Origin of the sequence: Escherichia sp. MOD1-EC5990 (assembly GCF_002965285.1) — a bacterium.
GTDB classification, from domain to species: domain Bacteria; phylum Pseudomonadota; class Gammaproteobacteria; order Enterobacterales; family Enterobacteriaceae; genus Escherichia; species Escherichia coli_F.
Genome location: NZ_PTRV01000008.1, coordinates 171290 through 224480 on the forward strand (window position 1 = coordinate 171290; position 53191 = coordinate 224480).

At 48.6% G+C, this 53191-nt stretch carries 47 protein-coding genes and 2 pseudogenes (1 of these 49 only partly in view); 38 read left to right on the forward strand and 11 right to left on the reverse strand.

Annotated elements, in window-relative coordinates; all coding sequences use genetic code 11:
• From BEB42_RS12030 to BEB42_RS12060, 7 genes are all read left to right on the forward strand, one after another.
• Positions 1 to 176 carry the 3' portion of a BigA/YdbA N-terminal beta-barrel domain-containing protein gene (locus BEB42_RS12030; RefSeq protein ID WP_105267392.1) on the forward strand. 5362 nt of this gene lie to the left of the window's left edge, so the window shows 176 of its 5538 coding nt (coding positions 5363-5538); the start codon falls outside the window, past its left edge; the stop codon is at positions 174 to 176.
• Between the two features lie 207 nt (positions 177 to 383).
• The gene (gene pdxI, locus BEB42_RS12035; protein WP_000097837.1) at positions 384 to 1244 is read left to right on the forward strand and encodes a pyridoxine 4-dehydrogenase; all 861 of its coding nucleotides are present in this window, start codon (positions 384 to 386) and stop codon (positions 1242 to 1244) included.
• A 63-nt stretch (positions 1245 to 1307) separates the two neighbouring features.
• Positions 1308 to 3614: a DUF2773 domain-containing bactofilin gene (locus BEB42_RS12040; protein ID WP_000476128.1), complete on the forward strand. Its 2307-nt coding sequence runs from the start codon at positions 1308 to 1310 to the stop codon at positions 3612 to 3614.
• Positions 3615 to 3784: 170 nt separating this feature from the next.
• The gene (locus BEB42_RS12045) at positions 3785 to 4390 is read left to right on the forward strand and encodes a CDP-alcohol phosphatidyltransferase family protein (protein WP_000177512.1); all 606 of its coding nucleotides are present in this window, start codon (positions 3785 to 3787) and stop codon (positions 4388 to 4390) included.
• Positions 4390 to 5286: a phosphatidate cytidylyltransferase gene (locus BEB42_RS12050; RefSeq protein WP_000890905.1), complete on the forward strand. Its 897-nt coding sequence runs from the start codon at positions 4390 to 4392 to the stop codon at positions 5284 to 5286. Before BEB42_RS12045 ends, BEB42_RS12050 begins: the two co-directional genes overlap by 1 nt.
• A 15-nt stretch (positions 5287 to 5301) precedes the next feature.
• On the forward strand, positions 5302 to 7059 hold the full coding sequence (locus tag BEB42_RS12055; RefSeq protein WP_000431866.1) for a bifunctional alpha/beta hydrolase/class I SAM-dependent methyltransferase: 1758 nt from the start codon (positions 5302 to 5304) through the stop codon (positions 7057 to 7059).
• Positions 7049 to 8365 (forward strand): phosphatase PAP2/dual specificity phosphatase family protein, encoded by a 1317-nt coding sequence (locus BEB42_RS12060; RefSeq protein WP_010362470.1) that lies wholly within the window; start codon positions 7049 to 7051, stop codon positions 8363 to 8365. Before BEB42_RS12055 ends, BEB42_RS12060 begins: the two co-directional genes overlap by 11 nt.
• 53 nt (positions 8366 to 8418) lie before the next feature.
• Here BEB42_RS12060 and azoR read toward each other — a convergent pair whose 3' ends face one another.
• On the reverse strand, positions 8419 to 9024 hold the full coding sequence (gene azoR / locus BEB42_RS12065) for an FMN-dependent NADH-azoreductase (protein ID WP_000048948.1): 606 nt from the start codon (positions 9022 to 9024) through the stop codon (positions 8419 to 8421).
• A 200-nt stretch (positions 9025 to 9224) separates the two neighbouring features.
• Between azoR and hrpA the strand changes: the two genes are divergently transcribed.
• The 3 genes from hrpA to aldA all read left to right on the forward strand — a co-directional run bounded on the left by hrpA (position 9225) and on the right by aldA (position 15832).
• On the forward strand, positions 9225 to 13127 hold the full coding sequence (gene hrpA / locus BEB42_RS12070) for an ATP-dependent RNA helicase HrpA (RefSeq protein ID WP_000139557.1): 3903 nt from the start codon (positions 9225 to 9227) through the stop codon (positions 13125 to 13127).
• Positions 13128 to 13398: 271 nt separating this feature from the next.
• Positions 13399 to 14199 carry a DUF218 domain-containing protein YdcF gene (gene ydcF, locus BEB42_RS12075; RefSeq protein ID WP_001027925.1) on the forward strand — a complete coding sequence of 267 codons (801 nt, stop codon included), beginning with the start codon at positions 13399 to 13401 and terminating at the stop codon, positions 14197 to 14199.
• A 193-nt stretch (positions 14200 to 14392) separates the two neighbouring features.
• On the forward strand, positions 14393 to 15832 hold the full coding sequence (gene aldA, locus BEB42_RS12080; protein ID WP_000115922.1) for an aldehyde dehydrogenase: 1440 nt from the start codon (positions 14393 to 14395) through the stop codon (positions 15830 to 15832).
• Positions 15833 to 15873: 41 nt separating this feature from the next.
• On the opposite strand, the gene gap is transcribed toward aldA, so the two are convergent.
• Positions 15874 to 16875, reverse strand: coding sequence for a type I glyceraldehyde-3-phosphate dehydrogenase (gap, locus tag BEB42_RS12085; protein WP_000048645.1), 1002 nt, complete (start codon positions 16873 to 16875; stop codon positions 15874 to 15876).
• Between the two features lie 188 nt (positions 16876 to 17063).
• On the opposite strand from gap, the gene cybB reads away from it, so the two are divergent.
• From cybB to trg, 3 genes are all read left to right on the forward strand, one after another.
• A complete protein-coding gene (gene cybB / locus BEB42_RS12090; RefSeq protein WP_001353209.1) occupies positions 17064 to 17594 on the forward strand; it encodes a cytochrome b561 in 531 nt (176 codons plus the stop codon).
• Between the two features lie 244 nt (positions 17595 to 17838).
• Positions 17839 to 18012, forward strand: coding sequence for a hypothetical protein (locus BEB42_RS12095; RefSeq protein ID WP_000731855.1), 174 nt, complete (start codon positions 17839 to 17841; stop codon positions 18010 to 18012).
• A 282-nt stretch (positions 18013 to 18294) separates the two neighbouring features.
• Positions 18295 to 19935, forward strand: a complete 1641-nt coding sequence (gene trg / locus BEB42_RS12100) for a methyl-accepting chemotaxis protein Trg (RefSeq protein ID WP_105267393.1) — start codon at positions 18295 to 18297, stop codon at positions 19933 to 19935.
• A gap of 36 nt (positions 19936 to 19971) precedes the next feature.
• Here the strand turns inward: trg and BEB42_RS12105 are convergent, their stop codons facing one another.
• Positions 19972 to 20895, reverse strand: coding sequence for a LysR substrate-binding domain-containing protein (locus BEB42_RS12105; RefSeq protein ID WP_000414564.1), 924 nt, complete (start codon positions 20893 to 20895; stop codon positions 19972 to 19974).
• A 216-nt stretch (positions 20896 to 21111) separates the two neighbouring features.
• Here BEB42_RS12105 and hglS point away from each other — a divergent pair, with 216 nt between their 5' ends.
• From hglS to rimL, 4 genes are all read left to right on the forward strand, one after another.
• Positions 21112 to 22455, forward strand: coding sequence for a 2-oxoadipate dioxygenase/decarboxylase HglS (gene hglS, locus BEB42_RS12110; protein WP_000013755.1), 1344 nt, complete (start codon positions 21112 to 21114; stop codon positions 22453 to 22455).
• A 224-nt stretch (positions 22456 to 22679) separates the two neighbouring features.
• On the forward strand, positions 22680 to 24335 hold the full coding sequence (gene opgD, locus BEB42_RS12120) for a glucan biosynthesis protein OpgD (RefSeq protein WP_000375956.1): 1656 nt from the start codon (positions 22680 to 22682) through the stop codon (positions 24333 to 24335).
• A 139-nt stretch (positions 24336 to 24474) separates the two neighbouring features.
• Positions 24475 to 24699 (forward strand): YdcH family protein, encoded by a 225-nt coding sequence (locus BEB42_RS12130; RefSeq protein WP_001296778.1) that lies wholly within the window; start codon positions 24475 to 24477, stop codon positions 24697 to 24699.
• A gap of 62 nt (positions 24700 to 24761) precedes the next feature.
• Positions 24762 to 25301, forward strand: coding sequence for a 50S ribosomal protein L7/L12-serine acetyltransferase (gene rimL / locus BEB42_RS12135; RefSeq protein WP_001353208.1), 540 nt, complete (start codon positions 24762 to 24764; stop codon positions 25299 to 25301).
• Here the strand turns inward: rimL and ydcK are convergent.
• The gene (gene ydcK, locus BEB42_RS12140) at positions 25293 to 26273 is read right to left on the reverse strand and encodes a YdcK family protein (RefSeq protein ID WP_105267394.1); all 981 of its coding nucleotides are present in this window, start codon (positions 26271 to 26273) and stop codon (positions 25293 to 25295) included. The two genes, rimL and ydcK, sit on opposite strands and share 9 nt — an antisense overlap.
• 123 nt (positions 26274 to 26396) lie before the next feature.
• Here ydcK and tehA point away from each other — a divergent pair, with 123 nt between their 5' ends.
• The 3 genes from tehA to BEB42_RS12155 all read left to right on the forward strand — a co-directional run bounded on the left by tehA (position 26397) and on the right by BEB42_RS12155 (position 28950).
• Complete coding sequence (gene tehA, locus BEB42_RS12145; protein WP_001353207.1) at positions 26397 to 27389, forward strand: dicarboxylate transporter/tellurite-resistance protein TehA; 993 nt, start codon at positions 26397 to 26399, stop codon at positions 27387 to 27389.
• A complete protein-coding gene (gene tehB, locus BEB42_RS12150; protein WP_000586745.1) occupies positions 27386 to 27979 on the forward strand; it encodes a tellurite resistance methyltransferase TehB in 594 nt (197 codons plus the stop codon). The genes tehA and tehB overlap by 4 nt, the downstream gene beginning before the upstream one ends.
• A 302-nt stretch (positions 27980 to 28281) precedes the next feature.
• Entirely contained in the window at positions 28282 to 28950 is a 669-nt protein-coding gene (locus BEB42_RS12155) for a DUF3313 domain-containing protein (protein ID WP_001261032.1), read from the forward strand.
• 34 nt (positions 28951 to 28984) lie between these two features.
• Here BEB42_RS12155 and ydcO read toward each other — a convergent pair whose 3' ends face one another.
• Entirely contained in the window at positions 28985 to 30196 is a 1212-nt protein-coding gene (gene ydcO / locus BEB42_RS12160; protein ID WP_071986669.1) for a BenE family transporter YdcO, read from the reverse strand.
• 52 nt (positions 30197 to 30248) lie between these two features.
• Here ydcO and sutR point away from each other — a divergent pair, with 52 nt between their 5' ends.
• On the forward strand, positions 30249 to 30785 hold the full coding sequence (sutR, locus tag BEB42_RS12165; protein ID WP_000429506.1) for a DNA-binding transcriptional regulator SutR: 537 nt from the start codon (positions 30249 to 30251) through the stop codon (positions 30783 to 30785).
• A gap of 72 nt (positions 30786 to 30857) precedes the next feature.
• Entirely contained in the window at positions 30858 to 32819 is a 1962-nt protein-coding gene (rlhA, locus tag BEB42_RS12170) for a 23S rRNA 5-hydroxycytidine C2501 synthase (RefSeq protein ID WP_105267395.1), read from the forward strand.
• A gap of 91 nt (positions 32820 to 32910) precedes the next feature.
• Here rlhA and BEB42_RS12175 read toward each other — a convergent pair whose 3' ends face one another.
• Positions 32911 to 33141 carry a DUF2554 family protein gene (locus BEB42_RS12175; protein WP_000491567.1) on the reverse strand — a complete coding sequence of 77 codons (231 nt, stop codon included), beginning with the start codon at positions 33139 to 33141 and terminating at the stop codon, positions 32911 to 32913.
• A 178-nt stretch (positions 33142 to 33319) separates the two neighbouring features.
• Between BEB42_RS12175 and hicB the strand changes: the two are divergent.
• The 8 genes and pseudogenes from hicB to BEB42_RS12215 form a co-directional block, all read left to right on the forward strand.
• Positions 33320 to 33556, forward strand: a pseudogene (gene hicB / locus BEB42_RS12180) (type II toxin-antitoxin system antitoxin HicB); the annotation flags it as partial.
• A 78-nt stretch (positions 33557 to 33634) separates the two neighbouring features.
• A complete protein-coding gene (locus tag BEB42_RS12185; protein WP_000760603.1) occupies positions 33635 to 35041 on the forward strand; it encodes an aminotransferase-like domain-containing protein in 1407 nt (468 codons plus the stop codon).
• A gap of 244 nt (positions 35042 to 35285) precedes the next feature.
• On the forward strand, positions 35286 to 36431 hold the full coding sequence (gene ydcS / locus BEB42_RS12190; protein ID WP_000047458.1) for a putative ABC transporter substrate-binding protein YdcS: 1146 nt from the start codon (positions 35286 to 35288) through the stop codon (positions 36429 to 36431).
• A 17-nt stretch (positions 36432 to 36448) separates the two neighbouring features.
• The gene (locus BEB42_RS12195; RefSeq protein ID WP_000220425.1) at positions 36449 to 37462 is read left to right on the forward strand and encodes an ABC transporter ATP-binding protein; all 1014 of its coding nucleotides are present in this window, start codon (positions 36449 to 36451) and stop codon (positions 37460 to 37462) included.
• Positions 37463 to 38404 carry an ABC transporter permease gene (locus BEB42_RS12200; protein WP_001251298.1) on the forward strand — a complete coding sequence of 314 codons (942 nt, stop codon included), beginning with the start codon at positions 37463 to 37465 and terminating at the stop codon, positions 38402 to 38404.
• Entirely contained in the window at positions 38394 to 39188 is a 795-nt protein-coding gene (locus BEB42_RS12205) for an ABC transporter permease (RefSeq protein WP_000555346.1), read from the forward strand. The genes BEB42_RS12200 and BEB42_RS12205 overlap by 11 nt, the downstream gene beginning before the upstream one ends.
• A gap of 21 nt (positions 39189 to 39209) precedes the next feature.
• The gene (patD, locus tag BEB42_RS12210; RefSeq protein ID WP_105267396.1) at positions 39210 to 40634 is read left to right on the forward strand and encodes an aminobutyraldehyde dehydrogenase; all 1425 of its coding nucleotides are present in this window, start codon (positions 39210 to 39212) and stop codon (positions 40632 to 40634) included.
• Between the two features lie 233 nt (positions 40635 to 40867).
• Positions 40868 to 41677, forward strand: coding sequence for a CatB-related O-acetyltransferase (locus BEB42_RS12215; protein WP_105267397.1), 810 nt, complete (start codon positions 40868 to 40870; stop codon positions 41675 to 41677).
• Positions 41678 to 42076: 399 nt separating this feature from the next.
• Here the strand turns inward: BEB42_RS12215 and yncL are convergent, their stop codons facing one another.
• On the reverse strand, positions 42077 to 42172 hold the full coding sequence (gene yncL / locus BEB42_RS12220; protein WP_001303494.1) for a stress response membrane protein YncL: 96 nt from the start codon (positions 42170 to 42172) through the stop codon (positions 42077 to 42079).
• Between the two features lie 193 nt (positions 42173 to 42365).
• On the opposite strand from yncL, the gene ortT reads away from it, so the two are divergent.
• Positions 42366 to 42539: an orphan toxin OrtT gene (gene ortT, locus BEB42_RS12225; protein WP_000061178.1), complete on the forward strand. Its 174-nt coding sequence runs from the start codon at positions 42366 to 42368 to the stop codon at positions 42537 to 42539.
• Between the two features lie 85 nt (positions 42540 to 42624).
• Positions 42625 to 42858 (forward strand): DUF2526 family protein YdcY, encoded by a 234-nt coding sequence (gene ydcY, locus BEB42_RS12230; protein ID WP_000018633.1) that lies wholly within the window; start codon positions 42625 to 42627, stop codon positions 42856 to 42858.
• On the opposite strand, the gene BEB42_RS12235 is transcribed toward ydcY, so the two are convergent.
• Positions 42859 to 43308, reverse strand: a complete 450-nt coding sequence (locus BEB42_RS12235) for a DMT family transporter (protein ID WP_001076530.1) — start codon at positions 43306 to 43308, stop codon at positions 42859 to 42861.
• A complete protein-coding gene (locus BEB42_RS12240) occupies positions 43308 to 43823 on the reverse strand; it encodes a GNAT family N-acetyltransferase (protein ID WP_000027557.1) in 516 nt (171 codons plus the stop codon). Before BEB42_RS12240 ends, BEB42_RS12235 begins: the two co-directional genes overlap by 1 nt.
• 180 nt (positions 43824 to 44003) lie before the next feature.
• On the opposite strand from BEB42_RS12240, the gene curA reads away from it, so the two are divergent.
• Both curA and mcbR read left to right on the forward strand, forming a co-directional pair.
• On the forward strand, positions 44004 to 45041 hold the full coding sequence (gene curA / locus BEB42_RS12250) for an NADPH-dependent curcumin/dihydrocurcumin reductase (protein WP_105267398.1): 1038 nt from the start codon (positions 44004 to 44006) through the stop codon (positions 45039 to 45041).
• A 198-nt stretch (positions 45042 to 45239) separates the two neighbouring features.
• Complete coding sequence (gene mcbR, locus BEB42_RS12255; RefSeq protein ID WP_032184161.1) at positions 45240 to 45905, forward strand: colanic acid/biofilm transcriptional regulator McbR; 666 nt, start codon at positions 45240 to 45242, stop codon at positions 45903 to 45905.
• A gap of 35 nt (positions 45906 to 45940) precedes the next feature.
• On the opposite strand, the gene pqqU is transcribed toward mcbR, so the two are convergent.
• Positions 45941 to 48043: a TonB-dependent receptor PqqU gene (gene pqqU / locus BEB42_RS12260; protein ID WP_105267399.1), complete on the reverse strand. Its 2103-nt coding sequence runs from the start codon at positions 48041 to 48043 to the stop codon at positions 45941 to 45943.
• A gap of 241 nt (positions 48044 to 48284) precedes the next feature.
• On the opposite strand from pqqU, the gene yncE reads away from it, so the two are divergent.
• Positions 48285 to 49346 carry a 7-bladed beta-propeller protein YncE gene (yncE, locus tag BEB42_RS12275; RefSeq protein WP_000550675.1) on the forward strand — a complete coding sequence of 354 codons (1062 nt, stop codon included), beginning with the start codon at positions 48285 to 48287 and terminating at the stop codon, positions 49344 to 49346.
• A 114-nt stretch (positions 49347 to 49460) separates the two neighbouring features.
• On the opposite strand, the gene ansP is transcribed toward yncE, so the two are convergent.
• Positions 49461 to 50960 (reverse strand): L-asparagine permease, encoded by a 1500-nt coding sequence (gene ansP, locus BEB42_RS12280; protein WP_105267401.1) that lies wholly within the window; start codon positions 50958 to 50960, stop codon positions 49461 to 49463.
• A 266-nt stretch (positions 50961 to 51226) separates the two neighbouring features.
• Between ansP and BEB42_RS12285 the strand changes: the two genes are divergently transcribed.
• The 3 genes and pseudogenes from BEB42_RS12285 to BEB42_RS12295 all read left to right on the forward strand — a co-directional run.
• A complete protein-coding gene (locus tag BEB42_RS12285) occupies positions 51227 to 51844 on the forward strand; it encodes a glutathione S-transferase family protein (protein WP_105267402.1) in 618 nt (205 codons plus the stop codon).
• Positions 51845 to 51919: 75 nt separating this feature from the next.
• Positions 51920 to 52132, forward strand: a complete 213-nt coding sequence (locus BEB42_RS12290; protein ID WP_000882241.1) for a DUF5445 family protein — start codon at positions 51920 to 51922, stop codon at positions 52130 to 52132.
• Positions 52133 to 52952: 820 nt separating this feature from the next.
• Positions 52953 to 53191 (forward strand): annotated as a pseudogene (locus BEB42_RS12295) (type VI secretion system tip protein VgrG); the annotation flags it as partial.

Here is a 53191-nt window from a genome sequence, read left to right on the forward strand (position 1 = left end):
GCAGCCAGCACTTTAATGTCGATGATGGGCAAAAGGGCGGCGGTATCAACAGCCTGGCAAGCGTCGGCGTGAAGTACAGCAGCAAAGAGAGCTCGCTGAATCTGGATGCTTACCACTGGAAAGAGGATGGTATCAGCGATAAAGGTGTGATGCTGAACTTCAAGAAAACGTTCTAATTTTTAGTATGTGATGCATAAACCGCAACGCTGATACAGGTTGCGGTTTTTTATTGCCGGATGCGGCGCTTGACGCGTTTTGTTTTGGTGTTTTTCAGGACAATAGAGGAACTCATCCAGTAATCTTGTTTACGCCTTCGCATTATTTAACTCTTTTCGTTTCTATACTGATTTTTCTTAATCCGTTTTATTACAGGGCAGGGTGCGATGAGCAGCAACACATTTACTCTCGGTACAAAATCCGTTAACCGTCTTGGTTATGGCGCGATGCAACTGGCAGGTCCTGGGGTTTTCGGCCCGCCCAGAGATCGCCACGTCGCTATAACCGTTCTGCGCGAGGCGCTAGCATTGGGCGTCAATCACATTGATACCAGTGACTTTTATGGTCCGCACGTCACCAATCAGATTATCCGCGAAGCGCTTTATCCTTACTCTGACGATCTGACAATTGTCACTAAAATTGGTGCGCGGCGTGGAGAGAACGCATCCTGGTTGCCCGCATTTTCTCCGGCAGAGCTGCAAAAAGCGGTGCACGATAATCTACGTAATCTCGGGCTGGACGTACTGGATGTGGTTAACCTGCGCGTTATGATGGGGGATGGTCATGGCCCAGCGGAAGGATCGATTGAAGCCAGCCTGACCGTGCTGGCAGAGATGCAACAACAAGGCCTGGTAAAACATATTGGCCTGAGCAATGTAACAACGACGCAGGTTGCAGAGGCGCGTAAGATTACCGAAATCGTCTGTGTGCAGAACGAATACAACATTGCTCATCGTGCTGATGACGCAATGATTGATGCTTTGGCTCGTGACGGCATTGCCTACGTGCCGTTCTTTCCGCTCGGGGGCTTTACGCCGCTGCAATCCTCCACGCTTTCCGATGTTGCTGCGAGCCTGGGTGCAACACCAATGCAGGTGGCGCTGGCGTGGCTGTTACAACGTTCACCGAATATTTTGCTGATCCCAGGAACGTCTTCTGTTGCTCATTTACGGGAGAATATGGCCGCAGAAAAATTGCATCTTTCTGCGGACGTGTTGTCTACGTTGGACGGTATTTCGCGAGAATAACGAATATACAAAAGGGAAAGATGCATTTCCCTTTTGTTTCTTTTTTAATGGCATGGAGTGCATATGTTTAAGCCCAGGATTTGCAGCTGGATAGGTTTACTTCCCCTGTTTATGCTGAGTCTTCCAGTACAGGCGGACCTTCGATGTGTTGCAAATGCAGTTGATATTGAACCATTTTTTTCTGCGGCTACCGCTGAAGATAAACAACAAGTTGAACAAGCTATCAACAGTAGCGTGAACCTTGTCCCCTTCGGTTTATCTGCATCGGACTGGAAAGTGCATCGTGGCGATTTAGTGGTAGACGGTAATATAGAGAGTAATCAAAAATTGATTGTTCTTGGCAATTTGACAGTCAAAGGTAATATTTCCACTTTATCTCTTTCTAATCCATGGGTTATTCTCGGTAACGTGACGGCAACGAATATAGTTACGGATTCACCACTGTTAATTACCGGTTCGATAAATGCAAGTGGACTGGTATTTATCGACTCATATTACGATAATCCGTCTACGATTAAGGGGAGTATTAATGCGCGAGGGATATTTATCAATGACATAATTGCACCTGTTGTTGCGTCTTCGACAAATAGTGAATTCATGGTCCGTGCGAGTGACAAAAATGACACTGAAAATGTCAAAAAAGCGCTGATGATAATAAATCCTGATGCATATTATTGGGGTCTAATAAATGATGAAGATGCTCTGAAAGAAATTTTTAAGCGAAGCAATATTCGCATGGCAGGGAATATCTGTAGTCTGATGAAAAAAGAAGCGCTGTTTCGCCCTAAGCCTTCTCCTGAGTTAGTGCAGGAATTGCAAATGCTGGATGAAGGCAACGTTGCTGCATTTGAAGGACGAGATATTGCGACATTTGATCTTGCCATAATGCGAACTCTCCCAAGGATTAAAGGAATTTCAGCTAACCTACGCAAACAACTTATTAATAGCAATGATGGACAAACGATTGAAAGTATGGCGAGATATATGCCTGACAATGAGATTCTGGAGTTGACCGATCAGCAATTGGGTTACCAGCCTGTTGTTCTGGGGTTGCTCGACCGTGAACCGCTCTCTGTCGAAATAATGACGCGAATGAGTCATCTACCTGATGGTGTCGGTCCGTTGAATCTTGCGCTACGTGAAAATCTCCCTCTGGATATCGTCATGACTCTGGCGAAAAGAGATTGGGATATGATCATTCAGGAGCTTTATAAAGATGCGTGGTTATTGCCCGAATCCATTATTGATGGCTATATCCGCAGTGATGATCCCTCTATTCGTCAGGTCGGTGCTGGAGGACAACTCACCTACAATCAGGCAATGCAGTTGGCGAACGATTCATCAAACGATGTTGTCACAAGCTTAGCGTCAAAGCTGGCAGAGATGAAACACCATGGTCAATTGTTGCGGATGACGCCACAAGAGAGTGACAAAGTTGCAGTATATTTATACCAAAAATTCGAGAATGACGATGATCTAATACGTGTGTTATTTTTAGCATTGCCAGATAACTTACAGTTTAATTTTGTTAAAAGGATGGAGAAAAAATCCCCTGCCTACTTTTGCTGTCGGGATATGCAGGAAATTCACTCTGACGCTGCTCTACAACGGTTATTGACACGTTTCAACGATCCTGAGGGTTGGAGTAATCTGGCGAAAAATCAGTATCTGAGCACGTCGATGAAACAAAAAATTTGGCAACGTGCTTTATCGCATCGGAAAAATAATCCCAAAGCAGACTCAGATGCATATGAAACCAGCGCTGATATGATTTTGTCTGAGCTTATCAGCTACGGTGAAGTTGATGACCAGATGCTATTAAATGCCACCTCTCTGATACGTTCGGACGACTGGGACTTTTTAGAGAGTGCATTAATTAGTTGGGATAATTTACCCGCTGTTGTTCTCAAGGAATTACAGCAAAACACGCCACGCAATGATATTTGGGCGAAGTTTTTTCTGAGGCAGGAAAACAGTTCCCGTGCGCAGGTTAACGAAGCGTTACGTGTTTATTATGCACTCGACCCCGATGCGTTAGCACAACTGGATGTACTGGCAAAACAACCGGATCGTATATGGTGGAGTACACTGGCGAAAAGCAATCTCACATTTTTCAAGTTCGGCGCACTTAACAACCGCCACACACCGCCTGCAGTACTGGCGGCAGAAATTGATCCCGAGTGGTGGATTGTGGCGATGAATAATCCCCGTTTTCCAGTTGATGTATTAAAGGCGAGGCTGAAACGTGATCCTTTGCTGGCGTTAGAGCTTGTTAACCCTGAACTGGATTTAGTTCGCCAGCTGGCGCTTAACGGTAAGACGCGCGCAATACGGGAACAAGCGATGAGAAAACTTGATGAGTTGTATTGATCCACAACGTAATTTTTCTTAACCATTTGATTAATTGGGGATAATCATTCCTGGCAGTGAGTCCCCAATACCTTGATATATTCTGAATTTTTAATGAAGCGGCGTGTTGCGATATCTCCGTCAGGGGAATTGATGCACCATAGCGCAAACCGAATTATCAAGGATTGATAATGACGCTCTACCAGATAAAACCGCTCTTTCAGTCGCTGTTAAGGCCGACGATGTTTTGGCTTTATAAGCACCACGTTACAGCGAATCACATCACTCTTGCGGCACTGGCGCTTTCTCTTCTTATCGGATTGCTGTTGATGTTGGTGGCACGACCCATCCTCTTTTTGCTATTGCCCATCGTGCTTTTTGTCCGTATGGCACTCAATGCGCTGGATGGCATGATGGCGCGTGAGTGCAATCAGCAAACACGTCTGGGGGCGATTTTGAATGAAACTGGCGATGTTATTTCCGATATTGCGCTTTATTTACCGTTTTTATTTTTACCGGAAAGTAACGCATCACTCGTAATACTCATGTTATTTTGCACCATATTGACTGAGTTTTGCGGTTTACTCGCGCAGACGATTAACGGTATTCGCAGTTATGCCGGTCCATTTGGCAAAAGCGATCGTGCGTTAATATTTGGTTTGTGGGGGCTGGCCGTTGCCATTTATCCCCAGTGGATGCAATGGAATAATCTTTTATGGAGCATTGCTTCAATTCTGCTTCTCTGGACTGCGATTAATCGTTGTCGAAGCGTGCTCCTTATGAGCGCTGAAAAGTAATGCTGGAAAAATCTCTGGCAATACTTTTCGTGTTGTTAATTTTAGCAACGCTGATAAACCGTTTTCTGGTATGGCGGTTACCGGAGAGAAAAGGAGATGAAGTTACATTACGTATTCGTACCTGGTGGAGCATCGTTATTTGTTTTTCACTAGTGATTTCAGGTCCACGCTTGATGACATTGACGTTTTTTGCGCTGATAAGTTTTATGGCATTGAAAGAATATTGTACGCTTGTATTCGTACATTTTCCGCGTTGGTTATATTGGGTTATTCCTCTTAACTATTTGCTTATCGGTTTTAATTGCTTTGAGCTGTTTCTGTTATTTATACCTTTGGCTGGGTTTCTGATATTAGCCACCTGGCGAGTTTTTGTGGGTGACCCCTCCGGTTTTCTGCATACCGTGAGCGCCATTTTTTGGGGCTGGATAATGACCGTTTTCGCCTTGAGTCATGCCGCCTGGTTATTAATGTTGCCAACCACAAATATCCAGGGCGGGGCGTTACTGGTGTTATTTCTTTTGGCATTAACCGAGTCAAACGATATTGCACAGTATTTATGGGGAAAATCCTGCGGCAGAAGAAAAGTGGTCCCTAAAGTCAGCCCGGGAAAAACATTGGAAGGTCTGATGGGCGGCGTAATCACCACCATGATTGCGTCACTGATTATTGGACCGTTGCTGACACCGCTAGATACATTACAGGCATTATTAGCGGGTTTGTTAATTGGTATTAGTGGTTTTTGCGGCGATGTAGTGATGTCAGCCATCAAACGAGATATTGGTGTTAAAGATAGCGGAAAACTATTACCAGGACATGGCGGACTCCTTGACAGGATTGACTCATTAATTTTCACCGCTCCGGTATTTTTTTATTTTATTCGCTACTGCTGTTACTGAAGGAAAATAGAGAAAATGGAAAATTCACGCATCCCTGGGGAACATTTTTTTACCACCAGTGATAATACAGCGTTGTTTTATCGGCACTGGCCCGCTTTACAGCCAGGGGTGAAAAAGGTCATCGTCTTATTTCATCGCGGTCATGAACATTCTGGTCGTCTACAACATATCGTTGATGAACTGGCGATGCCAGATACTGCTTTTTATGCCTGGGATGCCCGAGGGCATGGACAAACTTCGGGGCCGCGTGGTTATAGCCCATCTCTTGCGCGTTCAGTGCAGGATGTCGATGAATTTGTCCGTTTTGCTGCCAGCGACAGCCAGGTCGGGCTGGAAGAGGTGGTTGTGATCGCGCAAAGCGTCGGCGCAGTGCTGGTTGCCACATGGGTTCATGATTATGCGCCTGCTATTCGCGGGCTGGTGCTGGCTTCTCCGGCCTTTAAGGTTAAATTGTATGTGCCGCTGGCACGTCCTGCGCTGGCGTTATGGCATCGTCTGCGTGGTCTGTTTTTTATTAATTCCTATGTGAAAGGACGCTATTTGACCCACGATTGGGAACGGGTAGCGAGTTTCAATAATGATCCGCTGATCACACGGGCGATTGCCGTCAATATCTTGCTCGATCTCTATAAAACGTCTGAACGTATTGTTAGCGATGCGGCGGCGATTACGCTCCCCACGCAACTTCTGATATCGGGCGATGACTATGTGGTGCGTCGCCAACCGCAGATTGATTTTTATCAGAGATTACGTAGCCCTCTGAAAGAGCTGCATCTGCTGCCGGGCTTTTATCACGACACGTTGGGTGAAGAGAACAGGGCGCAGGCATTTGAAAAAATGCAAAGCTTTATTAGTCGCTTATATGCTAACAAGTCGCAAAAATTTGATTATCAGCATGAAGACCGCACAGGACCATCTGCGGATCGATGGCGGCTCCTTTCTGGTGGACCCGTGCCATTATCGCCGATTGATTTGGCGTATCGCTTTATGCGAAAGGCGATGAAACTGTTCGGGGCGCAATCTGCGGGCCTGCATCTCGGAATGAGCACCGGCTTTGATTCAGGCAGTTCGCTGGATTATGTTTATCAAAATCAACCGCAAGGCAGTAACGCATTCGGGCGTTTTATCGACAAAATCTACCTGAACGGTGTTGGCTGGCGCGGTATTCGCCAGCGCAAAGCCCATTTACAAATGCTGATTAAACAAGCCGTTGCCGATCTCCACGCCAAAGGTTTAGCCGTCCGCGTGGTTGACATTGCCGCAGGGCATGGGCGCTATGTACTGGATGCGCTGGCAAACGAGCCTGCCGTAAGCGATATTTTGTTACGTGATTACAGTGAGTTAAATGTTGCACAGGGGCAAGAGATGATTGCCCAAAAGGGAATGTCTGGGCGGGCGCGTTTTGAACAGGGCGATGCGTTTAATACGGCAGAACTCAGCGCGTTAACTCCGCGGCCTACGTTGGCGATTGTCTCTGGCCTGTATGAGCTTTTTCCCGAAAACGAGCAGGTAAAAAACTCCCTCGCTGGTCTTGCCAATGCCATCGAACCGGGTGGCATTCTCATCTACACCGGGCAGCCGTGGCACCCACAACTGGAGCTGATTGCCGGGGTGTTAACCAGTCATAAAGATGGTAAACCGTGGGTAATGCGCGTGCGTTCGCAAGGGGAGATGGATTCGCTCGTGCGTAATGCCGGATTTGATAAATGCACACAACGGATTGATGAGTGGGGCATTTTTACGGTTTCGATGGCGGTGCGTCGTGAACACTGAACGCCGGAGCGTATTGCTACAAGGAGCTGGCTGGTTATTGTTGCTGGCCCCGTTTTTCTTCTTCACATATGGATTTCTTAATCAGTTCACCGCGATTCAGGATCTTAACAACCATGATATCCCCAGTCAGGTATTCGGTTGGGAAACGGCGATCCCTTTTCTTCCCTGGACTATTGTTCCTTACTGGAGTCTGGATCTTTTATATGGATTTTCGCTGTTCGTTTGTCGCTCGACATTCGAACAGCGCCGACTGGTCCACCGGCTTATTCTGGCAACGGTAATGGCCTGTTGCGGTTTTTTGCTCTATCCGCTGAAGTTTAGTTTTATCCGCCCTGAAGTGAGTGGGGTGACGGGATGGCTATTTTCGCAACTTGAACTGTTTGATCTGCCTTATAACCAGTCCCCTTCGCTGCATATTATTCTCTGCTGGCTACTTTGGTGTCACTATCGTCAGCATCTGGCTGTGAGGTGGCGTAAAGTCTGTGGCGGATGGTTTTTACTCATCGCGATTTCTACGCTGACGACCTGGCAGCATCATTTTATTGATGTCATCACAGGGCTGGCGGTAGGTATGTTGATTGACTGGATGGTGCCCGTCGACCGTCGCTGGAACTACCAGATACCTGATCAACGTCGAATCAAAATAGCACTGCCATATGTCGTAGGCGCGTGTTCGTGCATAGTATTGATGACGCTAATGATGATGAATCAGTTACGGTGGTCAGTCTGGTTATGTTGGCCAGTATTATCGCTACTCATTATTAGCCGTGGGTACGGTGGGCTTGGCGCGATAACAACAGGGAAAGATAGTCAGGGGAAACTCCCGCCTGCCGTTTACTGGCTGACGTTGCCCTGGCGCATCGGTATGTGGATATCGATGCACTGGTTTTGTCGTCGGCTGGAGCCGGTGAGCGAAATTACTGCGGGTGTTTATTTAGGGACGTTTCCACGACATATTCCGGCACAGAATGCAGTTCTGGACGTCACCTTTGAATTCCCTCGCGGACGCGCGACAAAAGATCGACTCTATTTTTGTGTACCGATGTTGGATCTGGTGGTTCCGGAAGAGGGGGAGCTCCGACAGGCCGTGGCGATGCTGGAAACATTACGCAAAGAGCAAGGCAGCATTCTGGTCCATTGCGCGTTGGGATTATCGCGCAGTGCGCTGGTGGTGGCCGCATGGCTGTTATGCTACGGACACTGTAAAACCGTTGATGAAGCGATTAACTATATTCGCGTCAGACGCCCGCAGATTGTGCTGACAGACGAGCACAAAACGATGCTGAGATTGTGGGAAAACAGGTAAGTGGATTGAGATGTGGACTGAATATCTACAGTCCACATCAAAATAGTGTCCGGTTATGCAGCAACAATACTGTCGATGGCTGCTTTCGCGTCAGACTGCGCTTTCGCTGCCATTTCCGGGCCGTACGCGATCCCTTCGGCGAAGACAAATTTCACATCGGTAATGCCGATAAAACCCAGGAATGTGGACAGATACGGCGTTACCAGATCCGTTGGGCCATCTTTATGGATCCCACCGCGGCTGGTAATCACGATGGCTTTTTTACCCGTTACCAGACCTTCCGGACCGTTCTCGGTATAGCGGAAAGTAACGCCTGCACGTGCCACCAGGTCAAAATAGTTTTTCAACTGAGTCGAAATGTTGAAGTTATACATCGGTGCCGCAATAACGATAACGTCGTGGGCTTTCAGCTCGGCAATCAGCTCATCGGAAAGCGCCAGAGCTTCCTGCTGACGCGGAGTCAGCGGCGCATCGCTCGGACGCAGTGCACCAACCAGTTCGCCATCCAGTACCGGAATCGGATTTGCAGCCAGGTCACGCACGGTGATTTCATCAGCGGAGTGCTTTTCGCGCCATTGTTCAACAAAATAATCGGACAACTGATTAGACTGAGAGTACCCTGCCAGGATGCTGGATTTAAGAACTAATACCTTGCTCATGGTGTTTCCTTATAGATGTTTGAATGGGCGATGCCCCGTTGCTTGTTGACACTTTATTCACAATCCTGCCACAGAGATAGCGCAATAAATCGAAGCCTATGTTCGAATTTATTGAACAACGCATAGAAAGCCGCGATGTGGTACTCTATATCTATCATTTAAAAGAAAATTAATCAGGCAGCCTGCTGCCCACTAACGTTATGACAGAACAACAAAAATTGACCTTTACGGCCTTGCAGCAACGGTTGGATTCGCTGATGCTGCGTGACAGACTGCGTTTTTCCCGCCGTCTGCATGGTGTGAAGAAGGTTAAAAATCCTGATGCACAACAGGCCATTTTCCAGGAGATGGCGAAAGAGATTGACCAGGCGGCAGGGAAAGTCCTGCTGCGTGAAGCAGCACGACCGGAAATCACTTATCCAGACAATTTGCCGGTTAGTCAGAAAAAGCAGGACATTCTCGAAGCAATCCGTGATCACCAGGTGGTGATCGTCGCCGGGGAAACGGGTTCCGGTAAAACGACTCAGCTACCGAAAATCTGTATGGAGCTGGGGCGCGGGATTAAAGGGCTGATCGGCCATACCCAGCCGCGTCGTCTGGCGGCACGAACGGTGGCGAACCGGATCGCGGAAGAGCTGAAAACGGAGCCGGGCGGTTGCATCGGGTATAAAGTCCGATTCAGCGATCACGTCAGTGATAACACGATGGTCAAACTGATGACCGACGGTATCCTGCTGGCAGAGATCCAGCAAGACCGCCTGCTGATGCAGTACGACACTATCATTATTGACGAAGCGCACGAACGTAGCCTGAATATCGATTTTCTCCTCGGTTATTTGAAAGAGTTGCTGCCGCGGCGTCCTGACCTAAAAATCATTATCACTTCCGCGACTATCGACCCGGAACGCTTTTCGCGCCACTTTAATAATGCGCCGATTATCGAAGTCTCCGGTCGTACCTATCCGGTGGAGGTGCGCTATCGCCCGATTGTTGAAGAAGCTGATGACACCGAGCGCGACCAGTTGCAGGCGATTTTTGACGCCGTAGACGAACTGAGCCAGGAAAGCCCCGGCGACATTCTGATTTTTATGAGCGGCGAGCGAGAAATTCGCGATACCGCCGATGCGCTGAACAAGCTGAACTTACGCCATACGGAAATTCTTCCGCTTTATGCACGGCTTTCGAACAGCGAGCAGAACCGCGTCTTCCAGTCGCACAGCGGACGGCGCATTGTGCTGGCGACTAACGTCGCGGAAACGTCGCTGACCGTGCCGGGGATTAAATACGTTATCGACCCAGGTACGGCGCGTATCAGCCGCTACAGCTATCGCACCAAAGTGCAGCGTTTGCCGATTGAGCCCATTTCGCAGGCTTCAGCTAATCAGCGTAAAGGCCGCTGTGGTCGTGTGTCAGAAGGGATCTGCATTCGTCTTTATTCCGAAGACGATTTCCTCTCGCGCCCGGAGTTTACCGATCCGGAGATTCTGCGTACCAACCTGGCCTCGGTTATTTTGCAGATGACCGCGCTGGGGCTGGGCGATATCGCTGCGTTCCCGTTTGTAGAAGCGCCGGATAAACGCAATATCCAGGATGGCGTGCGTCTGCTCGAAGAGCTGGGCGCGATCACCACTGATGAACAGGCCAGCGCCTATAAACTGACGCCGCTCGGTCGCCAGCTCTCGCAACTGCCAGTCGATCCTCGTCTGGCGCGAATGGTGCTGGAAGCGCAGAAACATGGCTGCGTGCGTGAGGCGATGATTATCACTTCCGCGCTCTCTATTCAGGACCCGCGTGAGCGGCCAATGGACAAGCAGCAGGCATCGGACGAAAAACATCGTCGCTTCCACGATAAAGAATCCGACTTCCTGGCGTTTGTAAATCTGTGGAATTATCTCGGCGAGCAGCAAAAGGCGCTCTCTTCAAACGCCTTCCGTCGCCTTTGCCGTACCGATTACCTTAACTATCTGCGCGTGCGCGAATGGCAGGACATCTACACCCAGTTGCGCCAGGTGGTGAAAGAACTTGGCATTCCGGTTAACAGCGAACCGGCGGAGTATCGCGAAATTCACATCGCCTTACTGACCGGTTTGCTTTCGCATATCGGGATGAAAGATGCCGATAAACAGGAATATACCGGCGCACGTAACGCGCGTTTCTCCATCTTCCCCGGTTCTGGTTTATTCAAGAAGCCGCCGAAATGGGCAATGGTGGCGGAACTGGTAGAAACCAGCCGCCTGTGGGGGCGCATTGCGGCACGCATCGATCCAGAATGGGTAGAGCCAGTTGCCCAGCATTTGATTAAACGCTCCTACAGCGAACCGCACTGGGAACGGGCGCAGGGCGCGGTGATGGCAACTGAAAAAGTCACCGTTTACGGGTTGCCGATTGTTGCTGCGCGTAAGGTCAACTACAGCCAGATTGATCCGGCGCTGTGTCGTGAACTTTTTATTCGCCACGCGCTGGTGGAAGGTGACTGGCAGACGCGTCACGCATTCTTCCGTGAAAACCTGAAACTACGGGCAGAAGTGGAAGAACTGGAACACAAATCACGTCGCCGCGATATTCTGGTGGATGACGAAACGTTGTTTGAGTTTTACGACCAGCGCATCAGCCATGATGTGATCTCTGCACGTCACTTTGATAGTTGGTGGAAAAAAGTCAGCCGCGAAACACCTGATTTGCTCAACTTTGAAAAGAGCATGTTGATCAAAGAAGGGGCGGAAAAAATCAGCAAGCTGGATTACCCGAACTTCTGGCATCAGGGCAATCTCAAGCTGCGTTTAAGCTATCAGTTTGAGCCGGGGGCGGATGCTGACGGTGTGACCGTGCATATTCCGCTGCCATTACTTAACCAGGTTGAGGAAAGCGGGTTTGAGTGGCAGATCCCCGGCCTGCGCCGTGAACTGGTGATTGCTCTAATCAAATCGTTGCCGAAACCGGTACGGCGTAATTTTGTGCCCGCGCCAAACTACGCCGAAGCGTTTTTAGGTCGCGTCACGCCGCTGGAACTGCCGTTGCTCGACAGCCTTGAGCGCGAGCTACGGCGGATGACCGGCGTTACCGTTGACCGCGAAGACTGGCACTGGGATCAGGTGCCCGATCACCTGAAAATCACCTTCCGTGTGGTGGATGACAAAAATAAGAAGCTAAAAGAAGGGCGCTCATTACAGGATCTGAAAGACGCCCTGAAAGGCAAAGTGCAGGAAACGCTTTCCGCCGTTGCCGATGATGGTATTGAGCAAAGCGGGTTACATATCTGGAGCTTCGGTAATTTACCGGATCACTACGAGCAGAAACGTGGCAACTACAAAGTGAAGGCCTGGCCTGCGCTGGTGGATGAGCGTGACAGCGTAGCGATTAAGCTTTTTGATAACCCGCAGGAACAACAGCAGGCTATGTGGCGTGGTTTGCGTCGCTTGCTGCTGCTGAATATTCCGTCGCCAATTAAATATCTGCATGAGAAACTGCCGAACAAAGCGAAGCTTGGTCTCTACTTTAACCCGTACGGTAAAGTGCTGGATCTCATTGACGACTGCATCTCCTGCGGTGTTGATAAGTTGATTGATGAGGCGGGCGGCCCGGTCTGGACGGAAGAGGGCTTTGCTGCGCTTCATGAAAAAGTCCGCGCTGAACTGAACGACACGGTGGTGGATATTGCGAAGCAGGTAGAGCAAATCCTTACGGCGGTGTTCAATATCAACAAACGCCTGAAAGGGCGGGTGGATATGACCATGGCGCTGGGGCTTTCTGACATTAAAGCGCAGATGAGTGGGCTGGTGTATCGCGGTTTTGTCACTGGTAATGGCTTCAAACGCCTGGGCGACACGCTGCGTTATTTGCAGGCGATTGAAAAGCGTCTGGAAAAACTGGCGGTTGACCCGCACCGTGACCGTGCTCAGATGCTGAAAGTTGAAAACGTCCAGCAGGCGTGGCAGCAATGGATCAACAAACTGCCGCCTGCACGTCGTGAGGATGAAGACGTGAAAGAGATACGCTGGATGATAGAGGAGTTGCGCGTCAGCTATTTTGCCCAACAACTCGGTACACCTTATCCGATTTCAGATAAGCGTATTCTACAGGCGATGGAGCAGATTAGCGGTTAACGCTGCTATTTGCCTGATAAATCTAAAACCCGGTAAGCATTTAGCGCCGGGTTTTTTATTAATTCTAAAACGGTAAGGGCAAAAATTCAGGAATTCAGAAAAATACAATTCTCTGCTGCAAGATGAATAATGTTTATCTACAGCATTTCCTTAAAAGATATGTCAGGCTTGCGGAGTGGCGGTTAAGGAAATACGACTTCCTCCTTTCAGAGTGCTCCGCTTCTCATTATTATCTCACGCAGTATTCTTAAGGGAACGATAAGGAGGAACCATGAACATTACCCCGTTTCCGACGCTTTCGCCGGCAACCATAGATGCCATAAATGTTATCGGTCAGTGGCTGGCGCAGGATGATTTCTCCGGTGAGGTGCCGTATCAGGCCGATTGCGTGATCCTTGCAGGCAATGCGGTTATACCGACTATCGATGCGGCATGTAAGATTGCCCGCGATCAGCAAATTCCTCTACTGATTAGTGGTGGTATCGGTCACTCGACAACTTTTTTGTATAGCGCCATCGCACAGCATCCGCACTACAACACTATCCGCACCACTGGCAGAGCAGAAGCTACCATCCTGGCGGATATCGCTCATCAGTTCTGGCACATTCCGCATGAAAAAATCTGGATTGAAGACCAGTCAACAAACTGCGGTGAAAACGCACGCTTTAGCATCGCGCTATTGAATCAGGCCGTAGAAAGAGTTCATACGGCTATCGTTGTTCAGGACCCCACCATGCAGCGGCGCACGATGGCGACGTTCCGCCGTATGACCGGGGACAATCCAGATGCACCTCGCTGGTTAAGTTATCCCGGATTCGTTCCTCAGCTAGGAAACAACGAAGACAGTGTAATCTTTATTAACCAGTTAGAAGGATTATGGCCGGTTGAGCGTTATCTCTCACTACTCACTGGCGAGCTGCCACGTTTACGCGATGATAGTGATGGCTATGGTCCCCGTGGGCGAGATTTTATCGTTCACGTTGATTTTCCTGCAGAAGTCACCCAGGCATGGCAAACGCTGAAACACGATGCTGTGCTTATCGAGGCGATGGAAAGTCGTTCGCTACGTTGAAAATTGCCCGTTTGAGAATAACTGTTTGCAAACGGGCATGACTCCTTACTTTTTTTTCTGCCTTTTATTCCTTTTACCCTTCTTTTTATGAAGCTCTTCACAGATTTGTCCTTTCAAGATGCTGTCTCTATGATGATTGATATTAATTAACAAATAATTTACCAAATACACACATTAATCACAGGAGTCTCCCATGTCAGTACCCGTTCAACATCCTATGTATATCGATGGACAGTTTGTTACCTGGCGTGGAGACGCATGGATTGATGTGGTTAACCCCGCAACAGAGGCGGTGATTTCCCGCATTCCCGATGGTCAGGCTGAAGATGCTCGCAAAGCAATCGACGCCGCAGAGCGCGCGCAGCCAGAATGGGAAGCATTGCCTGCCATTGAACGCGCCAGTTGGTTGCGCAAAATCGCCGCCGGGATCCGCGAACGCGCCAGTGAAATCAGTGCGCTGATTGTTGAAGAAGGGGGCAAGATCCAGCAGCTGGCCGAAGTTGAGGTGGCATTTACTGCGGATTATATCGATTACATGGCAGAGTGGGCGCGGCGTTACGAAGGTGAGATTATTCAAAGCGATCGTCCAGGAGAAAATATTCTTCTCTTTAAACGTGCGCTTGGCGTGACTACCGGCATTCTGCCGTGGAACTTCCCGTTCTTCCTCATTGCCCGCAAAATGGCTCCCGCTCTTTTGACCGGTAATACCATCGTCATTAAACCCAGTGAATTTACGCCAAACAATGCGATTGCTTTTGCCAAAATTGTCGATGAAATAGGCCTTCCACGCGGTGTGTTTAACCTTGTGCTGGGGCGTGGTGAAACCGTTGGGCAAGAACTGGCGGGTAACCCAAAGGTCGCAATGGTCAGTATGACAGGCAGCGTCTCTGCAGGTGAAAAGATCATGGCGACTGCAGCAAAAAATATCACAAAAGTGTGTCTGGAATTGGGTGGTAAAGCACCAGCTATCGTAATGGACGATGCCGATCTTGAACTGGCAGTCAAAGCCATCGTTGATTCACGCGTCATTAATAGTGGGCAAGTGTGTAACTGTGCAGAACGTGTTTATGTACAGAAAGGCATTTATGATCAGTTCGTCAATCGGCTGGGTGAAGCGATGCAGGCGGTTCAATTTGGTAACCCCGCTGAACGCAACGACATTGCGATGGGGCCGTTGATTAACGCCGCGGCGCTGGAAAGGGTCGAGCAAAAAGTGGCGCGCGCAGTCGAAGAGGGGGCGAGGGTAGCGTTGGGGGGCAAAGCGGTTGAGGGGAAAGGATATTATTATCCGCCGACTTTGCTGCTGGATGTTCGTCAGGAAATGTCGATTATGCACGAGGAAACCTTTGGCCCGGTGCTGCCAGTGGTCGCATTTGACACGCTGGAAGAGGCTATCGCAATGGCTAATGACAGTGATTACGGCCTGACCTCATCACTCTATACCCAAAATCTGAACGTCGCGATGAAAGCTATTAAAGGGCTGAAGTTTGGTGAAACTTACATCAACCGTGAAAACTTCGAAGCTATGCAAGGATTCCACGCCGGATGGCGTAAATCCGGTATTGGCGGCGCAGATGGCAAACATGGCTTGCATGAATACCTGCAGACCCAGGTGGTTTATTTACAGTCGTAATGAGTGAAAGAGGCGGAGGCTTTTCCCTCCGCCTTTGCTCGTCAGAGTTTAGCGAATTTTTCGAGGGTGCGAATAAGCTGCGTGACGAAGCCATATTCGTTATCATACCAGGCGACCGTTTTCACCAGTTGTAAATCGCCCACGGCGGTAATTTCGGTTTGCGTGGCATCAAACACCGACCCGAAATGGCTGCCAATGATATCAGAAGAGACTATTTCTTCATCGGTATAACCAAATGACTCGTTATTGTTTGTCGCGTTTTTAAGCGCGTTGTTCACCTCTTCGGCAGTCACTTTTTTTCCAAGAATAGACACCAGTTCAGTCACCGAACCTGTTTTCACGGGTACGCGTTGCGCATGACCTTTCAGTTTGCCGCTCAGTTCTGGGATCACCAGACCAATGGCTTTTGCCGCGCCTGTAGTGTGGGGAATGATATTTTCTGCCGCTGCACGTGAAGCGCGTAGATCTTTACCTCGCGGGCCATCCACCAGTGACTGGGTGCCAGTATAGGCATGAATGGTCGTCATCGTGCCGACTTCTATTCCGAAACTGTCGTGCAAGGCTTTGGCCATCGGTGCAAGACAGTTAGTGGTGCATGACGCCACGGAAACAATGGTGTCGTTGCCATCCAGTGTGTCGTCATTGACGTTATAAACGATGGTTTTCATTTCACCGGCAGGGGCGGAAATCAACACCTTCTTCGCACCAGCATCAAGGTGCGCCTGCGATTTCTCGGCGGAGGTATAAAAGCCAGTACATTCGACAATGATTTCTGCGCCTTTCGCTTTCCATGGAATATTTTTAGCCTCTTTTTCGGCGTAAACCGCGATACTTTTTCCATCAACGATAAGTGAATCTTCCGTAAAATCAACGCTCCAGGGGAACGGTCCGTAGTTTGAATCATGTTTCAGCAGGTAGGCGAGAATTTTTGGGGAAGTGAGATCATTAATAGCGACAATGTCTATGTTGCTTTTGACTTCAAGTAATCGACGCAACACCAGTCGACCGATACGACCAAAACCGTTAATACCAACTTTACTCATGGTCTTCTCCTGTCAGGAACGTTCGGATGAAAATTGATCCTTTCCAGGCTTAGACCAGGATGGCGGGATGGGCAATCTACATTCTTGCCGTGAAACGTAACGTACTGAAAACGGGTGAACAATATTTAATGAAATTTTAAGAAAAGCTCGTTATGTTAACGGAAAATTATGTTAAAGCAGGAAATGTTATGGAAAGTAAATATTCAAGGTTACAAATCGGCATTCACTGGCTGGTCTTTTTGCTGGTTATCGCAGCGTATTGCGCAATGGAGTTTCGTGGTTTCTTCCCACGTAGCGATCGGCCGCTCATCAACATGATTCATGTTTCCTGTGGCATCACAATTCTCGTGCTGATGGTTGTTCGTCTTTTGTTAAGGCTTAAATACCCAACTCCGCCGATTGTACCTAAACCAAAACCGATGATGACGGGACTGGCACATTTGGGACATTTGGTGATTTATCTCCTGTTTATTGCGCTGCCAGTGATTGGTTTGGTGATGATGTATAACCGGGGCAACCCGTGGTTTGCGTTTGGTATGACAATGCCTTATGCAGCAGAGGCCAATTTCGAACGGGTTGATAGCTTAAAGTGGTGGCATGAGACGCTGGCGAATCTGGGATATTTTGTCATCGGGTTGCACGCTGCGGCTGCACTGGCACACCACTATTTCTGGAAGGACAACACACTTCTACGCATGATGCCGCGTAAACGTTCCTGAAGGATCTTTAAAGAAAACGCCTGTACTAAAACCGACCCGCGGTACAGGCGAAAAGTACGGGCCTACATCGGAAGCGCCTATTATATTTATTTGTATGACAAATAAAACCATAATCCTTGTCCATATGTCCATCTGGCTTATCTTTAATCAATTCACCCGATCTTTGATCTCATCAACGGTATCAAAATAAACCAGCGTATAACGTTCAAATCGAACATAAGATTCGATAAACCATGGAGGTTATATGAAAAAATTGGCACTTATCTTGGTTATGGGAGCGCTTGTTTCCTTTTATGCCGATGCCGGGCGCAAACCCTGCTCTGGTTCGAAAGGGGGGATCTCTCACTGTACAGCAGGCGGCAAATTTGTCTGTAATGATGGTTCTATTAGTGCATCGAAAAAAATATGCACTAACTGAAGCGTAAAAAGGGGGGCAGTAAGGGCACCCGCAGGCATCCTATGAGGTTTCCTTAGGGACGAAAATAATCACTTCACGAAATAGCGTGCTGTTTTCCAGAATTTTTCGTCATTCGGGTTAGCCAGTTTAACCATTCCTCACTTTCTTCAATCCAATGGCATTAATCTTCTCTGCAATAATTGTTGTAAAAATGTGACGCAAAGAGGTTTTTAGTCGTAAGTAATTACCGTCAAATGCCGATGACTTTCTATCAGGAGTAAACCTGGAAGAGAGACAACGGTAATGAATACAACTCCCTCACAGCGATTAGGTTTTTTGCATCACATCAGGCTGGTTCCGTTATTTGCCTGCATTCTTGGCGGTATCTTACTTCTGTTTGCCTTGAGTTCAGCCCTGGCTGGCTATTTCCTCTGGCAGGCCGATCGCGATCAGCGTGATGTGACTGCGGAGATTGAGATTCGGACCGGGTTAGCGAACAGCTCAGATTTTTTGCGTTCGGCCCGGATCAATATGATTCAGGCCGGGGCGGCGAGTCGTATTGCGGAAATGGAAGCAATGAAGCGAAATATTGCGCAAGCCGAATCGGAGATTAAACAGTCGCAGCAAGGTTATCGGGCTTACCGGAGTCGGCCGGTGAAAACACCTGCTGATGAAGCCCTCGACACTGAATTAAATCAACGCTTTCAGGCTTATATCACGGGTATGCAACCTATGTTGAAATATGCCAAAAATGGCATGTTTGAAGCGATTATTAATCATGAAAGTGAGCAGATCCGACCGCTGGATAATGCTTATACCGATATTTTCAACAAAGCCGTTAAGATACGTAGCACCAGAGCCAACCAATTGGCGGAACAGGCCCATCAGCGTACCCGCCTGGGTGTGATGTTTATGATTGGCGCGTTTGTGCTTGCCGTGGTCATGACGCTGATAACATTTATGGTGCTACGTCGGATCGTCATTCGTCCATTGCAACATGCCGCACAACGGATTGAAAAAATCGCCAGTGGCGATCTGACGATGAATGATGATCCGGCAGGTCGTAATGAAATCGGTCGCTTAAGTCGTCATTTACAGCAAATGCAGCATTCACTGGGGATGACAGTAGGGACCGTTCGACAGGGCACGGAAGAGATTTATCGTGGCACCAGCGAAATTTCCGCTGGCAATGCGGACCTTTCATCTCGCACCGAAGAACAAGCGGCGGCAATCGAACAAACTGCCGCTAGCATGGAGCAACTCACTGCGACGGTGAAACAGAATGCGGATAACGCGCATCATGCCAGCAAACTGGCGCAAGAGGCCTCCATTAAAGCCAGCGATGGCGGGGAGACGGTTTCCGGTGTAGTTAGAACGATGGGCGCAATCTCCACGAGTTCAAAGAAAATTTCCGAGATCACTGCCGTCATCAACAGCATTGCTTTCCAGACAAATATTCTGGCGCTGAATGCTGCCGTTGAAGCCGCGCGAGCGGGTGAGCAAGGACGTGGATTTGCCGTTGTCGCCAGCGAAGTACGGACACTCGCAAGTCGCAGCGCCCAGGCGGCGAAAGAGATTGAAGGCTTGATCAGTGAATCAGTCAGGTTAATTGACCTGGGGTCGGTTGAAGTGGCAACGGCAGGGAAAACCATGAGCACGATTGTTGATGCCGTCGCGAGTGTCACACATATCATGCAGGAGATTGCCGCCGCCTCGGATGAACAAAGTAGAGGCATAACGCAGGTGAGCCAGGCGATTTCCGAAATGGATAAGGTGACGCAACAGAATGCTTCTCTGGTAGAAGAGGCTTCTGCGGCGGCGCTATCCCTTGAAGAACAGGCTGCACGATTAACTGAGGCGGTAGACGTTTTCCGCCTGAACAAACATTCTGTGTTGGCAGAACCACGCGGAGCTGGTGAGTCTGTTAGTTTCGCAACAGCGTGAAAATATCAAAGAAGGGATCGAAAGATCCCTTACTTTTCAGAACGGCATTGATTTTCGAATAGCGTTAATCATCAATTGGCAACCGGAAGAGAACGTCGCATCTACGCGGGTCAATATTCCGATCGGTTCGCCTGCACCATGCCCCGGAACAGGCAGGGCCACCAGCGTGGCATGACGCAGGTCGTCTTTTACAGCGCCAGAAGGGACAAACCACACGTAGTCGTATTCAACCGTAAGTTGACGAGATAGCGAAGCAGACAGCGTTTCGATACAGCCCGAAGGAATTTTACAGCCCTGGCTCTGCACTAATGCATCTGAATGCTGGCGTGGCGCAGTGCCTTCTGGTGATACAACAACCGGCCATTCCAGCACCCGGCTTAGCGTTACGTTCTCCTGAAGTAGCGGGTGATTAGGGCGGACGACCAGCTTCAGCGATTCAAGAAACAGCAGTTCATAATTAAGCCCGGTCATCAGTTCAGGATCTGACATCCGACCAATGCCGATATCGATTTCGCCGGTCTTCAAACCCGCCAGAATCATAGGGTTACTCATTGTCGCAACTTGCAAGGTCGTCTCTTTTTGTTGCTGATGAAACTGACCTATAACTGAAGGTAATATTCCCAGCGCCGCGGTAGGTAATGCACCTACCCTGACGACATCATTGTTAAGACCTTCTTTACGATGAAGCGACTGTCCGGCAGTGTTAATAGCGTCAAGAACTCTGACTGCATGTGTTAAAAATTGTTCGCCGGGTAAGGTAAGTTGCGCCCCCTGACGACCACGCTCAAACAAGCGAGCACCTGTCAATTGCTCTAGTTCATTCAATGTCTTGGAGAGCGCAGGTTGACTCAAATTAAGGGTTTCAGCTGCGCGCCCCAAAGTTCCTTGTTGTGCAACAGCTACGAATGTATGAAGGTGGCGCAAACGGATGCGCTGACTAAACAGACTATTTTTTTCCATAAGCGATGTTAAAAACGAAGCGGTGTCGCTGACAAGTGAAGTTGTTTGATTATGATAACTTGATTGCAAAATATTATTAACAATTAAAGCAATTGTGTTACAGCAAAATGGATAATATTGATGTTTTCGCGGCGAGATCACAGTTTGTAAATTCTTCCCGCCAGAGTGAATGTGGTTACCTACACTCCAGATTACTGACCACTGGAGGCAGACATTATGGCGAACAGCATCACGGCGGATGAGATTCGGGAACAGTTTTCGCAGGCAATGTCAGCCATGTACCAGCAAGAAGTTCCGCAGTACGGCACGCTGCTGGAACTGGTAGCTGATGTGAATCTGGCTGTGCTGGAAAACAATCCTCAACTGCACGAAAAAATGGTAAATGCAGACGAGCTGGCGCGACTGAATGTTGAACGTCATGGGGCAATTCGCGTTGGGACTGCACAAGAGCTTGCTACTCTTCGGCGGATGTTTGCCATTATGGGGATGTACCCGGTGAGCTATTACGATCTCTCGCAGGCGGGCGTGCCGGTACATTCCACAGCATTTCGGCCCATTGATGATGCTTCTCTGGCGCGTAATCCCTTCCGCGTTTTTACCTCATTACTCCGTCTTGAGCTTATCGAGAACGAATTTTTGCGCCAGAAAGCGGCGGAGATTCTGCGTCAGCGCGATATCTTCACCCCACGTTGTCGACAACTGTTAGAGGAGTATGAGCAGCGGGGCGGTTTTAACGAAACACAGGCACAGGAGTTTGTGCAGGAAGCCCTGGAAACGTTTCGCTGGCACCAGTCAGCAACGGTGGATGAAGTAACCTATCGCGCCTTGCATAACGAACATCGGCTGATTGCTGATGTGGTCTGTTTTCCTGGATGCCATATCAACCACCTGACGCCACGCACGCTGGATATTGACCGGGTGCAGTCGATGATGCCTGAATGCGGAATTGAACCCAAAATTCTGATCGAAGGGCCGCCGCGCCGCGAGGTACCGATTTTACTTCGCCAGACCAGCTTTAAAGCCCTGGAAGAGGCGGTGTTGTTTGCGGGGCAGAAACATGGAACGCATACCGCGCGCTTTGGTGAAATAGAGCAGCGTGGCGTGGCATTAACGCCGAAAGGACGACAACTGTATGATGATCTTCTGCGGAACGCTGGAACCGGGCAGGATAATCTCACTCATCAAATGCATTTACAGGAAACCTTCCGCACTTTTCCTGACAGTGAGTTTTTAATGCGTCAGCAAGGGTTGGCATGGTTCCGATATCGTTTGACGCCTTCAGGTGAGGCGCATCGTCAGGCGATTCATCCCGGAGACGATCCACAACCCTTAATTGAACGTGGTTGGGTAGTGGCACAACCCATTACTTATGAAGATTTTTTGCCTGTTAGCGCTGCGGGGATCTTCCAGTCAAATCTGGGTAATGAAACGCAGGCACGCAGTCACGGTAATGCCAGCCGCGAAGCATTTGAGCAGGCGTTGGGCTGCCCAGTTTTTGATGAGTTCCAGCTTTATCAGGAAGCGGAAGAACGCAGTAAACGCCGCTGTGGTTTGCTTTAAATTTTGACTATCTGCCTTTGCAAAAATTTGCCTGATTTTACAAATGAATCAGGCTCATCCCATCGACATAAAAAAAGTGCCGATTAATGCATATTCTCTGAGTTCAACAATTGGATTATTAATAAATATTGTCTAGAGTGAGCGGTCATAAATAAGCACTTTCTTGCCGCTGAAAACGACCAGCGCGGGACCATTCACAACACCAGAAGGACTCACTTTCAGGTATGGATCGTAGACGATTTATTAAAGGTTCAATGGCTATGGCCGCCGTGTGCGGTACCAGCGGCATTGCTTCTCTTTTTTCTCAGGCGGCATTCGCGGCAGATTCTGATATTGCCGACGGGCAAACCCAGCGTTTTGACTTCTCCATTCTACAGTCAATGGCGCACGACTTAGCGCAAACCGCGTGGCGTGGTGCGCCGCGTCCGTTACCTGACACTCTGGCGACAATGACGCCGCAGGCTTATAACAGTATTCAATACGACGCCGAAAAATCGCTCTGGCATAACGTTGAGAACCGTCAACTGGACGCTCAGTTCTTCCATATGGGAATGGGATTCCGTCGCCGCGTTCGTATGTTCTCTGTTGATCCCGCAACACATCTGGCGCGTGAAATTCACTTTCGCCCGGAGTTGTTCAAATACAACGATGCGGGTGTTGATACCAAACAATTAGAAGGGCAAAGCGATCTCGGTTTTGCCGGTTTTCGCGTGTTTAAAGCCCCCGAACTGGCGCGCCGTGATGTCGTATCATTCCTCGGTGCGAGTTATTTCCGCGCGGTTGATGATACATATCAATACGGTTTGTCGGCTCGCGGCCTGGCGATCGACACTTACACCGACAGTAAAGAAGAGTTCCCCGACTTTACCGCCTTCTGGTTTGATACGGTAAAACCGGGGGCAACCACCTTTACCGTTTATGCGTTGCTCGATAGCGCCAGCATTACTGGTGCCTATAAGTTCACTATCCATTGTGAGAAAAGTCAGGTGATTATGGATGTGGAAAATCACCTGTATGCGCGCAAAGACATTAAACAGCTGGGCATTGCGCCGATGACCAGCATGTTCAGCTGCGGCACTAATGAACGTCGGATGTGCGACACCATTCATCCGCAAATCCATGACTCTGATCGTCTGTCCATGTGGCGGGGCAACGGCGAGTGGATTTGCCGTCCGCTGAATAATCCGCAAAAATTGCAGTTCAATGCTTACACCGACAACAACCCGAAAGGGTTTGGTTTATTGCAACTGGATCGTGATTTCTCTCATTATCAGGACATTATGGGCTGGTATAACAAACGCCCAAGTCTGTGGGTGGAACCGCGTAACAAGTGGGGTAAGGGCACCATCGGCCTGATGGAAATCCCAACAACGGGCGAAACGCTGGATAACATTGTCTGCTTCTGGCAGCCAGAAAAAGCTGTAAAAGCGGGTGATGAGTTTGCATTCCAGTATCGTCTGTACTGGAGTGCGCAACCGCCTGTTCATTGCCCATTAGCGCGCGTTATGGCAACGCGTACCGGCATGGGCGGTTTCCCGGAAGGTTGGGCGCCTGGTGAACACTATCCCGAAAAATGGGCGCGTCGTTTTGCCGTCGATTTCGTTGGTGGTGATCTGAAAGCTGCCGCACCAAAAGGCATTGAGCCGGTGATTACGCTTTCCAGTGGGGAAGCGAAGCAAATCGAAATTCTCTATATTGAACCCATTGATGGTTATCGTATTCAGTTTGACTGGTATCCGACTTCGGACTCCACTGATCCGGTCGATATGCGGATGTATCTGCGTTGTCAGGGCGACGCTATCAGTGAAACATGGCTGTATCAGTATTTCCCGCCAGCGCCGGATAAACGTCAGTATGTTGACGACCGCGTGATGAGTTAATCGTTTTTTCTTCGGCACCTTCTTCGGGAGGTGCCGTCTGGTTAAACACGATCCCGCTCGCATTTTTCCCTAAGTTAAATGAGTAATCTGATAGTGTGTATTTCAGATACACCTTGTCAGCCACTAACAGGGAGTGCGTATGTTTCCAGAATACCGAGATTTAATATCCCGTCTGAAAAACGAAAATCCTCGCTTTATGTCCTTGTTCGATAAACACAATAAACTTGATCATGAAATTGCCAGAAAGGAAGGTTCCGACGGTCGAGGGTACAATGCGGAAGTGGTCCGCATGAAAAAACAAAAGCTACAGTTAAAAGATGAGATGCTCAAAATCCTGCAGCAGGAGAGCGTCAAAGAGGTGTAAACTTTCCTAAGCCGCCAGCCAGGCGGCTTTTTTAACAACTGCATGGATTGACTGGAGATAAGATGGCTGAAACGATAAAAGTAAGTGAATCACTTGAATTACATGCTGTTGCAGAAAGTCATGTCACACCTCTTTATCAGTTAATCTGTAAAAATAGAACCTGGTTACAGCAGTCGCTAAACTGGCCGCAGTTTGTTCAAAGTGAAGAGGACACGCGAAAAACGGTGCAGGGCAATGTAATGTTGCATCAACGCGGCTATGCCAAAATGTTCATGATTTTCAAAGAAGATGAACTTATCGGCGTTATCTCGTTTAATCGTATTGAACCACTGAATAAAACCGCTGAAATCGGCTACTGGCTGGACGAATCTCATCAGGGGCAGGGGATCATTTCTCAGGCGCTGCAGGCATTGATTCATCATTACGCTCAGTCTGGTGAACTTAGACGCTTCGTGATCAAATGTCGGGTGGATAATGCGCAAAGCAACCAGGTCGCTTTGCGCAATGGTTTTATCCTTGAAGGTTGCCTGAAACAGGCTGAGTTTCTGAATGATGCCTATGATGATGTGAACTTATACGCGCGTATTATCGATTCACAATAACCCTGCCAGCGGCGTTCGCGTAATGAGCTCTTCGCCGTTAATGACTTTTGGACCATGGACATGAACCGTGTCGCCATCAAAGGCTTCAACGACGGCGTGGTCGGTCAACTCCACATGGTTTTCAATTATCACCGCACCTGTAATACGGCTCTCACCTTGTATTACAACGTGTTCGTCGAGCAGAATCGGTCCGCCACGTACCACTGCCTTTCCGCCAATCAAGACATGATGTTTTAACACACAATTACCTTCCACAATGGCATATTCCGCTACCTGCGAACTGTAATGAATTGTCGGAATGGCATCTTCTTCTATGCCAGCTTTCACCTGCGCGTGACCGTAGACTTTAGCGCAATCGCATAGCCAGACGTTGTTCTCTTCATTACCTTCAATACTGGCAAAATCAAAAACTTCGGCGCGATGTTCAATAAAAGCATACCGGACGACGGCATCGCCATAAATTTGTGCCTGGTGGACAATACGCGAGGCGCTAACCCTTGCGCGATCATAAATTTGTAGCAGGAGTTGATGGTCGGAGGTTAAGCCTTGCGCGGCGACGATCATAGAATGTTGATCAATTAAGGCGTGACCAAATATTCTACATTGACCGCAAACTAATGAGTCACGAATGGTGACACTGTCACTTATATATGCACCCTGACTGACTTCACTATTATCGATCCAGACGTTATCCGTTGCGTAAACCTCTCCCCAAAGGACGCTGGTGCCGGTGATACGCGTATTACCGGAAATCACCGTTCCGCCGAACGCAATAGCATTCTGGTCGTAAATCCAGCAATTTCCTTCCTGTGCTAACACCGTTTCGCGATCGATCCAGCCGCCAGCGGTTCCTGCTATCACATCGTTAAAATCGCTCATGGCGATAATTTGCCATAATAACACACTTTTTTTAGTGCCATCATCCTGATAACTAAAGGCTCGCTGTTCTTCACTTAGACGATATTTGCGCATAGCGTTTTCCCACAGGTGACTTACTATAACCGTAGCAAATTCTGCGGCTCTGGCTATGCTCGAGAAAATTCCATAAAATGTATTTCAAATATACTTTATAAATTAAACAAAATGAGTAAGAAGATGCAGAGCGATAAAGTGCTCAATTTGCCGGCAGGCTACTTTGGTATTGTGTTGGGGACGATAGGGATGGGATTTGCCTGGCGCTATGCCAGCCAGGTTTGGCAGGTCAGCCACTGGTTAGGGGATGGGCTAGTGATTCTGGCGATGATCATCTGGGGATTATTGACTAGCGCATTTATTACCCGACTCATACGCTTTCCGCATAGCGTGCTGGCGGAAGTGCGCCATCCAGTGATGAGCAGTTTTGTGAGTTTGTTTCCGGCAACGACGATGCTGGTGGCGATTGGTTTTGTTCCGTGGTTTCGCCCACTGGCGGTATGCCTGTTCAGTTTTGGTGTCGTGGTTCAGTTGGCTTATGCCGCCTGGCAAACTGCGGGATTATGGCGCGGATCTCATCCTGAAGAAGCTACCACGCCTGGACTGTATCTGCCGACAGTTGCCAACAACTTTATCAGCGCAATGGCCTGTGGTGCATTGGGCTACACCGACGCCGGTCTGGTGTTTTTAGGCGCAGGCGTTTTCTCATGGTTAAGTCTGGAACCGGTGATCCTTCAGCGTCTGCGCAGTTCGGGAGAGTTACCCACGGCATTGCGGACATCACTCGGCATTCAGCTCGCTCCTGCGCTGGTGGCCTGTAGTGCCTGGCTAAGCGTCAACGGCGGCGAGGGGGACACGCTGGCAAAAATGCTTTTCGGTTATGGACTGCTGCAACTGCTGTTTATGCTACGTCTGATGCCATGGTATCTCTCCCAACCATTTAATGCTTCATTCTGGAGTTTCTCGTTCGGCGTTTCCGCACTGGCAACCACCGGTTTGCATTTGGGGAGTGGCAGCAATAATGGATTTTTCCATACCCTGGCGGTGCCGCTGTTTATCTTTACCAATTTTATAATAGCAATACTGCTTATCCGTACTTTCGCGCTTCTGATGCAGGGGAAATTGTTAATCAAAACAGAGCGCGCTGTTTTAATGAAAGCTGAGGACAAAGAATGATCATCCGTGACGAAAACTATTTTACTGAAAAATATGAATTAACCCGCACACACTCTGAAGTACTGGAAGCGGTGAAAGTGGTTAAAGCCGGTAAAACGCTGGATCTGGGCTGTGGCAATGGTCGTAACAGTCTTTACCTGGCAGCCAATGGTTATGAAGTTGACGCATGGGATAAAAATGCCATGAGTATCGCCAACGTCGAGCGGATTAAATCCATTGAAAATCTGGATAATTTACACACCCGGGTTGTTGATCTGAATAACTTCACATTTGATGGGCAGTACGATTTTATTCTTTCGACTGTGGTGCTGATGTTCCTTGAGGATAAAACCATCCCTGGGCTTATTGCCAATATGCAACGTTGCACTAAACCTGGTGGTTACAACCTGATTGTGGCGGCGATGGATACCGCTGATTATCCATGTACCGTCGGCTTCCCGTTTGCCTTCAAAGAAGGAGAATTACGTCGATATTACGAAGGCTGGGAGATGGTGAAATACAATGAAGACGTCGGTGAGTTGCACCGCACCGATGCCAACGGTAATCGGATTAAACTGCGTTTCGCCACGATGCTGGCACGTAAAAAATAACCTGGTAAGAACAAGGCGCGTGAAAATTCCCCACGCTGAGATGGTCTACTGTTCTTCTTTTCGGTAAGCATATTTTTTATCGAATGGATGTGAAATTAATCACAGTAGTCGAAGTTTTTTAGCAGCTTAACTTACTGAAATTTAACTACTGATGATTGACTTAGCCCCTTTTTCGGCATTGACTATGTCGTCTGAAAAGGGGCTGAAATATTTATTTTCACCAACACTTTTTTTGCCACAACACGAAGCGGTGCTTTTTGCTATAACTTAGAAAGTAATATAATCATCTCAGGAAACTATTCATGCGTACCACATCAATTGCGAAAGTTGCAGCTTTATGCGGCTTGTTGGCTCTGTCTGGTTGTGCCTCTAAAATCACCCAGCCAGATAAATATTCTGGTTTTTTAAACAATTACTCTGATTTAAAAGAAACAACCTCAGCAACAGGTAAACCTGTTTTACGTTGGGTAGACCCGAGTTTTGATCAAAGCAAATATGACAGCATCGTCTGGAACCCAATCACTTATTATCCGGTACCGAAACCATCTACCCAGGTAGGGCAGAAAGTTCTGGATAAAATTTTGAGTTATACCAACACCGAAATGAAAGAAGCGATTGCGCAGCGTAAACCACTGGTTACCACCGCTGGGCCGCGTAGTCTGATTTTCCGTGGGGCCATTACCGGTGTAGATACCAGCAAAGAAGGGCTGCAATTCTATGAAGTGGTTCCTGTCGCATTAGTGGTCGCGGGGACGCAAATGGCGACGGGCCACCGTACCATGGATACTCGCCTGTATTTTGAAGGTGAGCTGATTGATGCAGCTACTAATAAACCGGTTATCAAAGTCGTTCGTCAGGGCGAAGGTAAAGACCTGAATAATGAAAGTACGCCAATGGCTTTCGAGAATATTAAGCAAGTTATTGATGACATGGCGACCGATGCCACCATGTTTGACGTTAACAAAAAGTAATTCCAGTCGCGCCATCGTAAGATGGCGCTTTTTATTATCGGTTTCTGTCAGCGATTAAATTCAACACCACGTAACAAACGCCTCCGGCAATTAATCCCCAGAACGCAGAACCAATCCCGACCAGCGTCAATCCACTTCCCGTTACCAGAAATGCCACCACCGCCGCGTCTCGCTCACGCTCATTATGCAGCGCCTGATACAAACTGCCGCCAATGGTACTTAACAGCGCCAGACCTGCCAGCATCTGGATCCAACTTACGGGCAGGGCAGCCATCATCCCGGTAATAGCATTACCAAAAAGACCTGCGAGCAAATAAAAAATGCCTGCAACGGCAGCTGCCAGCCAACGTTGATCTTTATCCGGATGCGCTTCCGGGCTTTGACAAATAGCTGCGGTGATTGCCGCAATACCGACGGAATAAACGCCGAAAGGGGAAAAAACAAGCGCCAGCAATCCAGTAAACACAATCAACGGCGAAACAGGAGCCGAATACCCGGCTGCTTTCATTGCTGCGATACCTGGAGCGTTTTGCGATGCCATCGTCACCAGAAAAAGGGGGAGTGCAACGCTCAGACTGTGAGCAAACGAAAAATCAGGGGTAATATAAGTGGGGAGAACGGGTTTAAAGACAACATCATTTGTGACAATGTCACCTTGCGCGATAACGATCACGATCCCAATAATCATCGCGGCAATTACCGCATAGCGCGGCGCAACGGCCCTGGTTGCCAGCCATACCAGCAACATACTGCCACACAACGTAAATTGACCATCCAGACTGGCAAACGCCTGTAAACCAAAGCGTAATAAAATCCCGGCAAGCATTGCCGCCGCAAGCGAGTGCGGAATAATACGCATCAGACGAGCAAAGAGTCCCGTTATGCCGCAGAGGATTATTAACGCGTTGGTGACAATAAAAACGCCGATGGCTTCGTTAAGTGTTAGTCCCTGTAATCCGGTAACCAGCAAAGCTGCGCCCGGCGTTGACCATGCAGTGAGAACAGGCACGCGATACCATAATGTCAGAGCCAGCGTACTGACGCCCATTGCCAGCCCCAGCGCCGTCATCCAGCCAGAGATTTGTGCAGTGGTGGCTCCGGCGACAATCGCTGCTTGCCAGATTATTGCCGCTGAACTGGCGTAGCCAATTAATACCGCCAGAAACCCCGCCAGTAGCGTGGGTGGAGGAATAGAAAACAGACGCATGGTCACCTCGTGCGTTATAGCGTACAGGTACCGTAGCATTTGTCCGTTATAACGCACAAGTGATAAACTTCCGCTTTGCCGGAGGAGTCACATGGAAAATCTCACTCGCTTTTTATCCACCACACTTAAACAACTACGTCAGCAGCGCGGCTGGAGTCTTTCGCGACTGGCAGAAGCGACGGGGGTTTCTAAAGCGATGTTAGGGCAGATTGAGCGTAATGAGTCCAGCCCGACGGTCGCGACATTATGGAAAATTGCCACCGGGTTGAATGTGCCATTTTCGACATTTATTTCTCCGCCGCAGTCCGCTACGCCTTCAGTTTATGATCCGCAACAGCAGGCGATGGTGATCACTTCGCTGTTTCCTTATGATCCACAACTCTGCTTTGAACACTTCTCGATTCAGATGGCACCTGGTGCAATAAGTGAATCGACGCCCCATGAGAAGGGAGTAATCGAACATGTTGTCGTCATTGATGGGCAACTTGATCTGTGCGTTGATGGTGAATGGCAGAGCCTTAATTGTGGAGAAGGTGCTCGATTTGCTGCAGACGTTACGCATGTCTATCGTAATGGTGGGGAGCAAATCGTACATTTTCATTCCCTCATCCATTACCCACGCAGTTAAGCGGGAAAACTATTTCGCAACGTCGCGCTTGTGGCTAAAATAGCCGCCATTTTTCAGCTACTGGATAAGAAAGTGACCGTATCTTCTCATCGTCTTGAACTGTTAAGCCCGGCACGCGATGCCGCCATTGCCCGCGAAGCTATTTTGCACGGTGCCGATGCTGTTTATATCGGCGGCCCTGGTTTTGGCGCGCGGCATAATGCCAGTAATAGCCTGAAAGATATTGCCGAACTGGTGCCATTTGCCCATCGTTATGGTGCGAAAATTTTCGTCACGCTTAATACCATTCTGCATGATGATGAGCTGGAACCCGCTCAGCGGTTAATTACCGATCTTTACCAGACCGGTGTCGATGCGCTGATTGTTCAGGACATGGGGATTCTGGAACTTGATATTCCGCCGATTGAATTACACGCAAGTACGCAGTGTGATATTCGTACTGTAGAGAAAGCGAAGTTCCTCTCAGACGTTGGTTTTACCCAGATTGTGCTGGCGCGTGAGCTAAACCTGGAGCAGATCCGCGCGATTCATCAGGCCACGGACGCGACAATTGAGTTCTTTATTCATGGCGCATTGTGCGTGGCATATTCTGGTCAATGCTACATCTCTCATGCACAAACGGGGCGCAGTGCTAACCGTGGAGATTGCTCCCAGGCGTGCCGTTTGCCATACACGTTGAAAGACGATCAGGGGCGGGTGGTTTCCTATGAAAAACATCTGCTGTCGATGAAAGATAACGATCAGACTGCCAACCTCGGCGCGCTGATTGATGCTGGCGTACGCTCCTTCAAGATTGAAGGGCGTTACAAAGATATGAGCTACGTGAAGAATATCACCGCCCATTATCGTCAGATGCTGGATGCCATTATTGATGAACGTGGCGATCTGGCGCGTGCTTCATCCGGTCGTACCGAGCATTTCTTCGTACCGTCGACGGAAAAAACCTTCCATCGTGGCAGTACCGACTACTTTGTTAATGCCCGTAAAGGGGATATCGGCGCGTTCGACTCCCCCAAGTTTATCGGCCTGCCGGTCGGTGAAGTATTAAAAGTGGCGAAGGATCATCTCGATGTTGCCGTCACCGAGCCGTTAGCAAATGGCGATGGTCTGAATGTGATGATTAAACGTGAAGTGGTTGGCTTTCGCGCCAATACAGTCGAAAAAACCGGGCAAAATCAGTACCGCGTCTGGCCAAATGAGATGCCTGCGGATTTGCATAAAATTCGTCCGCATCATCCGCTTAATCGTAATCTGGACCATAACTGGCAGCAGGCGTTGACCAAAACATCCAGCGAACGTCGCGTAGCGGTAGACATTGAACTGGGCGGCTGGCAGGAACAACTGATTCTGACCCTGACCAGTGAAGAGGGCGTCAGCGTCACGCATACGCTGGATGGACAATTCGACGAAGCTAATAACGCCGAAAAAGCGCTTAATAACCTGAAAGATGGTCTGGCTAAGCTGGGGCAAACCATCTATTACGCCCGCGATGTGCAAATTAACCTGCCTGGTGCGCTGTTTGTACCGAACAGTCTGTTAAATCAGTTCCGCCGTGAGGCCGCCGAAATGCTGGATGCTGCGCGTCTTGCCAGTTATCAGCGCGGCAGCCGTAAACCGGTTGCTGATCCTGCGCCGGTTTATCCGCAAACGCATCTGAGTTTCCTCGCGAACGTATACAACCAGAAAGCGCGTGAATTTTATCATCGCTATGGTGTGCAACTGATTGATGCGGCGTATGAAGCGCATGAAGAGAAGGGGGAAGTGCCGGTAATGATCACCAAGCATTGTCTGCGCTTTGCCTTCAATCTGTGTCCGAAACAGGCAAAAGGTAACATCAAAAGCTGGAAGGCGACGCCAATGCAACTGGTTAATGGCGATGAAGTATTAACGCTAAAGTTCGATTGTCGCCCATGTGAGATGCACGTCATTGGCAAAATCAAAAATCACATACTGAAAATGCCGTTACCGGGAAGCGTAGTGGCATCCGTTAGTCCGGATGAGCTGCTGAAAACATTGCCGAAGCGAAAAGGGTAAAACGCCAGTTTTCGGGTTACTCACCACTCATCCAATCTGCATGATATTGCCTGTCGGGTAAGGCGTTATGCCGCATCCGGCAACAAATGACTCAACGCTGTCCCGCTTCTGGTTTGCGCGATTTTTGCCAGTAAAAATGCTCGCGCAAACCTTCCGCCGACTCTTCCGCCACAGCACGCAATTCATCGCTGTCCGCTTCATGACGCAGCTGATGATCCACATTCTTTACCCACATAAATTCATGTCCTTTGTGCCCTGCCATGAGTTGTCCTGAGAACAGTGCACACGTTAATAAGACAACCGATAACGCCTTCGAAAACATCTCGCCACCTTTTTCTGACCTTTTGCCGCTATGATGCCGATCGTTTCTTGAGGTTATTATTCAGTTTTGCAAATTAGAGCAAAGAAATTCTGGAATCTTCCTTCCTGATTTTGCATTGCATTCTGCCGTTGCGGCGATTTAGTGCTATTTTCGAGCACATTACACACGGAGGTAAACTTCGCCATTAAATAGTCACGATCACTTTATTGAAGTGCCTTTGAGCGTCGCCTCTAAGGTATTGCTGTTAAATGCTTTTTTACAGTCAGAAATCACTCAGCAAGAGTTAGCCAGACGAATTGGCAAACCTAAACAGGAGATTACTCGCTTATTTAACTTGCACCATGCGACAAAAATCGACGCCATCCAGCTCGCGGCTAAGGCGCTTGGCAAAGAGTTATCGCTGGTGATGGTTTAATTACAGTTAATGAAAAGTTGTCATTTTTAACAACTGATATAGACTGCCGAATCACCTGCACATAATAACGATTCGATAATGAAAAAATACCAGCAGCTTGCAGAACAATTACGCGAGCAGATTGCGTCGGGGATCTGGCAACCCGGAGATCGTTTGCCTTCGTTGCGTGACCAGGTGGCGCTTTCTGGCATGAGCTTTATGACTGTCAGCCATGCCTATCAGTTGCTCGAAAGTCAGGGACATATTATCGCGCGACCGCAGTCGGGTTATTACGTTGCGCCACAGGCAATAAAAATGCCGAAAGCGCCAGTCATTCCAGTCACTCGAGATGAAGCAGTCGATATCAACACCTATATTTTTGATATGTTGCAGGCCAGTCGCGATCCGTCGGTAGTTCCGTTTGCCTCGGCCTTTCCCGACCCGCGACTTTTCCCCCTCCAACAACTAAACCGCTCGCTGGCGCAGGTAAGCAAAACCGCCACGGCGATGAGCGTGATTGAAAACTTACCGCCAGGAAACGCAGAACTGCGTCAGGCTATTGCTCGTCGCTATGCCTTACAGGGCATCACTATTTCTCCTGATGAAATTGTCATTACCGCCGGGGCGTTAGAGGCATTAAACCTCAGTTTACAAGCGGTAACGAAACCTGGCGATTGGGTGATAGTAGAGAATCCTTGTTTCTACGGCGCGTTGCAGGCGCTGGAGCGGTTACGGCTGAAGGCGTTATCGGTGGCGACGGACGTTAACGAAGGGATCGATCTCAAGGCGCTGGAACTGGCGTTGCAGGAGTATCCGGTGAAAGCGTGCTGGCTGATGACTAATAGCCAGAATCCACTCGGATTTACCTTAACGCCGCAGAAAAAAGCGCGGCTGGTAGCGTTGCTCAATCAGTACAACGTAACGCTGATTGAAGATGACGTTTACAGCGAACTTTATTTTGGACGGGAAAAACCGCTGCCTGCGAAAGCGTGGGATCGCCATGATGGCGTTTTGCATTGCTCTTCGTTTTCGAAATGTCTGGTACCTGGTTTTCGTATTGGTTGGGTCGCCGCCGGAAAATATGCACGTAAAATTCAACGTTTGCAGTTGATGAGTACGCTTTCCACCAGCTCACCGATGCAGCTTGCGCTGGTGGATTATCTTTCCACGCGCCGTTACGACGCCCATCTTCGTCGTTTACGTCGTCAGCTTGCGGAACGTAAACAACGTGTCTGGCAGGCGCTGCTGCGTTATCTGCCTGCGGAAGTGAAAATTCATCATAATGACAGCGGTTATTTTCTCTGGCTGGAACTCCCCGCGCCGTTAGATGCGGGCGAATTAAGCCTGGCAGCACTGACGCATCATATCAGTATTGCGCCGGGTAAAATGTTTTCTACCGGTGAAAACTGGTCACGTTTTTTTCGTTTTAATACTGCATGGCAGTGGGGCGAGCGCGAAGAACAGGCGGTTAAACAATTAGGCAAACTTATTCAAGAACGGCTGTAATAGCGTTTAATTTAATTCCTCTTAGGTTGGGTAATATGAATTTCGAATAGCAGTCATATTTCCTAACCCCTTGTCTATACTCCAGAAGATAATCTCACAGACGGCATAATGCGCGGTAGCTCACAACCTGATTAAATTTTCTCAGGGGCGAAGGTGTGCCTGCAAGCCGCCGTCTATGGTTAAACAAGGAGATATTTTTACGGCACGGCGGCTGAACAATTAATTACGACAGGAGTAAGACCTTATGAGCAAGACATTTGCCCGCAGCAGCCTGTGTGCGCTCACCATGACAATAATGACCGCTCACGCCGCCGAACCGCCTACCAATTTAGATAAACCGGAAGGGCGACTGGATATTATCGCCTGGCCGGGATACATCGAACGCGGACAAACTGATAAACAATACGACTGGGTAACGCAATTCGAAAAAGAGACAGGCTGCGCGGTGAATGTGAAAACCGCCGCGACTTCTGATGAAATGGTCAGTCTGATGACCAAAGGGGGTTACGATCTGGTTACAGCATCCGGCGATGCCTCGCTGCGCCTGATTATGGGCAAACGCGTGCAGCCGATTAATACCGCATTGATTCCCAACTGGAAAACGCTCGATCCGCGCGTGGTTAAAGGCGACTGGTTTAACGTTAGTGGCAAAGTTTATGGCACACCTTACCAATGGGGTCCGAACCTGTTGATGTACAACACGAAAACCTTCCCGACGCCGCCGGATAGCTGGCAAGTGGTTTTTGTTGCGCAGAATCTGCCGGACGGTAAGAGCAATAAAGGCCGCGTTCAGGCTTATGATGGCCCTATTTATATTGCGGATGCTGCGTTGTTCGTTAAAGCCACTCAGCCGCAGTTGGGCATCAGCGATCCGTATCAACTCACCGAAGAACAGTACCAGGCGGTGCTGAAAGTGCTGCGCGATCAACATAGTTTGATCCATCGCTACTGGCATGACACTACCGTGCAAATGAGTGATTTCAAAAACGAGGGTGTGGTTGCTTCCAGTGCATGGCCCTACCAGGCCAACGCCCTGAAAGCCGAAGGCCAGCCTGTCGCTACCGTTTTCCCGAAGGAGGGCGTTACCGGTTGGGCTGACACCACCATGCTACATAGCGAAGCGAAACATCCGGTTTGCGCCTACAAATGGATGAACTGGTCATTAACGCCAAAAGTGCAGGGCGATGTGGCGGCCTGGTTTGGCTCGTTACCGGTAGTGCCGGAAGGGTGTAAAGCCAGTCCGTTATTAGGCGAAAAAGGTTGTGAAACAAACGGTTTTAACTATTTCGATAAAATCGCCTTCTGGAAAACGCCTATAGCAGAAGGGGGCAAGTTTGTTCCCTACAGTCGCTGGACGCAGGATTATATTGCCATTATGGGCGGCCGCTAACTTCGCTGGGGTGTTTTATGACGTACGCAGTGGAGTTTGACAACGTATCGCGACTGTATGGTGATGTGCGCGCGGTAGATGGTGTCAGTATTGCGATAAAAGATGGTGAGTTTTTCTCAATGCTGGGGCCGTCTGGCTCCGGCAAAACCACCTGCCTGCGCCTGATTGCTGGATTCGAACAGCTTTCCGGCGGGACTATATCTATCTTTGGTAAACCCGCCAGCAATCTGCCACCGTGGGAGCGGGACGTGAATACCGTTTTCCAGGACTACGCGCTTTTTCCGCATATGTCGATTCTTGACAACGTGGCCTATGGGCTGATGGTCAAAGGGGTGGATAAAAAACAGCGACACGTAATGGCGCAAGAGGCGCTGGAGAAAGTGGCGCTCGGATTTGTACAGCAACGTAAACCGTCACAACTTTCTGGTGGTCAGCGTCAGCGGGTTGCCATTGCCAGAGCGTTAGTGAATGAACCGCGCGTATTGCTGCTGGATGAACCGCTCGGCGCACTGGATCTTAAGCTGCGTGAGCAGATGCAACTGGAGCTAAAAAAGCTACAACAGTCTCTTGGCATCACCTTTATTTTCGTCACCCACGATCAGGGCGAGGCATTATCGATGTCCGATCGTGTTGCGGTATTCAATAACGGTCGCATTGAGCAGGTTGATTCACCGCGTGACCTCTATATGCGCCCGCGCACGCCGTTTGTTGCCGGATTCGTCGGGACATCGAATGTATTTGATGCGCTGATGGCAGAGAAACTTTGTGGTATGATGGGAAGTTTCGCCCTGCGACCAGAGCATATCCGCCTCAATATATCCGGCGAAGTGCAGGCTAATGGCACTATTCAGGCTGTACAGTATCAGGGGGCGACGACCCGTTTTGAACTGAAACTGAACGACGGTGAAAAACTGCTGGTGAGTCAGGCCAATATGACAGGCGAAGAACTGCCTGCCACGCTCACGCCCGGGCAACAGGTGATGGTTTCCTGGTCGCGCGATGTGATGGTGCCGCTGGTTGAGGAGAGGTGAATGGCGATGAACGTATTGCAATCACCTGCGCGCCCAGGGTTGGGTAAGGTGTCAGGTTTCTTCTGGCGGAAACCGGGACTGGGGCTGTTTTTGCTGCTGCTTGGTCCGCTGATGTGGTTTGGCATTGTCTATTTTGGTTCACTCCTGACGTTGTTATGGCAGGGCTTTTATACCTTTGACGATTTCACCATGTCGGTAACGCCAGAACTGACGCTGGCGAATATCCGTGCGCTGTTTAATCCGGCGAATTACGACATCATCCTCCGCACGCTAACCATGGCTGTGGCTGTCACTATCGCCAGCGCCATTCTGGCTTTTCCGATGGCGTGGTATATGGCGCGCTATACCAGCGGGAAAATGAAAGCGTTCTTTTATATTGCGGTGATGCTGCCAATGTGGGCGAGTTATATCGTAAAAGCCTATGCCTGGACCTTATTGCTGGCAAAAGATGGCGTGGCGCAGTGGTTTTTACACCATCTGGGGTTGGAGCCGCTACTCACGGCGTTCCTTACGTTACCCGCGGTGGGTGGCAATACGCTGTCAACGTCAGGATTGGGACGCTTTCTCGTGTTTCTTTATATCTGGCTGCCGTTCATGATCCTGCCGGTGCAGGCAGCGCTGGAGCGTTTGCCGCCGTCACTGTTGCAGGCGTCGGCTGATCTTGGCGCTCGTCCTCGACAAACTTTCCGCTATGTAGTGTTGCCGCTGGCGATCCCGGGTATTGCCGCTGGCTCTATCTTTACCTTTTCACTCACACTGGGCGATTTTATCGTTCCGCAGCTGGTTGGCCCTCCAGGATATTTTATCGGCAATATGGTTTATTCCCAGCAGGGGGCGATTGGCAATATGCCGATGGCTGCGGCATTCACCCTGGTGCCGATTGTTCTCATCGCACTGTACCTGGCGTTCGTGAAACGTCTGGGAGCATTCGATGCACTCTGAACACGCACCGTTTTTCCTTAAACTGGCGGCCTGGGGCGGCGTGGTTTTCCTTCATTTTCCCATCCTGATTATCGCCGCCTATGCTTTTAATACCGAAGATGCAGCGTTTAGTTTCCCACCGCAAGGCCTGACGCTGCGCTGGTTTAGCGTGGCAGCACAGCGTAGTGATATTCTTGATGCTGTGACACTGTCACTTAAAGTGGCGGCGCTGGCGACATTAATTGCGCTGGTATTAGGGACACTGGCCGCTGCTGCGCTGTGGCGTCGGGACTTTTTCGGTAAAAGCGCCATTTCATTGTTATTGCTGCTGCCCATTGCGCTGCCGGGCATTGTCACTGGTCTGGCGCTATTAACTGCTTTTAAAACCATCAATCTGGAGCCGGGATTTTTCACCATCGTGGTCGGTCATGCGACTTTTTGCGTAGTGGTGGTGTTTAACAATGTCATCGCCCGTTTTCGACGCACCTCCTGGAGTCTGGTTGAGGCGTCAATGGATCTTGGGGCCAATGGCTGGCAAACCTTCCGCTACGTGGTGTTGCCGAATCTCAGTTCGGCGCTACTGGCAGGAGGAATGCTGGCGTTTGCCTTGTCGTTCGATGAAATCATCGTTACGACCTTTACGGCAGGTCATGAACGAACGTTACCGTTGTGGTTGCTCAATCAGCTTGGGCGACCACGTGATGTACCGGTAACCAACGTGGTGGCACTGCTGGTTATGTTGGTAACAACCTTGCCGATCCTGGGGGCCTGGTGGCTAACCCGCGAAGGCGACAATGGTCAATAACCACTGATACAGGAATATGCTATGCAACATAAGTTACTGATTAACGGAGAACTGGTTAGCGGCGAAGGGGAAAAACAGCCTGTCTATAATCCGGCAACGGGGGACGTTTTACTGGAGATTGCCGAGGCATCCGCAGAGCAGGTGGATGCTGCTGTTCGCGCGGCAGATGCAGCATTTGCCGAATGGGGGCAAACCACGCCGAAAGCGCGTGCGGAATGCCTGCTGAAACTGGCCGATGTTATTGAAGAAAATGGTCAGGTTTTTGCCGAACTGGAGTCCCGTAATTGTGGCAAACCGCTGCATAGTGCGTTCAATGATGAAATTCCGGCGATTGTCGATGTCTTTCGCTTTTTCGCCGGGGCGGCGCGCTGCCTCAATGGTCTGGCGGCCGGCGAATACCTTGAAGATCATACTTCAATGATCCGTCGGGATCCGTTGGGGGTCGTGGCTTCTATCGCACCGTGGAATTATCCGCTGATGATGGCCGCGTGGAAACTGGCTCCGGCGCTGGCGGCAGGGAACTGCGTAGTGCTTAAACCATCAGAAATTACCCCGCTGACAGCGTTGAAGCTGGCTGAACTGGCGAAAGATATCTTCCCGGCTGGCGTGATTAATGTGCTGTTTGGCAGAGGCAAAACAGTGGGCGATCCGCTGACCGGACATCCCAAAGTGCGGATGGTGTCGCTGACGGGCTCTATCGCCACCGGCGAGCACATCATCAGCCATACAGCGCCGTCTATTAAGCGTACTCATATGGAACTTGGTGGCAAAGCGCCAGTGATTGTTTTTGATGATGCTGATATTGAAGCAGTGGTCGAAGGTGTTCGTACTTTTGGCTATTACAATGCCGGACAGGATTGTACTGCGGCTTGTCGGATCTACGCGCAAAAAGGTATTTACGATACGCTGGTGGAAAAACTCGGTGCTGCAGTGGCAACGTTAAAATCTGGTGCGCCGGATGACGAGTCCACAGAGCTTGGACCGTTAAGTTCGCTGGCACATCTCGAACGTGTCAGCAAGGCGGTAGAAGAGGCGAAAGAGACAGGGCACATCAAAGTGATCACCGGTGGTGAAAAGCGCAAGGGTAATGGTTATTACTACGCGCCTACGCTGCTGGCTGGCGCGTTACAGGACGATGCCATCGTTCAAAAAGAGGTATTTGGTCCGGTGGTGAGCGTGACGGCCTTTGACAATGAAGAACAGGTGGTGAACTGGGCGAATGACAGCCAGTACGGACTTGCATCTTCGGTATGGACTAAAGATGTGGGCAGGGCGCATCGTGTCAGCGCACGGCTGCAATATGGTTGTACCTGGGTCAATACCCATTTCATGCTGGTAAGTGAAATGCCGCACGGTGGGCAGAAACTTTCTGGTTACGGCAAGGATATGTCACTTTATGGACTGGAGGATTACACCGTCGTCCGCCATGTCATGGTTAAACATTAAGTTAAATGCTAGTGGCTGTTATATGAAATTATATGATGGCCACTATCGTTTGAAGTTTTGAGTCATTGGCGATTAATAATAATGAATACATTAAAACGAGTGGAAAAGTTAGACGACTATTATGCGCTAAAGGTATGATGGTGATTTTTCATCCTGTCATGGTTGATTCATAGAAGACTTTAGAGTATCGTTATTCAACTAATAATTTATAAGTAAAAGTAGAAATCTTTAGTATGAACGTACAGTTATATAAATTCACGGAAGATAAAAATAAAAACATTACCTTTAGGTGGACGAAAAAACACTTTGAATTTTGCATGGATAATAAAATATTTTTAAATCATAAAGGGAAGAAGTCTTACAAAGAAAGGAATTTATTTCTTTTCTCAAAAGGTGACAAAATATCAATTGAAGAGAATGTTATTGCTGAAGAATATTCAACAATGCCTGTAAAAAATTTTTCCAGTGTAGGTGCATTTTCATTTCCAACTTGTCATTTTTCAGGGAATATACATATAGGACGATTTTGTAGTATTGCATCAAATGTAAAAATAATGGGTGGAAATCATCCTATGAATCGTTTTACTACTCACATGATGACTTATAACGGTGAATTTGATAAATTTGCCTTGAGTGAGTTCGAACGACCCTGGACATTGAAACCATTCATTACCAAACCTGAAAATCCGATTATAGGAAACGATGTCTGGATAGGAAATGATGTTGTATTGAAAGGTGGCATCGCAATAGGTGATGGTGCTGTTATTGCTGCCAATTCCGTTGTTACCAAAGATGTGCCACCATATGCCATAGTTGCAGGAGTTCCTGCAAAAATAATCAGATTTAGATTTGATTCAAATATTATTGATGAATTGTTGAGAATTAAGTGGTGGAATTATAATTACTCAGATCTTCCGGATAATAACAAATGTGATGATATAAATTATTTTGTTGAAGAGATGAATCGATTGATATCAAATGGAAATATTCAAGAGAGGGACTATAAAAAATTCAATCTTTCTGAGATATTCAGAGATCTATAATTGTCTGTTTTACATGATAAATGGGCAGATAACCAGTGCGGGGTTTGCAATTTCAATGGGACAGCGTCCTCAAGGAGGTTGCAAACATCCTGCCATGCATATACTTTATGCCATCTTTTTATATTTACTTTATTCCCTGAAAGTATAAAGCATTTATAGACCCCGCGCGTCTAAAGTAATGACGATAGAAAAATGTGAAAACAAAGTTCCCTTTGAATCAGTAAGCTGTCTGTAAGGACGATAGGAGGGGGATGTTTTCTACTTATTTCAATGTAGATGTCAGCAAAAAGAAGTAAATATTAAGGATAATGTTGTAAACCTGGAGAGTATGAGATGATCTTGCGTACTGTCAGAGCACTGATTTCTCTGACAGTACGTGCTGCGTGCAAAATCACTACATCAAATAAACCAGCCAAATCTCATAGAGATAAGAGTAAACAAACCAACAGCAGCAAAGACATTTATCAGTACTACAGTTCTACTGGAAACATTCATTTTTGCCACCTTTTATCATTGCCCCTATGTGTATAGTACGGGTTAAGAAAATCCGCAATAATACTTATTCTGAAGATGGATAAGGGCAAGTTGCTGTTGATGATTTTTTCTCAAACTGGTGAAAAAACTTGATGCACGTCAAAAAATGACGCATATTTGCGCGCGTTTTATTCATCTGGCTGGACGCCCGTACATGTCTCTCTATCAACACATGCTTGTTTTTTATGCGGTTATGGCAGCAATCGCATTTCTTATCACCTGGTTTCTTTCTCACGATAAGAAACGCATCCGTTTCTTAAGCGCCTTTCTGGTGGGGGCAACATGGCCGATGAGTTTCCCGGTGGCGCTGTTGTTTTCACTGTTTTAAATCTTACGTACTGGCTTGACGGCACCACGCAGACTTATATCATTTGGATGAATCGATAAATTTCACAAGTGGCTAAGGAGAAAGTATGTCGCATCTTGATGAAGTCATCGCGCGCGTGGATGCCGCGATTGAAGAGAGCGTCATTGCCCATATGAACGAATTATTAATCGCCCTGAGCGATGACGCGGAGTTAAGTCGGGAAGATCGCTACACCCAGCAGCAGCGTCTGCGCACAGCGATCGCCCATCACGGTCGCAAGCATAAAGAAGATATGGAAGCGCGCCACGAACAGTTAACCAAAGGCGGCACCATCCTGTGATTAAAATGCGCGTCTGGCCACCAGCCAGGCGCCAACCACAAGTAAAATTGCGCCACAAATTGGGCCGATCAACGCCCGTAGTGGTACGCCCTGGCTGCGGAAGATATCCAGCACCAGACCACCAATCAGTTGGCTGGCGACCAGTACTGCAATAGTTGTCGCCGCTCCCAAATTCTGATATCCGCTGATACTGGCGAAGACAAAAAACGATCCCAGCAAGCCAGGTATAAGTGTCCACCAGCGCACGCTGGACACCAGTTCGCCAAACCCCGCCATACCCTGTTTAAACCACAAAATAGAAACGAACAGCACAATTCCTACCAGTGAGTTCAGCAACATGGCGATGAGAATGGTAGAGGAGGTCTGGGTGATGCGCACCATTAGCGTGTTCTGGACGACCAGACCAATCCCTGCGGCAATCAAAAAGGCAAGGGTAAGCGACTGATTCATCAGATTGCGTCCGGTTCACTGCGTTCGTCGAGTTGCAACTGCATAAATGTAAGATCCAGCCAGCGCCCAAATTTAGTGCCCACCTGCGGCATTTGTGCGGTGATGACAAATCCCAGCGACTGGTGGAGATGCAGCGAAGCCTGATTTTGCGATTCGATCCCGGCGACCATAACATGCTTCCCGCAATCCCGCGCTTCATCAATCAATCGGCTTAACAATTTACGCCCAAGACCTTTGCCCTGATGATCAGGATGGACATAAACCGAATGCTCCACGGTATGGCGAAAACCATCGAAACTACGCCAGTCGCCAAACGAGGCATATCCCGTCACTACGCCATCTTCTTCACTCACCAGCACCGGATAACCTGCTATGGTCCGCGCTTCAAACCAGGCAATGCGGTTATCTGCATCCACCGTTTGGTCATTCCAGATAGCCGCCGTATACAACACGGCGTGGTTATAAATTTCCGCAATGGCAGCACAGTCGGCTTTGCGGGCAAAACGGATGGACATGTCTGGCCTCGATAAAATAATGATAATGACGTTATCAATACTATCGAAAACAGCCCGAAGCAACGGATTCCTCGATGAAATTATTGCGTGTTGCAGAGGGGATGTGACGACTGCAAACAAAACCAATCCTGCGAGCCTGCTACTATTGATGGATTCATGCCAAAAGCACAGGAGAGCATTATGGGGCAACAAAAGCAGCGTAACCGCCGTTGGGTTCTGGCCTCGCGTCCGCATGGCGCGCCGGTTCCGGAGAATTTTCGTCTTGAAGAAGATGATGTCGCCACACCGGGTGAAGGACAGGTATTACTGCGCACAGTTTATTTGTCACTGGACCCGTATATGCGTGGACGTATGAGCGATGAGCCATCTTATTCAGCGCCGGTTGACATTGACGGCGTGATGGTCGGCGGTACGGTGAGCCGTGTCGTGGAGTCAAATCATCCTGATTACCAGCCTGGTGACTGGGTGCTGGGCTACAGTGGATGGCAGGACTATGACATATCCAGTGGTGATGATTTGGTGAAACTTGGCGATCATCCGCAAAATCCATCGTGGTCGCTGGGTGTGCTGGGGATGCCAGGCTTTACCGCTTATATGGGCCTGCTGGATATCGGTCAGCCCAAAGAAGGCGAAACGTTGGTGGTAGCTGCAGCGACAGGACCAGTGGGGGCGACGGTGGGGCAAATCGGCAAACTTAAAGGTTGCAGAGTGGTGGGGGTAGCTGGTGGCGCGGATAAATGCCGCCATGCTACCGAGGTGTTGGGCTTCGATGTCTGCCTTGACCATCACGCGGATGATTTTGCCGAGCAACTGGCGAAAGCGTGCCCAAAAGGTATCGATATTTATTATGAAAACGTTGGCGGTAAGGTATTTGATGCGGTGCTACCGTTACTCAATACATCCGCGCGCATTCCCGTCTGCGGCTTAGTGAGCAGCTATAACGCTACAGAGCTACCACCCGGTCCGGATCGTTTACCCCTGTTGATGGCAACGGTGCTGAAAAAACGCATTCGCTTGCAAGGGTTTATTATTGGTCAGGATTATGGTCACCGTATCCATGAGTTTCAGCAGGAGATGGGACAATGGGTGAAAGAGGGGAAAATTCACTATCGTGAACAAATTACCCACGGTTTGGAGAACGCCCCACAGACGTTTATCGGCCTGCTGAAGGGTAAAAACTTTGGCAAAGTGGTGATCCGCGTGGCGGATGATGATTAAAGTTTCAACGGCGGCGTAAGGCCGCCATAAAAATCCAGGCAAAAAGCTTATTTTCAGCTTTAATTAACTGACCACATCATTGTTCTGCTGCTAATAACTACAAAGGTGAGTGGCTTATGATTATTCATTTTAACACACCAGGTGAACGCCTTCTGCTATGCAGGCAGGGTCGGAAAGAAAACACGCGAAGGAAGTAAAATGCCTGGAACGGAAAAAATGAAACATGTCAGTTTGACTATGCAGGTTGAGAACGACCTGAAACATCAACTAAGTATTGGCGCACTAAAACCTGGCGCACGCCTGATTACTAAAAATCTGGCGGAGCAATTAGGTATGAGTATTACACCCGTGCGTGAAGCATTATTACGTCTGGTTTCGGTGAATGCGCTCTCTGTCGCACCAGCGCAAGCATTTACAGTACCGGAAGTGGGGAAAGGTCAATTAGACGAAATCAATCGGATCCGCTACGAACTGGAATTAATGGCAGTTGCTCTGGCTGTAGAAAACCTCTCCTCGCAAGATATAGCGGAACTTCAGAAATTGCTCGATAAATTACAGCAGGCGCAAGAAAAGGGCGACATGGAACAAATCATTAATGCGAACAGGTTATTTCGCTTAGCGATTTATCATCGTTCAAATATGCCCATCCTGTGTGAGATGATTGAGCAACTGTGGGTCAGGATGGGACCTGGTTTACATTATCTTTATGAAGCGATTAATCCAGCGGAATTACAGGATCGTATAGAAAGCTATCATGAACTACTCGCCGCGTTGAAAGTAAAAGACAAAGAGCGATGCAGACATTGTCTTGCTGAAATTATGCAACAAAATGTTGCTATGTTATACCAGCAATATAATCGTTAAATTAAATGCCCGGCAAATACCGGGCATCAAGATAATCACTCAAATCGCCACGCAACATTCACGCTGATACCATAATTTCGCCCGGGCGCAGGTTCGTAATATCGCCCGTTCGACTCATTGACAATGACAGAACCAACGTATTCTTTATCGAATAAATTATCGACACGGCCAAATAAATCCACAGTTAAATTGTGGTAATTGTATTTATACCCCGTGAATAAGCCGACGAGTGTATAAGAAGGCGCTTTGGCCGTATTTTCATCATCGGCCATAATATCGCCCATATAATGCGCTTCCGTGCCTGCATACCAGCCATCTTCCGGTACATAACCTATCGACGCAAAGCCCATATTACGAGCGATCCCTGGCATCCGGTTACCGTTACAATCATGTTCATTGCACACATTGCTGCGATAGGTCGCATCAAGCCAGGTCCAGGACGCTTTTATGCGAAAATCTCCCGCGAAACGTTGATCCCATGCCAGTTCAGCGCCTTGACGACGGGTCTTTCCGGCATTTTTATAAGTCGTACGTCCACCGCTACTGCTATCGACAACAATTTCATCATCGGTGTCGGTCTGGAACAATGCGAGACTAAGCAGCCCATCACCAATACGCGTTTTACTGCCGATCTCAATTGTATCGTTGGTGGATGGTTTTAAACCAAAGTTCATACCGCTTTGACCGTCAGCACGATAAGACAGCTCATTAATCGTCGGCGTTTCAAAACCACGCCCGGCTGCCAGATAGATATTCCAGGCATCGGTCATTGCATATTTTAACGATCCGGCTGGTAGCCATTTGTGATAACTGGCATCGCCGCTGTCATCGCCGTTACCCGGAGTAACGTAATGGTCGTTGGAATCAAACCACACGGAGCTGTAGCGCACGCCAGCATCCAGCGACAGTTTTTCGCTCAGCTGCCACTGCGTCTGTAAATAGGGATCGACGTTCCACATCAGATTGCGTTCGTCGCGGCGCAACTCACCTTTTTGCCCGTATTCCGGCACGCCGCTGTTCAGGCGGAAGTTGTTGTAGCCTTTACGGTTTTCACTCATGTTTTCGTAGTTCAGGCCGGTAGTGAACGTGACCGGAACACCCAGTTCGCCATGGTGTGTCCAGCGGCTGTCTATCCCCTGATAATGGCGTTGCAGAGTAATCACGCCGCCCGCATGCGATGGGTTAAGTTGCGGGGCCATTGGGATTGACTGGTACTGGGTCGTTTCTCGTTCTCCGGCATACATCATCACACTCATATCATCTTGCGCGCTCAGGCTACGTTCATAGCGCAACCCAGCCTGAGTTTGCTTGATGGTTTTACGCGTGTCGTACTGTTCTGCACGAGGTGCTTGTTGTGGATTCGCCTTCCATTCTGCTTCGGTTAGCCCACCTGGGTCATCTGCTTTGATATCCACACTATTGAAAATCAGGCTTAATTTGCTGGCGTCATCAATGCGAACGCCCAGTTTGGCATTGGCTAAATTTTTCTGTGCGCCACTATGATCACGATAGCCGTGGGTCGTAAAACGCGTGGTTGAGACGGTGTAATCGATATCGCCGGGCTGTGTGCCGTCTCCCGTTGCGCCCGTTGCTTTCAGCCCATAGCGCCAGCTGCCAAAACTGCCGTAGTAACTACTGGCTTCAATGGTTGGTGGCTGTTGCCCGGTCTGGGTGGTGACATTCATTACACCGCCAGACGCGTTGCCATACAGGGCAGAAAAGGGGCCACGCAGCACTTCCACATTTTGTACACTGCTTAAATCGATGTTGGATGTTTGCCCTTGCCCGTCGGGCATGGTGGCGGGAATACCGTCCACATACAGGCGAATACCGCGAATACCGTAAGTGGAACGGGAACCAAATCCGCGAATCGACAGCTGTAAATCTTGCGCATAGTTCTGCCGGTTTTGTACCTGCAAACCAGGCACGCCGGTAAGTGATTCGGACAAGTTAATGCGCTGTGTTGCCAGACGCATCTCCTCGCCGTCGATCACGCTCACCGCTGCGGGTGTGTCCAGTTCTGAAACCCCCTGCGGCGTGGCGGTAACAATCATGGTTTGTTCATTAGCGGCAAAAGTGGGAGGAGAAAGGAGAATCAGTGCGGGCAAAACGGTCTGTCGGACAGAAAAAATCTTCATGAAAAAAGCCAGGTTAAGAATGGGAAAACGCCGTCATGGTAATGAAATTGTAAATTTATGGAAAATGAAACGGCACAATACGTTAAGTAATTGAGAAAATTGTAGTCGTAACGGCAAGAAATGCTCCACATTTGAGAAAATAATGATTACCATTCCCATTTATAACAAGAGCGTAACGATGATTACGCTTAGCGAAGCATTGTGAAGCAGCAAAAATATCGGTTCATCAAAGGGAGTCGTCATGCATTTACGTCATCTGTTTTCATCGCGCCTGCGTGGTTCATTACTGTTAGGTTCATTGCTTGTTGCTTCATCATTCAGTACGCAGGCCGCAGAAGAAATGCTGCGTAAAGCGGTAGGTAAAGGTGCCTACGAAATGGCTTATAGCCAGCAAGAAAACGCGCTGTGGCTCGCCACTTCGCAAAGCCGCAAACTGGATAAAGGTGGCGTGGTTTATCGTCTTGATCCGGTCACTCTGGAAGTGACGCAGGCGATCCATAACGATCTCAAGCCGTTTGGTGCCACCATCAATAACACGACTCAGACGTTGTGGTTTGGTAACACCGTAAACAGCGCGGTCACGGCGATAGATGCCAAAACGGGCGAAGTGAAAGGCCGTCTGGTGCTGGATGATCGTAAGCGCACGGAAGAGGTGCGCCCGCTGCAACCGCGTGAGCTGGTAGCTGATGATGCCACGAACACCGTTTACATCAGTGGTATTGGTAAAGAGAGCGTGATTTGGGTCGTTGATGGCGAGAATATCAAACTGAAAACCGCCATACAGAACACCGGTAAAATGAGTACCGGTCTGGCGCTGGATAGCAAAGGCAAACGTCTTTACACCACTAACGCTGACGGCGAATTGATTACCATCGACACCGCCGACAATAAAATCCTCAGCCGTAAAAAGCTGCTGGATGACGGCAAAGAGCACTTCTTTATCAACATTAGCCTTGATACCGCCAGGCAGCGTGCATTTATCACCGATTCTAAAGCGGCAGAAGTGCTAGTGGTCGATACCCGTAATGGCAATATTCTGGCGAAGGTTGCGGCACCGGAATCACTGGCTGTGCTGTTTAACCCAGCGCGTAATGAAGCCTACGTAACGCATCGTCAGGCAGGTAAAGTCAGTGTGATTGACGCGAAAAGCTATAAAGTGGTGAAAACGTTCGATACGCCGACCCATCCGAACAGCCTGGCGCTGTCTGCCGATGGCAAAACGCTGTATGTCAGTGTGAAACAAAAATCCACTAAACAGCAGGAAGCTACCCAGCCAGACGATGTGATTCGTATTGCGCTGTAATAGATATGGCGAGGGTGAAAACGGAGAGACTTGCCTGACTTTTATCACGCCGCATGCGGCACACCTTCGTCAGTAATCTAAATTTGCCCGGCACATAGCCGGGCAATTTTGCAATTAACTCGCCGTCTCTGGCTTAAGCACAATTTCCTGTTTTTCTTCATCTTCCTCGATGACTGGCGCAGTGCTGTGAATTTCTGCAACGCGTTTGCGCACACCAAACCAACCTACAACCAGCAGAAGGCCAATAATCGGCAGCGCAGCGATGGTATAAGTCCCGTTCGGGTAATCGAACGCCATCAGCACCAGGACGCTCAGTAAAAACAGTAATGTCAGCCACGACGTAAAGGGCGCACCTGGGAGTTTAAAACTGACATCCGCTGCTTTGCCTTCTTTAATCGCTTTACGTAGACGCATCTGGCAAACAATGATAAACGCCCACGAGGCGATAATTCCCAGAGATGCGAAGTTCAACACAATCTCAAATACGCGCGACGGCACCAGATAGTTAAGGAATACGCCAACAACATAAACGACCAGCGTCGCCAGGATCCCGGCATACGGCACATGCTGACGACTCATTTTCGCCATGAAGCTTGGTGCAGAGCCGCCCATCGCCATTGAGCGCAGAATACGCCCGGTGCAGTACAGACCTGAGTTCAGGCTGGAGAGGGCAGCAGTCAGCACCACAATGTTCATAATGCTGCCGATGTAAGGCACGCCCAGTTTGGAAAAGAACGTCACGAACGGACTTTGCCCTGCCTGATACGCGCTCCACGGCAATAACATAACCAGCAACACTACGGAGCCGACGTAAAACAGGCCAATCCGCCAAATCACGCTGTTAATCGCTTTAGGCACCATGGTCTGCGGATCTTTACATTCTCCGGCAGCTGTTCCAACCATTTCAATGGAGGCAAAAGCAAACACTACACCCTGAATCAACACCAGCGCAGGCAGTAAACCGTGGGGAAAGAAACCGCCATTATCGGTAATTAAATGAAATCCTGTGGTGTTGCCATCTAGCGGCTGACCGCTACCGAGGAACACTGTACCCACGACCAAAAAGGTCACGATGGCGAGCACTTTAATAAGCGCAAACCAGAACTCCATCTCCGCAAACCATTTCACACCAATCATGTTCATCGTGCCAACGATGGTCAGCGCAGCGAGCGCAAAGACCCACTGCGGTACACCACCAAATGCGCCCCAGTAATGCATATACAGTGCGACGGCGGTGATATCGACAATCCCCGTCATCGCCCAGTTAATGAAGTACATCCAGCCTGCAACGTAAGCGGCTTTCTCTCCTAAAAACTCACGGGCATAAGAGACAAAACTGCCACTGGAAGGGCGGTGTAGCACCAGCTCACCCAATGCACGCAGAATAAAAAATGAAAACAGGCCGCAGATTAAATAGACCAGTGCCAGTGCTGGCCCCGCCATTTGCAGTCGGGCTCCTGCACCTAAAAACAAGCCGGTGCCAATCGCGCCGCCAATGGCGATCATCTGTACCTGGCGATTGCCCATCGCTTTGTGATAACCCTCTTCGTGGGCATTAAGCCAGCGACGTTTCGCGGCGTGTTGATCTGAAGTGTCGGTGTCGTGTTTACTCATTGCTCTCCCTGATTGCTTGAATGAAAAAGTCATATAAGTTGCCATGAACAATGTTTATTCATCCTGGCGATGATAGTTATCACCATTATTCTTTATGGGTATAAAACTATCGGCGCAGCATCCTACCCGTTATCGATAAACGATGCAAAACATCCCCTTACAATCCTGAAGGGGAATAATACAACTGACGAAAAAATGACAAATCCTTTTGCTGGTTAACCTGTGTACTGTCCTACACTTAATCTTTAAAAGATTGTGAGGGGCATATGATTAAGGTGTATGGCGTACCCGGATGGGGCTCTACAATCAGTGAGCTGATGCTATCACTGGCTGATATTCCTTATCAGTTCGTTGATGTCAGTGGTTTTGACCACGAGGGAACTTCACGCGAGTTATTGAAAACCCTCAACCCGTTGTGTCAGATTCCGACACTGGCGCTGGAAAATGACGAGATTATGACGGAGACAGCGGCGATTGCATTGATGGTTCTCGATCGTCGCCCGGACCTTGCGCCACCGGTTAGGCGCGCCGAACGTCAGCAGTTTCAACGGCTATTGGTCTGGCTGGTTGCTAATGTCTATCCAACATTCACTTTCGCCGATTACCCTGAGCGTTGGGCTCCTGACGCACCCGAACAGTTAAAGAAGAATGTTATTGAATATCGTAAATCGCTTTATATCTGGCTGAATTCACAATTGACCGCTGAACCTTATGCGTTTGGTGAGCAACTAACGCTGGTGGACTGTTATCTTTGCACTATGCGCACATGGGGGCCTGGGCATGAATGGTTTCAGGATAATGCCACGAATATCAGTGCGATCGCTGATGCTGTATGTCAGATACCGAAATTACAAGAAGTATTAAAAAGGAATGAAATTATTTGAGTGGGATACCAGAAGATTATGTTATTTATTATTCAGTAACTTTATCCACAATGATGGACGTAATTAATTAGATTCATGTTATGTTTTTTAATTTATATCACTCTCTCTTTCATTCAGCTTGTCTATTTCATTTCCTCTGAAAAGAAACTAACTATTCACATTGTGCAGATGTTTCAGTTGTTATCACAGGCATTCTATAATCTCAAAATGTCTTTAATGATGGATATGCTCGGAGTTGGAGATGCAATTAATATTAATACAAATAAAAATATCCGGCAGGTATGCTAAAAGGATAAATGGCGTTCTCTGTATTTATTCGCGATTATCTGTAGGAAAAATATGGAGAGTTTGATGAGTCAGAGCTAAAACAGCAATTGATAAATAAATATGTTGATTTATTCAAGAAAATGGATGTATTTCAAATATTGATTCTTAATATAACCTAATCAATAGATTATCACGTGAGAGCTGCACGTTATTGCAGGGGCAGGGGAAAACACCATTTTGGGAACAATGAATCAGGTACTCTTACCACTGAAGCAAGATCATCCGGGCACCAGGTGGTGGTGCAGTGCTTTGGAAATGGTCCCCTCGGGGGAGTTGTCATTATTTTCTATGCTATTTGCTTATGATATTCATCAGGTGAATTTAATAAATTCCTAATTTGAAATATCCACTATTAAGCCAGTGTTTAACGACGTTAAGATGGCAATGTGCAGATCATGTTATCAGGGTGGGGCGGTAGCGTATATTCCTTATACAAACCATCATTCATTTCAATGATTGTTATTGAATTATTTATTGTTGTGAATAAAAAGACATTATGAATATTGGTTTGACTTTGCATATCAGGCTTTTTATTACTCGCTGTAATGTACGAGCCTGTCGTGAGTAACGTCGAGAACCCATCCGTTGCGTTTGTGATTATTTTGTTGACTAAACAGACACCCGTTTCTCTGAAGTAAAATCCCAGACTAAATCATCACATAACCATGACATTTTTCTGATATTCCCCGGTAACGCCAGATGTCGACTCGCTTATCTCATCCGCCCGACATGTTGTACATGCAATATGTGCGGATTATTATTCATTTTCACGGAGGTTGCTATGTCAACCGGATTACGTTTCACGCTGGAAGTGGACGGCCTGCCACCGGACGCGTTTGCGGTGGTTTCCTTTCATCTCACCCAGTCACTCTCTTCACTTTTTTCCCTCAACCTTTCTCTGGTCAGTCAGCAGTTTCTTTCCCTTGAATTTCCGCAGATCCTCGACAAAATGGCCTACCTGACGGTATGGCAGGGCGATGACGTACAGCGCCGGGTGAAAGGTGTGGTGACCTGGTTTGA

Bases quoted from the DNA above. Each gene is read 5' to 3' on its own strand.
- pdxI (WP_000097837.1), top strand. From the start codon at position 384: ATGAGCAGCAACACATTTACTCTCGGTACAAAATCCGTTAACCGTCTT.
- BEB42_RS12040 (WP_000476128.1), top strand. From the start codon at position 1,308: ATGTTTAAGCCCAGGATTTGCAGCTGGATAGGTTTACTTCCCCTGTTT.
- BEB42_RS12045 (WP_000177512.1), top strand. From the start codon at position 3,785: ATGACGCTCTACCAGATAAAACCGCTCTTTCAGTCGCTGTTAAGGCCG.
- BEB42_RS12050 (WP_000890905.1), top strand. From the start codon at position 4,390: ATGCTGGAAAAATCTCTGGCAATACTTTTCGTGTTGTTAATTTTAGCA.
- BEB42_RS12055 (WP_000431866.1), top strand. From the start codon at position 5,302: ATGGAAAATTCACGCATCCCTGGGGAACATTTTTTTACCACCAGTGAT.
- azoR (WP_000048948.1), bottom strand. From the start codon at position 9,024: ATGAGCAAGGTATTAGTTCTTAAATCCAGCATCCTGGCAGGGTACTCT.
- hrpA (WP_000139557.1), top strand. From the start codon at position 9,225: ATGACAGAACAACAAAAATTGACCTTTACGGCCTTGCAGCAACGGTTG.
- ydcF (WP_001027925.1), top strand. From the start codon at position 13,399: ATGAACATTACCCCGTTTCCGACGCTTTCGCCGGCAACCATAGATGCC.
- aldA (WP_000115922.1), top strand. From the start codon at position 14,393: ATGTCAGTACCCGTTCAACATCCTATGTATATCGATGGACAGTTTGTT.
- gap (WP_000048645.1), bottom strand. From the start codon at position 16,875: ATGAGTAAAGTTGGTATTAACGGTTTTGGTCGTATCGGTCGACTGGTG.
- cybB (WP_001353209.1), top strand. From the start codon at position 17,064: ATGGAAAGTAAATATTCAAGGTTACAAATCGGCATTCACTGGCTGGTC.
- BEB42_RS12095 (WP_000731855.1), top strand. From the start codon at position 17,839: ATGAAAAAATTGGCACTTATCTTGGTTATGGGAGCGCTTGTTTCCTTT.
- trg (WP_105267393.1), top strand. From the start codon at position 18,295: ATGAATACAACTCCCTCACAGCGATTAGGTTTTTTGCATCACATCAGG.
- BEB42_RS12105 (WP_000414564.1), bottom strand. From the start codon at position 20,895: ATGGAAAAAAATAGTCTGTTTAGTCAGCGCATCCGTTTGCGCCACCTT.
- hglS (WP_000013755.1), top strand. From the start codon at position 21,112: ATGGCGAACAGCATCACGGCGGATGAGATTCGGGAACAGTTTTCGCAG.
- opgD (WP_000375956.1), top strand. From the start codon at position 22,680: ATGGATCGTAGACGATTTATTAAAGGTTCAATGGCTATGGCCGCCGTG.
- BEB42_RS12130 (WP_001296778.1), top strand. From the start codon at position 24,475: ATGTTTCCAGAATACCGAGATTTAATATCCCGTCTGAAAAACGAAAAT.
- rimL (WP_001353208.1), top strand. From the start codon at position 24,762: ATGGCTGAAACGATAAAAGTAAGTGAATCACTTGAATTACATGCTGTT.
- ydcK (WP_105267394.1), bottom strand. From the start codon at position 26,273: ATGCGCAAATATCGTCTAAGTGAAGAACAGCGAGCCTTTAGTTATCAG.
- tehA (WP_001353207.1), top strand. From the start codon at position 26,397: ATGCAGAGCGATAAAGTGCTCAATTTGCCGGCAGGCTACTTTGGTATT.
- tehB (WP_000586745.1), top strand. From the start codon at position 27,386: ATGATCATCCGTGACGAAAACTATTTTACTGAAAAATATGAATTAACC.
- BEB42_RS12155 (WP_001261032.1), top strand. From the start codon at position 28,282: ATGCGTACCACATCAATTGCGAAAGTTGCAGCTTTATGCGGCTTGTTG.
- ydcO (WP_071986669.1), bottom strand. From the start codon at position 30,196: ATGCTACGGTACCTGTACGCTATAACGCACGAGGTGACCATGCGTCTG.
- sutR (WP_000429506.1), top strand. From the start codon at position 30,249: ATGGAAAATCTCACTCGCTTTTTATCCACCACACTTAAACAACTACGT.
- BEB42_RS12175 (WP_000491567.1), bottom strand. From the start codon at position 33,141: ATGTTTTCGAAGGCGTTATCGGTTGTCTTATTAACGTGTGCACTGTTC.
- BEB42_RS12185 (WP_000760603.1), top strand. From the start codon at position 33,635: ATGAAAAAATACCAGCAGCTTGCAGAACAATTACGCGAGCAGATTGCG.
- ydcS (WP_000047458.1), top strand. From the start codon at position 35,286: ATGAGCAAGACATTTGCCCGCAGCAGCCTGTGTGCGCTCACCATGACA.
- BEB42_RS12195 (WP_000220425.1), top strand. From the start codon at position 36,449: ATGACGTACGCAGTGGAGTTTGACAACGTATCGCGACTGTATGGTGAT.
- BEB42_RS12200 (WP_001251298.1), top strand. From the start codon at position 37,463: ATGGCGATGAACGTATTGCAATCACCTGCGCGCCCAGGGTTGGGTAAG.
- BEB42_RS12205 (WP_000555346.1), top strand. From the start codon at position 38,394: ATGCACTCTGAACACGCACCGTTTTTCCTTAAACTGGCGGCCTGGGGC.
- patD (WP_105267396.1), top strand. From the start codon at position 39,210: ATGCAACATAAGTTACTGATTAACGGAGAACTGGTTAGCGGCGAAGGG.
- BEB42_RS12215 (WP_105267397.1), top strand. From the start codon at position 40,868: ATGAACGTACAGTTATATAAATTCACGGAAGATAAAAATAAAAACATT.
- yncL (WP_001303494.1), bottom strand. From the start codon at position 42,172: ATGAATGTTTCCAGTAGAACTGTAGTACTGATAAATGTCTTTGCTGCT.
- ortT (WP_000061178.1), top strand. From the start codon at position 42,366: ATGTCTCTCTATCAACACATGCTTGTTTTTTATGCGGTTATGGCAGCA.
- ydcY (WP_000018633.1), top strand. From the start codon at position 42,625: ATGTCGCATCTTGATGAAGTCATCGCGCGCGTGGATGCCGCGATTGAA.
- BEB42_RS12235 (WP_001076530.1), bottom strand. From the start codon at position 43,308: ATGAATCAGTCGCTTACCCTTGCCTTTTTGATTGCCGCAGGGATTGGT.
- BEB42_RS12240 (WP_000027557.1), bottom strand. From the start codon at position 43,823: ATGTCCATCCGTTTTGCCCGCAAAGCCGACTGTGCTGCCATTGCGGAA.
- curA (WP_105267398.1), top strand. From the start codon at position 44,004: ATGGGGCAACAAAAGCAGCGTAACCGCCGTTGGGTTCTGGCCTCGCGT.
- mcbR (WP_032184161.1), top strand. From the start codon at position 45,240: ATGCCTGGAACGGAAAAAATGAAACATGTCAGTTTGACTATGCAGGTT.
- pqqU (WP_105267399.1), bottom strand. From the start codon at position 48,043: ATGAAGATTTTTTCTGTCCGACAGACCGTTTTGCCCGCACTGATTCTC.
- yncE (WP_000550675.1), top strand. From the start codon at position 48,285: ATGCATTTACGTCATCTGTTTTCATCGCGCCTGCGTGGTTCATTACTG.
- ansP (WP_105267401.1), bottom strand. From the start codon at position 50,960: ATGAGTAAACACGACACCGACACTTCAGATCAACACGCCGCGAAACGT.
- BEB42_RS12285 (WP_105267402.1), top strand. From the start codon at position 51,227: ATGATTAAGGTGTATGGCGTACCCGGATGGGGCTCTACAATCAGTGAG.
- BEB42_RS12290 (WP_000882241.1), top strand. From the start codon at position 51,920: ATGTTATGTTTTTTAATTTATATCACTCTCTCTTTCATTCAGCTTGTC.